The following is a 43,057-nucleotide window of genomic DNA, read 5'->3' as shown; positions in this document are numbered from 1 at the left end:
CACCACATACCCCGATCCAGCCAGGGTGTTGCACTAGCTCCCTGAGACCACCTCGGGCGGGATGTGCGGAACGCTCTTCTCGTGTGCGCCCAGAGCCCGAACTTCGTCGAGTGGTCGCAGATGTCGTGTTTCCGAAGCGGGCACCTCGGAGTATGTGATCGGGTGTGACCCCTCGACGGTGAGTCGGTCGACGGAGCCGCGCTCGAGAAGCGCGACGCCAGCTACACCGGCCGCTGAGCCGCCCACCCGGCGCTGCCCGCCGGTGCTGCCCGCCCGCGCTGCCCGCCGGTGCCGCCTACCCGCACAAACGACAAGAGCGTTCCGCACACGTTTCCCGAGGGCGGGATGTGCGGAACGCTCTTCTCGTTCGTGGAGGGGGGGGCCGGTGTGAGCCGGGTCCGGCCGCGGCGGGCGGGGCCCACCCCGGCCGGCGCGGTCAGCCGACGCTGACCTTCTCCCGCTCGTCCGCGGCGGCTGGGGTGGCCCCCGGCGCCTCGACGGCGAGGTTCTCGCCCTCGATGTCCACCTTCGGCAGGATCTTCTCCAGCCAGCCGGGCAGCCACCAGGCCTTGTCGCCGATGAGGTACATCAGCGACGGCATGATCACCATGCGCACCACGAAGGCGTCGAAGAACACGGCCGCGGCGAGCGCGAAGCCCATGGTCTTGATGAAGGCCATGTCCATGAGGATGAACCCGCCGAACACGCTGATCATGATCACCGCGGCGGCACTGACCACGCGGGCACCGTACTTGTAGCCGTGCACCACGGCGTCGCTGGCGGATTCGCCGTGGGTGTACGACTCGCGCATCCGGGAGACCAGGAACACCTGGTAGTCCATGGCCAGGCCGAAGACCAGGCCGATGAGGATGATCGGCAGGAAGCTGATGATCGGGGTGCCCTCGACCAGTCCGAGCCAACCCCACTGGAAGATCGCGACGGTCGCGCCGAGGGTGGCCAGGACGGACAGCAGGAAGCCCAGCGCGGCGGTCAACGGCACGACGATCGAGCGGAACACCACCATGAGCAGCAAGAACGCCAGGGTCACGACGATCGCGAGATAGGGGATGAGCGCGTCGAACAGCCGCTCGGACACGTCCGCCTGGATGGCAGTGATGCCGGTGATTCCGTAGTTCGCGCCCGTCTCGGCCGTGTAGGCGTCGGCGTGGTCGCGCATCGCGTGGAGGAGGTTCTCGGTGGCCTCGTCGGTGGGGCCGGTCGAGGGGGTCACCAGGAGCTGCGCGGTGTCGGCGCTCAGCGGGTCGGCGGGATCGCCGTTGGTCATGACGACCTGGGCGTTGACCACGCCCTCCATGTCGCGGAAGTCGGCGGCGGCCGTCTGGAAGGCGGGCATCCGATCCTCGGCCGGGATGTCGGTGGCGTCGACGATCGCGAGCAGCGGCGCGTTGGCGCCGGGGCCGAAGCCGCGCTCGAGGAGGTCGGAGGCGTCACGGGCGGGGGTGCCCTGCTCCATGGTGGTGTCCGACGGCAGGGCCAGACGCATGGAGCCGACCGGGATGGCGAGCAGCGCGAGGATCACCACGCCACCGGCCAGGCCGATCCACGGCTTGCCGCGCATGGCCTTGGCGAAGCGCTCACCGGTGGTGTTGACGCCCTCGTCCTCCGGATCCGGCGCGGTGATCCTCGGCAGGCGTCCGGCGAAGACCTTGCCCTGGAGCGCGCCGAACAGCGCGGGCAGGAGGGTCAGGGCGATCAGGACGGAGACGACGACGGCGCCGGCAGCGGCCAGGGCCATCACGGACAGGAAGGGGATGCCCACCACCGTGAGGGCGACGAGCGCGATGAACACGGTGAGTCCGGCGAACACGACCGCGGAGCCAGCGGTGCCGACCGCGCGGCCGGCGGCGTGTGCCCGGTCGTCGGTGAGTCGGATCTCGTGCTTGTACCGGCTGGCGATGAACAGGGAGTAGTCGATCGCCACGGCCAGGCCGAGCATGGTGGCCAGGATCGGGGTCATGTCGTTGACCTCGACCGTGCCCGACAGGGCGTGGACCGAGAGCACGGCGATTCCGACGCCGACGATCGCGGTGACGATGGGCAGGCCGGCGGCGACGATCGAGCCGAAGGTGATGGCCAGGACGATGAGGGCCACGACGATGCCGATGATCTCGGAGGTGAACCCGATGGCGCCCATGTCCTGGGCGGCGGGGCCGTTGTAGGCGACCTCGACGCCGAGCGCTTCACCGGCGTCGGTGACGTCGGCCAGCGACTGGCGCTGCTCGTCGGTCATGTCGACGGCGTTGGGGGTGATCTCGGTGTCGAAGCCGGCCTGGACCTTGTAGACGGACTCGTCCGCGGACAGGGGCGAAACCGTGGCGGCGTCCGTCTCGGCCTGCGCCGGGTCGCCACCGGCGGCGGTGGTCTGCTCGATCAGGCCCGCGGACTGCGCCTGCACGGCGGTGAGCCATGGCTGGTCGCCGGGCGTGCCGGCCGCGAGAGCCTCGGCGGGCAGGCCCAGGGTGCCGACGGCCTCGGGTGCGGCGAGCCCCGGGATGTCGCGGATGGAGTCGAGGACCTCCGCGACCTTCTCCTGGTTCTCCGGGGTGGTCAGCGGGCTCGAGTCCGCCGTCGCGATGACCATGGTGAAGGTCGGCGCCGTCTGCGGGTCCTCGCCGGAGTCGCTGGCGAAGCGTTCGGTGAGCAGCGTCTGCGCCCGCTCGGACGGGATGCCGGGGATGGTGAACGAGCTGGATGCGGGGGCGGAGAACGCCGCCGCGAGCCCGCCCACCACGGCGAGGAGGCCGATCCAGGAGGCCAGGACGATGTACCAGCGCCGGTACGAGGCCCGCCCGATGCGGTAGAGGAAGGAAGCCATGTGTTCTGGTTTCTCCTAGTCGGTGTGGTGTGGGTCGGTGGGGACTGCGACGAGTAGGGGCAGCGCCGAGAACACCTCGTCGAGAAGGTCGTCCTGGGTGCGTCCGGCGAAGTCGGGGGAGGCGTGCATCCGGATCACCGTGACGGCCAGCGTGAAGGTGATCTCGGCGACGACGTGCGGGACAGCCGAGACGGCGGGGTCCAGACCGAGCCGCCGGGCCACCTCCTCGACGCCGGTGACCAGCACCTCGGGATGGTTGTCCTGCAGGTGTCTGCGCAGGTCCGGGTTGGATTCGACCGCGTCGATAAGCACGCTGAGAACCGCCACATCGGCGCGATACCTGTCCAGCATCGCGCGCCACGCATCGCGGAGGGCGTCCGCGCAGCTCACCTCGTCGGGCTGGGCCCGGAGCTCGGCGTGGTACTCCCCGACCAGGTTCGCCGCCAGGTTCGCCAGCGCCGCGGCCTTGCCGGGGAAGTAGTTGTGGAACGTCCGCACCGAGACGCCTGCGGCCTGCGCGATCGCCTCGACGGTCGTGGCCTCGTATCCCCTGGTGCTGACGAGGTTGAGGGCGGCGGCGGACAGTGCGGAACGCGTCTGTGCCTTCTTCGCTTCACGCAGCCCGCGGGGCTTGAGACAGTCGGGGGTCACCCGGCCCACCGTACGGATCCTGCATGGCCATGCAAAGTTGCAGGCGGCTGAAAGTTACGTGATTATCATCACCGTGATCGAGGGCACACCGTCGCGCCCACGACCCGCCGGATACGGGTCAGGCCCGGCACCACGTGGGTGCCGGGCCTGACGAGAGGCGCCTGGATCAGCCGCGGAAGGGCTCGGCCTTCTCCTCGGGGTGCTTCTTGAAGTTCTCGACGCCCTCCACGACGAGCTTCTCGCCCCAGGCCTTGTCCTTCCACTCGCCGGGCGTGACGTGCTTGCCGGGCTCGAGGTCCTTGTAATGGAGGAAGAAGTGCTCGATGGCCTTGAGTTCGAAATCCGGCACGTCGTCGACGTCCTGGATGTGCTCCCAGCGCGGGTCCAGCGCGGGGACGCAGAGCAGCTTGTCGTCGCCACCGGCCTCGTCCGACATGGTGTAGACGGCCACCACGCGGGAGTTGACGATCACGCCGGGGAAGACGGACTCGTCGAGCAGCACCAGGGCGTCGCACGGGTCACCGTCGTCGGCGAGGGTCTCGTCGATGTAGCCGTAGTCGGCCGGGTATCCCATCGAGGTGAACAGGAAGCGATCGAGGTAGATCTTCCCGGTCTCGTGGTGGATCTCGTACTTGTTGCGCGAGCCCTTGGGGATCTCGATGGTCACTTCGACGGTCACTGTCGTACCTCGCTGAATCGGCGTTCGTTACCTTCCGGGACCGGCGCCCGGGGAATCCGGGGTGATTCTAGTAGGCGGCCCGGCGCCGGGGGTGGTCGGCGTCACGAGGGCCGCTAGCGTAGGTGGTTGCAGACGACGCCGCGGTCGACGGCGTCGCTGACGGAAACAATTCGTCCTGGGGGTGGTCCGTGACCGAGCGGGGTGTGTGGCGCGGGCGCTCGACCGCGTGGCGGATCGGTGTATCCGTGCTGGTTCTGGCGGTTCTCGTGGCCACCGTGGTGGTCGCGGCACTGTTGACGGAGGTCGACGACGGCGACGCCGCGGCCCACGAACCGGCGGCCTCTGCCGCCGGACCGTCCCCGGGCCTGCTCCCGGCGGGCGACTCGGCCCCGATGCCCGATCCGGCGGTGCTCGCCCGGGTGCTGGCCCCGTTGGCGGACTCCCCGGCCGTGGGCGACCTCACGGGCAGTGTCGTCGACGACGTGACCGGGCAGGTGCTGTGGGAGCGCGACCCGGACGCGCCCAGGGTCCCGGCCTCCACGACCAAGCTGCTCACCGCCCTGGCCGCCCTCACGCAGCTGCCCGCCGACGCGCGCGTGGACACCGTGCTGGCGAGCGGGACCGAGCCGGGCACGCTCGTGGTGATCCCCGGCGGCGACCCGACGATGTCCCGGGGCGCCGAAGCGGGCCCGCTGTTCCCGGGTTCGGCCACGGTCACCCAGGCCGCGGACATCGTGCGGGCCTCGGATCTCGCTCCCGCCCGCATCATCGTGGCGCCCGGGCCGTACACCGGGCCCGCGCTGGGGCCGGGCTGGTCGCCGGGCGAGATCGCGGCCGGCAACCTGGCCCCGATCGAGCCTTGGATGCTCGACGGCGGTCGTATGGACCCGGCCGACGACTACTCGCCGCGCTACGCGCAACCTGCGCTCGCGGCGGGCCGGATTCTGGCTCGGCAGCTGGGGGTGGATCCGGAGACGGTGCGGGTGTCCGCGGAGCCGGTCGAGACCACCGGGGAGATCGGGCGCGTCTCGTCGGCCGAGCTGGTCGAGCGGGTGCGCTCGATGCTCGTCCACTCGGACAACGTGCTGGCCGAGGCGGTCTGCCGCGAGGTGGCGCTGGCCCGCAACCCGGACAAGCCGGCCGACTTCGCCGCCGGGACCTCCGCCGTGATCGACACCCTGGCCGAGCACGGCCTGGACATGACGGGCGTGAAGCTGGACGACTGCTCCGGCATGAGCTCCGGCAACCGCATCCCGGCGGCCGTGCTGACGGACGTGCTGCGTACCGCCTCGAGCCCGGACGCGACCCGCGAGATGCGCGACCTGCTCGACGCCCTGCCGGTGGCCGCGGGCTCGGGCACCCTGGCCGACCGCTTCTCCGGCCCCTCGGGCGCGGGCGCCGGCTGGGTCCGCGCCAAGACGGGCACCCTCAGCGGCACCAGCGCGCTGGCCGGCACGGTCACCGACGTCGACGGCCGCTCGATGAGCTTCGCGCTGCTGTCCTCGGGCACCGACCCCGCCGACGCGCGCCCGATGCTGGACCGGATCGCCGCGGAGCTACGGAACTGTGGCTGCCGCTGACGGACGCCGGACCGACGCCGCGCGGGCCGACGCTTCAAGGGCCGACGCGGCGCGGACCGGTGCTGCCTGGACCGGCGCCGCCTGGACCGTGCGCGCGGCCGTACGGGCGTTCCGCCGCGACCACCCCGAGATCGGCGACGCGGTGTGTGTGGGCCTGTCCGGCGGCGCCGACTCGCTGGCCCTGCTCGCCGCCGCCGTCGCCGAGTTCGACGAGGTCACGGCTCTGATCGTCGACCACGGTCTGCAGCCGGGATCGGCGCAGGTCGCCCGCGATGCAGCCGACACCGCGCGGGTGATCGGGGCCGGGGTGGAGGTGCTCGTCGTCGTCGTCGACCCCGACGGCTCCGGCCCCGAGGCCGCCGCCCGCGCCGCCCGCTACTCCGCGCTCGACGCCGCGCGCGACGGCCGCGCCGTCCTGCTGGCCCACACGCTCGACGACCAGGCGGAGACCGTCCTGCTCGGCCTCGGGCGGGGCTCCGGCGCGCGCTCGCTGCGCGGCATGGCCGCCTGGGACGCGCCGTGGGCCCGCCCGCTGCTCGGCGTGCGCGCCGCCGACACCCGCGCCGCCTGCCGCGACCTCGGCCTGACCTGGTGGGACGACCCGCACAACACCGACCCCTCGTACACGCGCGTCCGCCTGCGCCACGAGGTCCTCCCGCTGCTCGAGGACGTGCTGTCCGGCGGCGCCGCGGAGGGACTGGCGCGCACCGCCGAGCTGTTGGGGGTCGACGACGACGAGCTCGACCGCCTCGCCGCCGCCGTACCCGTCGACCCGGACGGTGGACTGGACGTCAGCCGGCTCGAGCGGTTGCCGGCCGCGGTGCTGACCCGGGTGATCCGGCGCTGGCTGATCGCCGGGGGAGTGGGGTCGCCGACGTACGCGCACGTGACGGGCGTGGCGGCGCTGGTGACCGACTGGCGCGGGCAGGGCGGCGTGGCCGTCGGCGGGGCTGACGCGCGCGGGCGTGACGGTGTGGACATCCACGGCGGTGCGGCCGGCCGTGGCAGTGGCTCCGGCGAGAGCCGGGTGACCAGGTTGGTCGCCCGGCGTCGGCATGGAAAGGTGGTCCTGGAGATCGACCGGGCGAGCGGAGCGGGGAGCTAGATGACGATGGACAAGTACGCGGACGAGATCGAATCCGTCCTGCTGAGCGAGGAAGCCATCCAGGCGCGGATCGCCGAGATGGCCGCCGCGGTCGGGGAGAAGTACGCGGACGTCGAGAAGGAGGTCGTGCTGATCGCCGTGCTCAAGGGCGCCGCGATCTTCGTCTCGGACTTCGCCCGCGCGCTGCCGATCCCGTCCGAGATGGAGTTCATGGCCGTCAGCTCGTACGGTTCGTCGACCAGTTCCTCCGGCGTGGTGCGGATCCTCAAGGACCTCGACCGCGACATCGCCGACCGCGACGTGATCATCGTCGAGGACATCATCGATTCCGGCCTGACCCTGTCGTGGCTGATGCGCAACCTCCGGACCCGGAACCCGCGCTCGATCGAGATCGTCACCCTGCTGCGCAAGCCCGACGCGGTGAAGGCCGACCTGGACATCCTGGAGATCGGCTTCGACATTCCCAACGAGTTCGTCGTGGGCTACGGCCTCGACTTCGCGGAGCGGTACCGCGATCTGCCGTACATCGGCCGGCTGCACCCGCGCATGTACTCCTGAGGCGCGGGCCGGCCGCCCCCCCCGCGCCGCCGCGCCCGCCCGGCCCGCCTGCCCGCCTGTTGCAAGACATCCGCGGCCAGTTGCAAGACATCAAGTGCGGAAAACCGGCCCTGAAGCGCACCTGGTGTCTTGCAGATTGAAGTCCGTGTCTTGCAACCGGGCACCTGCCGCCTGGGCCCGGGACTGACGCTGCGCTCGTGGCTCCACTGGGCATCCCGCTGCGGCTGAGCACAGCGCTTCTCGCTTCTACTTGGACCACGGTCCGAAAACGGTGATCCGGATCACATGCCGGATATATGCTGGCGACATGTTCCCCGGAGCCTTCGCCGCCACCACTCCCGACAAGCCCGCCGTGATCCGCCCCGCGACGGGCGAGCAGATCACCTATGGGCAGCTCGAGGCCCGATCGGCCCAGCTCGCCCACCTGCTGGTCGACGACTGGGGCCTGCGGCCCGGGGACACGATCGCGGTGGTCTCGGACAACACGCTCGAGATGGTGGAGATCTACTGGGGTGCGTTGCGGTCCGGGCTCTACATCGCGGCCATCAACCACCACCTCACGCCGGATGAGTCGTCCTACATCATCGGCGACTGTGGGGCACGAGCGCTGTTCGTCTCCGCCCCGGTGGCCGACCACGTGGACCTGTCCGCGGATGCGAATCCGACCCTCGAGCACCGGGTGGTGTTCGGGGGCGCACTGGACGGCTTCGAGGACTACCGCACGCTGCTCGAGGGCAGGTCCACCGAGGCGCCCGCCGACCAGCCCCGCGGTCACGACTTCCTCTACTCCTCCGGCACCACCGGCCGACCCAAGGGCGTGCGCGTCGACCCGCCGGAGGGGCAGATCGACGAGGTGCCGGACTACTACACGCCGATCTTCAGCTTCCTCTACGCCTTCGACGCGGACAGTGTCTACCTGTGCCCGGCACCGCTCTACCACGCCGCCCCACTGCGCTTCTGCGGCGTCGTCAACTCGGTCGGCGGCACCGTGATCCTCATGGACCGCTTCGACGCCGAGGACGCGCTGCGGCTCATCGAGGAGTACCGGGTCACGCATTCGCAGTGGGTGCCCACGATGTTCGTGCGGATGCTCAAGCTGCCCGAGGAGGTGCGCTCCCGCCACGACCTGTCGAGCCTGACGCACGCCATCCACGCCGCCGCGCCGTGCCCGCCCGAGGTCAAGCGGCGCATGATCGAGTGGTGGGGCCCGGTGATCCACGAGTACTACTCGGCCACCGAGGGGATGGGCATCACGTTCATCAACTCCGAGGAGGCGCTCGAGCGGCCGGGGTCGGTGGGTAAGGACGGGCTCAAGGGGATCGCCCATATCTGCGACGACGACGGCAACGATCTCCCGACCGGTGAGATCGGCACCATCTACTGGCAGAACGACGAGAACTCCTTCTCGTACCACGGCGACGAGGAGAAGACGGCGTCCGTCCGGCACCCGGACCACTCCACCTGGGCGACGTTCGGCGACGTGGGCTACCTCGACGAGGACCGCTTCCTCTACCTGACCGACCGCAAGGCGTTCACCATCATCTCGGGCGGCGTGAACATCTACCCGCAGGAGATCGAGAACGCGCTCGTCCTGCACCCGGCGGTGGACGACGTCGCGGTGATCGGCCTGCCCGACGAGGAGATGGGTGAGCGGGTCCACGCGGTGGTGGTCGCGGCCGAGGGGCAGGAGCCCGGCCCGGCGCTGGCCGAGGAGATCCTCGGCGCGCTGCGCGGCACGATCTCCGATTTCAAGCTGCCCCGCGGCCTGGACTTCGTCGACGAACTGCCGCGCACGCCCACGGGCAAGCTGGTCAAGCGTCGGATCGTGCAGCAGTACGCGTAGAACGTGATGCGCTGATCGCCGTCCCAGCACCCGGTCGGTCTTCTAGGATCACCGGGGTGGACCGGGATCGGGTACTGGAGTTCTTCACCGCCGACCGGCCGCGGCTGGTCCGGCTCGCGGCCCGGATCCTCGCCGATCCCGCCGAGGCCGAGGACATCGTCCAGCAGGCGTGGCTCCGGCTCGACCGTGCCGACACCTCGGCCATCGATTCGCCGGGCGCGTGGCTGACCACCGTCGTCACGAGGCTCTGCCTGGACCGGCTCAAGGCCCGGGTCCCGATGCCGGTCGCGGACGACACCGGCGACGGCCGCGCCGCCGTCTCGTCGGTCGACCCGGTCGACGACGTGGTGCTCGTCGACTCCGTGGGTGCCGCGTTGCATGTCGTGGTGGATCGTCTGTCCCCGACGGAGCGGGTGGCGTTCGTGCTCCACGATTCGTTCGGGGTCGAGTTCGCCGCGATCGCCGAGATCCTCGACTGCACCCCGGCGGCCGCCCGCAAGCTGGCCTCCCGGGCGCGCGCCCGGGTCGGCGGGGGACGGGGCCCGGGCGCCGACACGACGGACGGGACGGAGGGGTCGGCGGACGCCGCGGTGGTCGACGCCTTCCTCGCCGCCGCGCGCCACGGCGAGTTCGCCCGGCTGGTGAGCCTGCTCGCGCCGGACGTCGTGGTGGTCGGCGACCCCGTCGCGGTGGGGATCGGCACCCCGGAGCGCATCGAGGGTCGGGACGCCGTCGCGGAGTTCTTCAACGGGGCCGCCGCGGCGGCGCTGCCGGTGCACGTCGACGATCGCCCCGGTGCCGCGTGGTTCGACCGCGGCGCCGCCCGGGTGGCGTTCGACTTCCTGGTCGCGGACGGGGTCGTGCGCCGGATCGATTTCCGGGCCGAGGAGCGCGTCCTGCAGGGAGTGCGTCGACGTCGACGCGCCGGCCCGGTCACATCCGGGGCGCCGGAGTCGTCAGAGGAATAGGGCGCGCGGACGGTCCGCGGCCACGACCCGAGAGGGATGATTCATCGTGAAGACCATGACCTGCACGGACCTGGGCGGACCCTGCGACCTCGCCCACCACGGCGAGACGGCCGACGACGTGATCAACGCCCAGGACGCCCACCTCAGGGAACGCGTCAAGGCCGGCGACGAGGCCCACGTGCCCGCGCGCAAGGAGATGAAGGGGCGCTGGCTGCGGCCCCGCCAGTCGCTGGGTTGGTACAACGACGTCAAGGCGCGCTTCGCCGAGCTGCCGGAGGACTGAACCGCGCCGGTCGATGCCCGCGTCCCCGTGTGGTGCTAGCGGGTGTCGACGGTGTCGTCGTCGTTCCGCTCGATCACGGCGGCCAACGCCAACAGTGTCGCCTCCGACCCGGGGCGGCCCATCAACTGCACGGACGTGGGTAGGCGCCGCCCGAGCGGGGTGTGGGTGACACCGCACGGCACGGTGGCGGCGGGCCAGCCGAGCACGTTGGCCAGCGGCGTGAACGGCGAGAACTGCATCGACGCCCACATGGAGCGCCCCCACGACCGGCGATGCCAGTCGGTGGCCTCGGGCGGGACGTTCGCGAGCGCCGGGGTGAGCCACACGTCCACGCCGGCCGTCTCCATGACGGCGACGATGTCGGCGCGTAACACTTCGGCCGCGCGGTTCCAGCGGGTGTCACCGTCCCCGGCCCCGCCGCGCCGGAACACGGTGCGCCCGAGCAGTGCGTGGTGGCGGGTGCGGCGCTCCATCGCGGACAGCGGCAGGTTCTCCTCCTCGGCGGCGCGGGCCACCGCGGAGGTCCACCGCGCGAGGTAGAGGAACGGGTCGCGCGGGGCGGGGAGGGGGGTGTCGACGACGACGAGGCCGTCCCCACGCAGACGGTCGGCGGCCTCCCGGGCCGCGCGCTTCCACGGCTCGTGGACGCGGACCAGATCGCGGCCGAGGCGGATCGGGCTGTCGGTGGACACGCCGATCCGGGTCCCGTCGGGCACCTCGTCGACGTCTGCCAGCTCGGGCAGGGAGGCCATCAGCGACAGCGCGAGCGCGACATCCGCGACGGTCCTGGCCAGGGGGCCCGACTCGGCGAGGTACCCCCAGTTGTCCCGCCCGAGCCGGGTGGGCACGACGCCGCGCCCGGGCTTGATCGTGGCGAGCCCGCAGGCCGCGGCGGGGATCCGCAGGGAACCCATGCCGTCGTCACCCACCGCGAGCGGCACCATCCCGGAGGCGACCGCGGCGGCCGATCCGCCCGAGGAGCCGCCGGGGGTCAGGGACACGTCCAGCGGGTTGCGGGTGATGCCGTGCGCGTCCGAGTCGGTCATCCCCCACGTGCACAGTTGGGGGGCCGCGGTGATCCCCACGGGGACGGCGCCGGCGGCCACCAGCGGCGCGACGACCGGGTTCTCGAGCGTGACGGTGCTCTTGATGGCCAGCGGGACCCCGGCCAGGGGCAGGCCCGCGCGCTCCTCCACGGGCCCGGCGTCGACGGCGGCGCCGGCCGAGCGGCCGTCCGCGCGCAGCAGGGTGGTGAAGGCGTGCAGGGCCGGGTCGAGATCGTCGATCCGGTCGAACGCGGCGTCGAGGGTGTCCAGGGCGCCGCGCGCGCCCGTACGCACGGCCTCGGCGGTCTCGATGGCGGAGAGGGGATCGGTGGTCACGGCCCTGATCGTACGACGACGAGGTGGGCGGCCGTCCGGGCTCGCCCGTCACCGCTGTCCGCCCTGGGCGATCACCCCGGTCGGCTGTCGGTGTTCGCGGGTAGCCTGGGGCGATACCGACTTCGTCGGTCGCATCATCGGGTCCGCCGTCCGGTCGGGCCGTTCTTCCCACATGAGGGCCGAATGGATCGAAAGAGCAATACCGTCTTCCGCAACGTGGCGATCGCCGGCGTCATCATCCTGTTGATCGTCGGGTTCTCGTTCTTCGCCAACGACGAACGCGGTTACACCGAGGTCGACACCTCGGTGGCGCTGGCGCAGGTGGATGCGGACAACGTCAAGGAAGCGCTGATCGAGGACCGGGAGCAGCAGCTGCGCCTCGAGCTCTCCTCGCCGATCACCCCGGCCGAGGGTGAGGACGAGACTGACAAGATCCTCGCCAAGTACCCGGAGCGGGCGGCCGATCAGATCTTCGACCGGGTGGCCGCGGCCGGCCCGGAGACGTACAACACGACGGTCACGCAGCAGAGCTTCCTCATGCAGATGGCCTCGTTCCTGCTGCCGATGCTCATCCTGTTCGGTCTGCTCTTCTACTTCATGACCCGCATGCAGGGCGGCAAGGGCGGCCTGTTCGGGGTGGGCAAGTCGCGCGCGGTGGAGTTCAACAAGGACATGCCCCAGACCACGTTCGCCGACGTGGCGGGCGAAGACGAGGCGGTCGAGGAACTCAACGAGATCAAGGACTTCCTCCAGAACCCGGCCCGCTACGAGCGGCTGGGCGCCAAGATCCCGCGTGGCGTGCTGCTCTACGGCCCGCCGGGCACCGGCAAGACGCTGCTGGCCCGCGCCGTCGCCGGTGAGGCCGGGGTGCCGTTCTACTCGATCTCCGGGTCGGACTTCGTCGAGATGTTCGTCGGTGTGGGCGCCTCGCGCGTCCGCGATCTGTTCGAGAAGGCCAAGCAGAACTCGCCGTGCATCGTGTTCGTGGACGAGATCGACGCGGTGGGTCGTCACCGCGGCTCCGGCATGGGCGGCGGTCACGACGAGCGTGAGCAGACCCTCAACCAGCTCCTGGTGGAGATGGACGGCTTCGACGACCGCTCGACGGTCATCCTCATCGCCGCCACCAACCGCCCGGACGTGCTCGATCCCGCGCTGCTGCGGCCGGGCCGTTTCGACCGTCAGGTCCCGGTCACCAACCCGGACCTCCGCGGCCGTGAGTCGATCCTCGCCGTGCACTCGGTCGGCAAGCCGCTGGCCGCGGACGTGGACATGGAGGCGCTCGCACGCCGGACGATCGGCATGTCGGGTGCGGACCTGGCCAACGTGCTCAACGAGGGCGCGCTGCTCGCGGCCCGCATGGGGCATGACGAGATCTCGATCGACGTCCTCGAGGAGGCCACCGACCGCGTGGTGGGCGGCCCGCGCCGCAAGCACCGCGTGATCAGTGAGCACGAGAAGAAGGTCACCGCCTACCACGAGTCCGGGCACGCCCTGGCCGCGTGGGCGATGGAGGACCTGGAGCCCGTCCACAAGGTCACCATCCTGGCCCGCGGGCGCACCGGCGGTCACGCACTCGTGGTCCCGGAGGACGACAAGAGCTTGATGACCCGGGCGGACATGATCGCGCGCATCGTCATGGCGATGGGAGGGCGTGCGGCCGAGGAGTACATCTTCGGTGAGCCCACCTCCGGCGCCAGCTCGGATATCGAGCAGGCCACCCGGATCGCCCGGACGATGGTCGCCGAGCTGGGCATGAGCGCCAAGCTCGGTGCGGTCAAGTACGGCGGCGAGGGCGGGGACCCGTTCCTCGGCCGCGGTGGCGGCTCGAGCGTGGAGTACTCACCCGAGATCGCCAAGGTCATCGACGACGAGGTGCGTCGGATCATCGACGCCGCCCACACCGAGGCGTGGCAGGTCCTGGAGGCCAACCGCGAGATCCTCGACGCGGTGGCCGGCGAACTCCTGGAGAAGGAGACGCTGCGGCAGGACGACCTGGTGCGGCTGTTCGCCGACGTCGTCAAGCGGCCGCGCATCACCGAGTTCGACGACTTCGGTGGGCGCATCCCCTCCACCCACCCGCCCATCAAGACCCCGGGTGAGCTGGCCAAGGAGCGCGGCGAGCCGTGGCCTCCGCCGATCACCGATCCCTTCGCGATGCCCGTGCTGCCGCCCTCGCGTGCAGGCCAGAACGAGGCGGGCCCGGAGAACGGCCGCGAGACGGTCAACGGCACCGGCCCGGGTCGACCTGACACGGACCGGCCCGACACGGACCGGCCCGGCTCCGACCGGCCCGGCCCGTGGCAGGCACCGGGAGGCGGTCCCCGTGAGTTCGCCGGCTCCAAACAGCCGACCACCGCGATCCCGGCCTACGGCACGCCGCCGCCTCCCGGTTGGTCGGCGCCCGGCTGGCCCCCGAGTTCGTCGGGCCGGTACGGCGAGCAGGGCCCGAGCGGTGCGGAGACCACCCGTCTCCCGGCGATGCCCCGTGACGAGGCCCCGGCCGCCCCGCCGGCTCCCCGTCCCGCCGAGCCGGCTTCCGCTCCCGAGTCCGCATACCCGGTTCCCGAGCGTGATCGGGAACGCCCGGCCCCGGAGCAGACCCGGGCGCCGGACCCGGAGCCGTTCCCGGATACTGATTCGGGCCGCGGCACCGAGCCCACCAATCGGGGCTCACACCGCCGCGAGGACAAGGCTCCCGGGTGGCGTGCGCCGTGGGAACGTGACGACTGACCTCCGAGAGGTCGGATTCGTGCGAGAAGAGGATTGATGACGAGCACTGACCAGATGCCTTCCGTCGAACTGCGGTCGGTCACCACGGGTCGCGGGTTCGACGCCGAGCGCGCCGAAGCCGCTGTCCGTGAGTTGTTGATCGCGGTGGGGGAGGACCCGGACCGCGAGGGGCTGCGCGACACCCCGGCCCGGGTCGCGCGCGCCTACCGTGAGGTCTTCTCCGGGATGTTCACCGACCCGGCGGATGTGCTGGCCAAGACCTTCGACGAGGACCACCGTGAACTGGTGCTCGTGCGGGACATACCCATCTATTCGACGTGCGAGCACCACCTGGTGCCGTTCCACGGGGTGGCCCACATCGGCTACATCCCCGGCAAGTCCGGTGCGGTCACGGGACTGAGCAAGCTGGCCCGCCTGGCGGACCTGTACGCCAAGCGCCCCCAGGTCCAGGAGCGGCTGACCAGCCAGGTCGCCGACGCGCTGGTCGACCGGCTCGACCCGGCGGGCGTGCTCGTGGTGATCGAGTGCGAGCACCTGTGCATGTCCATGCGGGGTATCCGGAAGGCGGGTTCGGTCACCACCACCTCGGCGGTCCGGGGCATCATGCGGACCAACGCCTCGACCAGGGCGGAGGCAATGGGCCTCCTGCGCGGGACGTGAGCTCGGCGCCTCCGCTTCCTCGCCCCGGCCGCTGTGCGGTCATGGGCGTCCTCAACGTCACCGCGGACTCGTTCTCCGACGGTGGACGTCACCTCGCGTACGCCGATGCCGTGGCGCATGCCCGCCGGATGGTCGCCGATGGCGCCGATCTCATCGACGTCGGTGGTGAATCCACCCGTCCGGGCTCCATTCGCGTCGACGAGGCCGACGAGCAGCGGCGGGTGCTCCCGCTGGTCCGCGAGCTCCGGTCCGAGGGGGTCGCCGTCTCGGTCGACACGATGCGCGCCCGGGTCGCCCGGAGCGCACTGGCGGACGGCGCGACGATCATCAACGACGTCTCAGGCGGCCTCGCCGACCCGGACATGCTGCGCGTCGTGGCCGATCACGGGGCGCCCGTGATCCTCATGCACTGGGTCTCACCCGACGACTACCGGGCCGGGGCCGGCGGCCGGGTCGACTACGGCGGCGACGTCGTGGGATCGGTCCGTGACCACCTGGCCCGACGGGCTGACGCCGCGATCGCCGCAGGAATCGACGCCTCCGACATCGTGCTGGACCCGGGTCTGGGGTTCGCCAAGAACTCCGACGACAACTGGGCGCTGCTGTGCGGCCTGGACCAGCTGATCGACCTGGGCTTCCCGGTCCTGGTCGCGGCCTCACGGAAGCGGTTCATCGGGTCGCTGCTGCACGGAGGGGACGGCGTGCCGCGGGAGGTCTCTGGCCGCGACGCGGCGACCGCGGCGATCACGGCGATCTCCGCCGCGGCCGGCGCATGGGGGGTGCGCGTGCACGACGTGGCACCCAGTGCGGATGCCGTGCGAGTCGCCTCCGCGTGGACAGCAGGAAAGGCGGGAACCAGCTGATGGCTGACCGGATCGAACTGACGGGGCTCCGGGTCCGCGGCAACCACGGGGTCTTCGAACACGAGAAGCGGGACGGCCAGGACTTCCTGGTGGACCTGGTGCTGTGGACCGACTTCACGGCGGCCGCCGCCTCCGACGACCTCGCCGACACGGTCGACTACGGCGCTCTGGCGCAGTTCGCGCACGACGTCGTGTCCGGCCCGGCCTGCGACCTCATCGAGACGGTGGCCTCACGCATCGCGGACGGGATCATGGACATGGCCCCGACGGCCCACGCCGTGGAGGTCACCCTCCACAAGCCGCAGGCGCCGATCCCCGCCGAGTTCGCCGACGTGGCGGTGGTCGCCCGGCGTTCCCGCAAGGACGGCCGCGACCGGGTGGCGGTCCCGCGATGAGCTGCCGCGCGGTGCTGTCGATCGGCGGCAACCAGGGCGACGCCCTGGCCCTGCTCAGATCGGTGGCCGAGGCGGCCGCCGCCGACGGGATCCTGCGCGCGGCGTCGTCGGTCTACGCCACCCCGCCGTGGGGCGGCGTCGAGCAGGACGACTTCCTCAACGCGGTCCTCATCGTGGAGCACCCCGGCTCGCCCGCCGATGTCCTCGAGTGGGGCTTCGAGCGCGAGCGTGCGGCCGGCCGCACCCGGGACGTGCGCTGGGGCCCGCGCACCCTGGACGTCGACGTGATCGCGGCGGACGTGGACGGCAGCCCTGTGGCCTCGGACGATCCGACCCTCACGCTCCCGCATCCCCGCGCCGTCGAGCGGGCGTTCGTCCTGGTCCCGTGGCTCGAGGCGGAGCCCGGGGCGACACTCGCCGGATCCCTCCTCCGGGACCTGCTCCGCGCCCTCGACCCCGCGGACGTCAGCGCGGTTCGCCGCCTGGATGACTCGCTGTCCCCGGACGGGTGGGCGGGCTGAGATGACCAGGATCTCGACGCTCACGCTCGCGTTGGTCGCACTCGTGGCCGCGGTCGCCGCGTACGTGCTCACCGGGACGTTCCTCGGTTCGTTCCCCCCGATCGGTTTCGGCTGGGTGACGTTGATCGTGGTCGCGGCGGTCGACATCCTGTTGGCCCTGCGGATCCGGGGCGCGATCTCGGACAATTCGGTCGGCCAGGACCGCAGCCAGATGCACCCGCTGACCATCGCGCGCAGCGCGGCGCTCGGCCAGGCCTCCGCGGTCCTCGGCGCGGCCGCGGCCGGTGTGGGAGCCGGCCTGACCCTGTTCTTCCTGCTCCGGCTCGGGGAGCTCGCCGTGGCGGGCGAGGAGTGGCCGGCGGCCGTGGCGGTCCTGATCTCCGGCGCGGTCCTGGTCGGGGCGGGACTGTTCCTGGAGGCCTCGTGCCAGACCCCGCCTGACGACGACGACAACGCCGGCCTCGCCCAGCCGACCTGACACATCCCGCCGGCCTCGCCCAGCCGACCCGGCTCCTCCGGCGGGCCTCGCCGCCGCGGCTCCCGGGTCCCCGCTATACCCGATCGCCCGGCCTGCCGGGGGAGAGTTCGGACCAACACACCTCGGTTACCTGTGTGACCAATGATTCTGGCGCTATCATGCGGGACATGAGTTCCGACGGCTCGACTGACAAGCCCAGGCTGGCTCGCCCCGGCCGCGGCGACGACCGCGGTCTGGCCAGCATCGCCCTGGGCGTGCTGCTGATCCTCGCGGCGGTGGCCACCGTGGTGATGGTGTTCACCGACAACCCGGTCTGGATGCGTGTCGGCACGCTGGCCGCGCTGTGGGCCGCCTTCATCGGCGCGTTCCTCGTCGCCCGGTACCGCCGTCAGGCGGCTGCCGAGGCCGCCCGCGTCCGCGACCTCCACACCGTCTACGAGCTCCAACTCGAGCGGGAGATCTCGGCCCGCCGCGAGCACGAGCTGGTCGTGGAGAAGGAGCTGCGCGACTCGGTCCGTACCGAGACCTCCGAATCCGTCCTCGGCCTCCGCCAGGAGATCGCGGCGCTACGTGAGCAGCTCAGCGCGATGGGCGTGTCCCTGCCCGAGGACCGGTTCGCCGTCGGTGGCCACGCGCCCGCCGGCCAGCTCGGTGCCGGCTCGCTGCCGTCCGTGCCGTCCGAGCGGGTCGAGCCCCGTCGCCGTGCGGCCGAGTCGGACGGCCAGCCGTGGAGTTCGACGTCGCGTCCGTATTCCGCGGCGACGGGCACATCGTCGTCTTCCTCGTCGTCTTCTTCGGTTCCGGTCAGCGGCTTCGGCGCTGCGGCGTCGCCGACTTCGCCGGGTGTATCGCCGAGCTCCTCGCCGAGCACCTCGGATGCCGCGGCCGAGTCGTCCGGCGTGCCGGCGGCGGGCGTGGGCCCGGACGCCACCCCGAGCACCGAGCGCACCGAGAAGTTCTCTCCTGTCCAGGGGCGCCGCGCCCGCTCCGAGGCTCCGGAGTCCTCGCCGCGTCGGCCGGCGGTCCGGCCCGTGAGCGAGACGTCGCGGTCGTCGTGGCGTTCGGCGGAGACCGTGGCCCCGAGCCGCGAGTCGACTCCAGCGGCGCGGACGCAGACCCCGCCCGCCGCGGAACGTGCCGAGTCGGCCCAGACCGCCGCGCCCGCGACTCCGCCCGCCACACCTGCCACTCCGTCGGCCCAGACTCCGGAGCGTGCCGAGTCGGCTCCGGCCCCGGAGGGCCCCAGGGCCACGCCGTGGCAGGACGAGCAGACCGCGCCCGCGAGCCGCCACGGTTCCGGCTCCGGGCTCTCGGTCGCCGAACTCATGGCGCGGCTGGGTGGGGGAGACTCCGCACAGGGTGAGGACGACGCGTCGGCCGGTGGGCGCCGTCGTCGTCGCGCTGAGGACTGATCCTCGGCTGATGCGCGGCTAATTGCTCGCTTATGCCCGGCCGGCCCCCGGCCGAGATGCGAAAACCTGGCGAGGCCATGCGCCGCCAGTGTAAAGCCCCGGCGGCGTCAGCCCGATAACGGCGCGTGTGAGGTGCGCCACTGAATGGTGTCCAGTGCCCCGTGCGCGACTATCCTCGCCAGCGAGATGTCCGGGACCCGCCGCTGCGTGGGCCTGGAACGGATCGAGCAATGGAGCACTAGAGCGATGTCCGACTTCGGCGTCACCGGAACACCCCCTGCCCGCCTGTCCATCGGCCTCATCTCCGCAGGTCGCGTGGGCACTGCCGTCGGCGCCGCCCTCGAGCGTCGCGGCCATGTCGTCTCCACCGTCGTCGCACGGTCGGGGCGTTCGCGGGAACTCGCGGCCCGCCGCCTTCCCGAGGCCGTCGTCGCCGACCCCGCGACAGTCGCCGAGCACGGCGAACTCCTCATCCTCGCGGTCCCCGATTCCGCGCTGCCCGGTGTGGTGGCCGAACTCGCCGAGGCCGGCGCGTTCCGCCCGGGTCACATCGTCGTGCACGTCACCGGAGCGGTGGGCGCCGACGTCCTGCGCCCGGCCGCCGAGGCGGGCGCCGTGGTGGTGGCCGCGCACCCGGCCATGACCTTCACCGGCGGCGAGGCCGACGTCGACCGCATGGAGGGCTGCTCGTGGGCCCTGACCTCCCCGGATGAGGTCGGCCTGGTCGTGGGGCAGATGCTGGTCATGGAGACGGGCGGCCTGCCGGTCACCGTCGCCGAATCGAACCGGGCGCTCTACCACGCGGCGCTCGCGCACGGCGCCAATCACCTGGTCAGCCTCGTGGGCGACGCAGCCGAGGCGCTCGCCGCATCGTTCTCCGTCCTGCCGGGCGGCGGGGTCGAGGGCGATCCCGACGGGATGCTCGGCCAGGATTCCCAGGCGCTGGCGCGCCGGACGCTCGAGCCGCTACTGCGCGCCGCTCTCGACAACGTGCTGGCCTCCGGCGACGCAGCCCTGACCGGCCCCGTGATGCGCGGTGACGCCGTGACCGTCTCCCGGCACCTCGACGCGCTCGAGGACGTGGACTCCGGCATCGCCGCCGGCTACCGCGCCCTCGCTCTGCGCACCGCCGACCGGTGTGGCGCGGGCCGCGACGTCACCGACCTTCTCGCCCCCGATCTGACGGAGCAGTTCCGATGACCACCACCTTCCCGGTCCGCACCGCGGTCCCCGGACGCGCGAACACCGGCTACAGCCGGGGCGAGCTGACGATCCACCACGAGCCGGATTCGATCCGCGCGGTCACCGAGTCCCTGCGCAAGGTCGGCAAGCAGATCACGTTCGTGCCCACGATGGGGGCGCTGCACGAGGGGCACCTGGCGCTGGTGGAGGCCGCCCGCCGTACGCCCGGCTCGGTCGTGGTGGTGTCGATCTTCGTCAACCCGCTCCAGTTCGGGCCCGGTGAGGATCTCGACGCCTACCCGCGCACCCTCGACGAGGACGTCGCCCGCCTGGCCGAGGCCGGGGTCGAGCTGGTCTTCGCGCCCAGCGCGGCCACCATGTACCCGGACGGGCCGCGCACCACCGTGCTGCCGGGCGCGACGGGCGACATCCTCGACGGCGCTGCCCGCCCCGGCCACTTCGCGGGCATGCTCACCGTGGTGGCGAAGCTGCTGCACATCGTCGCCCCGCACCAGGCGTTCTTCGGGGAGAAGGACTACCAGCAGCTGGTGCTGATCCGGCAGATGGTGGCGGACCTGAACATGGACGTCCGCGTGGTGGGCGTGCCCACCGTCCGTGAGCCCGACGGCCTGGCCATGAGTTCGCGCAACCGCTACCTGTCGGACGACGAGCGCGAGCTGGCCACCACCATCAACGCCGCGCTCGTCGCGGGCACATTCGCCGCCAAGGGCGGGCGCCGGGCGGTCGTCGACGCCGCCGCGGCGGTCCTGGCCGAGCGTCCACAGATCTCGATCGACTACCTCGAACTCCGCGCCGGCGATCTCGGCGATCCGCCCGAGGAGGGGCCCGGCCGGCTCCTCGTGGCCGCCCGCATCGGATCCACCCGCCTCATCGACAACGTCGGGGTGGCCATCGGCACGGGTTTCCTCGCCGCCGCCGAGGCCACCGTCGCCGCCCAGCAGGCCGACATGGCCCACGACCTCGCCGCGGACATCGATCCCGCCGCGGACTCCCAGGAAGGCTGACCCATGCAGCGCACCATGCTCCACTCCAAGATCCACCGGGCCACGGTGACCCAGGCGGATCTGCACTACGTCGGTTCCTGCACCATCGACGCCGACCTCATGGACGCCGCCGACCTGCTCGAGGGCCAGCAGATCGACATCGTCGACATCGACAACGGCGCCCGCCTGACCACCTACGCCATCACCGGCGAGCGCGGTTCCGGCGTGATCAGCATCAACGGCGCCGCCGCCCACCTGGTGCACCCGGGCGACCTGGTGATCATCATCGCCTACGCGCAGATGGACGACGCCGAGGCGCGGGCCTACAAGCCCCGCGTCGTGTTTGTCGACGACGACAACCGCATGCTCACCGAGGGCACCGACCCGGCGGATGTTCCCGAGGGCTCGGGCCTGAAGAACCCGCGCGTGCCGGAGCCCGCGGCCGTCTAGGCGCGGGACGAATCCATGCTTCTCACCGTCGACGTCGGCAACACGCACATCCGGCTCGGGGTCTTCCCCGTCGACGGCGGCTCGCTCGAACGCACATGGAGTATGCGGACCTCGCCGTCGGTGACCTCCGACGAGCTCGCCCTGACGATCCGTGGGCTGCTGGGGGAGTGCGCGCAGCGGCTCAGCGGCATCGCCGCGATGTCCGTGGTGCCGTCGGTGACCGGGGAACTGCGCCGGATGGCCGCCGACTACTGGCCGGGCCTGCGGTCCGTCGTGGTGGCGCCCGGGGTGAAGACCGGGGTGCCGCTGCTCGTCGACAATCCGCGTGAGGTGGGCTCGGACCGGGTCGTCAACGCGTTGGCCGCCCACACCCTGTTCGAGGGGCCCGTCGTCGTCGTCGACGTCGACACGGCGACCACCGTCGACGCCATCTCCGCGCGCGGCGAGTTGCTCGGCGGGGCGATCGCGCCCGGCATCGACATCTCCGTGGACGCACTGGCCGAGCGCGCTGCGGCCCTCCGCAAGATCGAGGTCGTGCGGCCGCGCGGCGCGTTGGGCAAGAACACCGTGGCGGCGCTGCAGGCCGGCATCGTGATCGGCTTCGCCGGACAGATCGACGCCCTGGTCGACCGGCTCCGCGCCGACGTCGCCGAGCTCTCCGACGCCTCCGTGGTGCTCACGGGAATGCGCGCCGACGTGGTGTCCGAGGAGTCCCGGACCGTCACGGACGTCGAGCCGGAGCTCGCGCTCGAGGGTCTGCGGTTGGTGTACGAGCGCAACTGCTGACCTGCGGGATGTCCTGCGCCCGGCGGTGGCCGTCGGGCATGCTTGGTGGATGAGCGGTGCGAACGCCGGACGGTCGGGCGGGCCCGGCCGCGGTGGGAGCGACGACTCCGCCGACGACGATGACGCGTACGACGACACGACCAGCGACGTGCTCCGCCGTGACTCGTCGGAGTTCGATCGCGGGCTGTCCTTCTTCGACGCCATCTACGGGTTCGCCGTCACGCTGCTGATCGCGAACGTGGACCTGCCGGAGCCGCAGGAGTGGCAGAACCTGCCGTCGCTGGCGGATTCCGGGCTGGGGCAGCAGCTGTTCGGGGTGGTGCTGAGCTTCGTGGTGATCTGCGTGCTTTGGCGCGTCAACGTGCGGCTGATCAAGCACATGCGGGGGCTCGACGGTCCGATGATGGTCGCCAATCTCGTGGCGACCGGCCTGGTGATCCTCGTGCCGTTCACGACCGATGCCCTCAGTAATCCCGCGACGGCGGACCTGGCGTTGCCGACGGTGCTGTACGCGGTGAACATCGCGGGCGTGTCGCTGGCGCAGTCGGCCGTCTACCAGCTGGGCCGGCGGGGTGGTCTGGAGCGGAGCCCGACGTCGGCCCGGCAGAACCGGGCCGCCCTGGGCGATGCCCTGGTGACCCCGGCGGTGTTCCTGGTCTCGGTGCCGATCGCGTTGACGCTCGGGGCGTTCGCGGCGCAGCTGACCTGGCTGTCGCTGGTGGTGCTGCTGCCGGTGGCCGGCCACCTGTCCTCCCGGGCGGCCGCCCGCGCCCGCGTGGCCGGGCCGGGGGCGGGTCGGGTGAAACCGGACGCCGGGGGTCAGGCAGCCGAGCGGTAGCTGGTCATGGAGACCGAGCCCCAGGCGTAGCCCTTGCTGAAGGCCTCGAGCTTCTCGCCGGAGCCTGCCGCCATGCCGGCGGTGTAGAGCAGCGGCAGGTAGTGGTCGGCGGTGGGGATCGACATGCCGGCGTCGGGGTGCTCGGTCAGGGCGAGGGCGTCCTCGGGACGCTCGGTGAGCACGTTCTGGACGTGGTCGTCGAAGCGGTGGGCCCAGTCGGTGCCCGTGTCGCCGCGCGAGGGGTCGACGGCCCGCAGGTTGTGCACGACGTTGCCGCTGGCCAGGACGAGCACGCCCGAGTCTCGCAGTGCGGAGAGCTTGGTGCCCAGGTCGAAGTGGTAGCTCGCCGGCTTGGACGCGTCGACGGACAACTGGGCCACGGGCACGTCGGCGTCGGGAAAGACGTGGGCGAGAACGGACCAGGTGCCGTGGTCCAGCCCCCACGAGTCGCGGTCGGCCCCCACCCAGGTCGGCTTGACGACCTCGGCCACTTCGGCCGCCAACTCGGGCGCGCCGGCGGCGGGGTACTCGAACTCGTTGAGTTCCCGGGGGAAGCCGTAGAAGTCGTGGATCGTGCGCGGCGAGGACATGGCGGTCACGGCGGTGGCGTTGATGTACCAGTGCGCGGACACGGCCAGGACGGCGCGGGGGCGCTCGGGCAGGGAGTCGCCGAGGGCGGCCCACTCGCGGGTCCAGGCGTTGTCCTCGAGTGCGTTGAGGGGGACGCCGTGTCCGATGAAGGCTGCGGGCTGGCGGGCGTACGAGGCGGTCATCACTTCTCCTTGGATCGCTATGTATATGATGCATCAACTAAATTCGAAATGCCAGCCCTTGGTCGACGGGCCTTGAAGTGGGTAGACCGGTCTGTCTATTATTGCGGTCATGAACGCGCGACGAATGCCCTCGGCCGGTCCGGCGGCATCGACGCGCGCGCAGCTTCGGTGTCCCGGCCCGGCAACGCCCCGATCGACCACCAGAGCTGCAATCCACCGGGAGAACCACATGACCGCCGCCTTCACCACCACGACCCTCTCGACCACCGTCACCGCCGCGGACTACGCGGTGGCCGTCCGGGCCGGCGCCCTCGTGGTGGACATCCGCTCCCGTGCGCAGCGTGAGCGGCAGGGGGTGCTGGCCGGGGCCATTGCAGTGGAGGCCCGCCCGGTGGTGGACCTGCTCGATCCGTCCTCGGCCGCGCCGCTGGCCGCCGTCGCCGACGGCCGCCGGGTGGTGCTGGTGAGTGACGACGGACTGGACGCGGAACTGTTCGCCCTCGAGCTGGCGTCCCGCGGGGTCCGCGGTGTCCGTGCCGTCGACGGCGGCCACGAGGCGCTGCGGTCCGCCCGCGCACTCGGGCTGCTCACCGACGCGGACCACCTGATCCGCGAGCGGTCCGCGATCTCCGCGCACTGACGTCGCGGCTGAAGCCCCGGCCACGGGTTCGGTCCCGCCGCACAGGGAGGACTATCCTCGGGAATCGTGACTGACTCGACTTCCTCCGCTCCCGGGGCCGTCCAGGACGAGCCCGCCGACGACACCCCCGAGCAGCTGCGCATCCGCCGCGACAAGCGACAGCGCCTGCTCGAGTCCGGAGTGGAGGCGTACCCGGTCGACGTCCCCCGTACCCACGGGCTGGCCGAGATCACCTCGGACCCGCGCTTCGACGCACTCGAGCCGGGAGAGGAGACCGACGTCGTGGTCTCCGTGACCGGCCGCGTGCTCTTCGTGCGCAATACCGGCAAGCTCTGCTTCGTGCGCCTGCAGGACGGAATCGACCCGGCCGCGGACCTGTCCGCCCCGGCGGTCGACGGTGAGGCGGACGGGTTCACCCCGCAGCTGCAGGCCATGCTCTCGCTGGCCAACGTCGGCCAGGAGCGGCTCGACGCCTGGAAGCAGGACGTGGACCTCGGTGACTTCGTCTCGGTGACGGGGCGGGTCGTGCGCTCCAAGCGTGGCGAGCTGTCGGTCATGGCCGATTCGTGGGTGCTCGCCGCCAAGTCGCTGCGCCCGTTGCCTGTCGCGCACAAGGAGATGAGCGAGGACACCCGCATCCGCCAGCGCTACACCGACCTCATCATGCGTGAGCAGGCCCGGCGGAACGCCCTGCTGCGCATCAAGGTCGTGCGAGCACTGCGCCACGCGCTCGAGCGCCGGGACTTCCTCGAGGTCGAGACGCCCATGCTGCAGACCCTGCACGGCGGCGCGGCGGCCCGGCCGTTCGTCACCCACTCCAACGCGCTGGACCTGGACCTGTACCTGCGCATCGCCCCGGAGCTCTACCTCAAGCGCTGCGTCGTGGGCGGCATCGAGCGGGTCTTCGAGATCAACCGCAACTTCCGCAACGAGGGTGTCGACTCCTCGCACAGCCCCGAGTTCGCGATGCTCGAGACCTATCAAGCGTACGGCGACTACGACACGGCCGCCACGATGATCCGCGAGGTCATCCAGGAGGTGGCCACCGAGGTGTTCGGGTCGACCACGGTCACTCTCGTGGACGGCACCACCTATGACCTGGGTGGGCAGTGGCGCGAGGTGAAGATGTACCCGTCGCTCAACGAGGCACTGCAGCGCAAGCACCCGGAACTGGCCACCGCGGGCGCCGAGACGGTGACCGTCGATTCCGGCGTCGCCGAGCTGACCGCACTGGCCGGCAAGATCGGACTCGAGGTCCCCTCGGGCAAGGGCTGGCTGCACGGCAAGCTCGTCGAGGAGCTGTGGGAGCACCTGTGCGCCGACCAGCTGGACGGCCCGGTGTTCGTCCGCGACTTCCCGGTGGAGACCTCGCCGCTGACCCGCGACCACCGCACGGACCGCGGCGTCACCGAGAAGTGGGACCTGTACGTCCGCGGCTTCGAACTCGCGACCGCCTACTCCGAGCTCGTCGACCCGGTCATCCAGCGCCAGCGCTTCGAGGACCAGGCCAGGCTGGCCGCGGCCGGTGACGACGAGGCGATGGTCCTCGACGAGGACTTCCTCGCCGCGATGGAGCAGGGCATGCCGCCGTCGGCCGGCCTGGGCATGGGCATCGACCGCCTGCTCATGGCGCTGACCGGTCTCGGGATCCGCGAGACGATCCTGTTCCCGATGGTCAAGCCGCTTCCGCGCGACTGACCTGACAGTCGCCCGGGGACAGCACGCGCGCTGGTTCTCGGGCTGGTTTCCGGTGTGTTGCTCACCGTGACCCATCGATTGCTGCCCGATCAGTGGGCGGTCCTGGCCGGGACGAGCGCGCTCTGGGGCGTGGTCTCCCTCGTCGCCGGCCGTCGGCTCGGTGAGCGAACCGTCCACGGGGCGGCCGCGGGTCTGACCGCGATGGTCGGCGTGCTGATTCCCTGGCTCGCGATCCATGCGGCCTCCACGCCCCCGGCCGAACTCGCGCTGTGGATGATCGTGGGCCCGGTCGCCGGAGCGATCTGCGGCGCGGCCGGTGCGATGTCCCGGATGCCCGGTCGGAGAGGAGCGCTCGCGGCCGGGGTGGTGCCAGGGATCGTCTGAGGCGAGGCGGTCTACGGTCTGCTGCTGATCGGTGGGCCTGCCTGGGGGCTCGAGTCGGTCCTGGCCGCAGGGCTCCTGGTGGTGGTGTCCCGTCGGGGCGGCCGGTTGTGCGCGTTCGGGTCGGCGGCGGTCCTGGTCGCCCTGGCCGCCGCGGCGTGCTTGGTCTACGACTCGATCCTGTGAGGAAGGGGACGCCTCAGAATGCGACGACCTCGTCCCCGACCTTCAGGTGCTCGAAGAAGTGGGCGGCGGCGTGGTGCCCCAGGTGGATGCAGCCGTGTGACGGCTCGTCGAGTCGGCCCTCATGGAACGCGATGCCGCTGACCGTGAAGTACGTCGAGAACGGCATCGGGGAGTCGAACGGGATGCTGTGGTCGTGACGGACGTGCCGCAGGACGTGGTGCGAGCCGCGGACCGTCTCGTGGCCGGGCCGGCCCGTGGTGATGGGAACCGGGCCGTAGGTGACGCGGCCGCCGTCGACCATCCACGCCTGTTTGCCGTCGACATCGATGCAGGCCCGGGCGGTCGGCGGGCACTGCGGCGGGGCGATCGCCGGCTCGGTCTCCGGGGAGCTCGCGACGGGGGCGCCCGGGCCGTAGCCGAGCATCGTCTCCCGGGTCATCCGCTCTGCCTCCGCCGGGTCGGCGGGCGACTGCGAGAGCACGTCACGCGCGATGAGATCGACGTTCGTGAGGTGCTCGGGCTGCTCCTGCTCGAGGAGGACCTGCCGGGCCACCGAGCGGATCAGCAGGGGATCCACGGAGACGGGCTGCGGGGACTCCTCGAGGACGGCAGGGGCGGCGGAGCCCGCCGCAGAGGCAGGGGATGCGGCGGTGGTCGCTGCGGCCGAGGCGACCGCGGTGGTGTCGTCGGGATCCGTGTTCCCTGCCCCCACTGCGGCCCCGGCGACGGCCGCCCCGACGACCGTCGCGGCGCCGAGCGCGGCGAGGTGGTTGCGGCGGACGGGCCGGTGCTCGGAAGGCATGTGGCCACCCTATCGCTGACGCGTCCACGCGTGGCCCCGCGCGGAGCCGCGCCGGCCCCGGGTCATTCCACTCCGCCGCGAGCCCACCCGGCCGCGATCATCTCCCGCAGCACCAGCTCGTCGATGCGTGCGAGCCGCGTGAGGTAGAGGCACCCCTTGCCGGTTCTGTGCGGGCCCAACCGTCCGAGGACAGCCGGGTCGTCGGGCAGGATCCCGTACAACGAGAGCGCCGATGCCCGGGGACTGAACCCCACCCGGAAGGAGTCACCCTCGCGACCGGAGTCGTAGACGTAGTGGTGGTGCCCGTACCCGACCATCGACGGGCCCCACAGGACGGGTTCCTCGCCGGTCTCCTCGCCGAACAACTCCAGCAGCCGCAGCCCGTCCTCGACACGCCGGGCGGTCGGCAGACCCTCGATCCAGGCGCGCGGGGAGCCGCCCGACGCCGCGAGCGTGGTGTTGTCGTTGCGGCCGGTGGGGCGTGGCCTCGCGACCGGGTCGGTGAACGCCAGCCCGGCACCGGTGAGCGCGTCGCGGAGCACCCCCAACTGGGCCGGGCCGAGCCCGTGGAGGGCCAGCACCTCCCCTTCGGCCCGGCCGTCGAGTTGCCGGAGGTCGGTGATCCCGGCCGCGGCGAGAGCCCGAGCCGCGGGGGCGGACAGGCGGGGCAGGGGTAGCGGCGTGTCGGACATGGGGAGACGCTAGCCCACCATCGGCCGGCCGGCTCGGCCCTGAGGGCGTGCTGAGATCGGACTGTGACTCCGCGATGCGCGGCCGGGTGATCCGCGCCGGGCATAATCAGCGCACATGACACGCTTCGTCCCGCGCGCGGCGCTCGCGGTCGCCGCCGCCGTCGCACTGGCGGTATCCGCGGCTCCCGCCGCCTCCGCCCAGCTGCCGCTGCCGGTCCCACCGGAGATCGAGCAGGCGATCACGCAGGCGCAAGCCGGCTCGGCGCAGGCCGACTACGATGCACGCACCTCGATCGGCGGGGCCCTGGAATCCGCCGGGATCACCCCGCCGCCGGGATTCGTCCCGCCGCCGCCCGCGGCACCCACGCCGTCGGCCCCGCCGGACGAGACCCCGCAGAGCCCGTGTCCGCGCACGGCCGAGGCATGTGTGGATCTGGGCGGCGAACGCACGTGGCTGCAGGCCGACGGTCGGCTGAGCTACGGGCCGGTACGGATGTCCCACGGAAAGGCCGGCTGGGAGACGCCGACCGGCACCTACCAGGTCACCCGCAAGGTTCGCCACGAGGTGAGCCGCCTGTTCGACAACGCGCCGATGCCGTACTCCGTCTACTTCGTGGGCGGGATCGCCTTCCACGAGGGCGACCCGGCGATCGACTCCCACGGCTGCATCCGCATGGACCAGCCGGCGGCGGCCACCTACTTCGAGCACCTCGAGGTGGGCGACACCGTGGTGGTGTTCTGACGGCCCCGCGCCCGGGCCACTGTCACCGATCGTGATGGTGGGGGCGGGCCGACTCCACGTCCGGAAAGATGTACTCGGCCGACCGCGCGGCCCACGCGGACCCGCCGGTCACCAGCAGGAACCCGAGTGCTGCGACGAACGGCCCGTAGGACATGGCCGCGCCGGAGGGCAGCCCGGACAGCAACGGCTCGCCCGCGCCAGTGGACGACACCAGCGTCCACATGAACGCCAGGTGGGCGAGCAGGATGATGCCGCCGACCAGCGCCCCGGCCATCGCGAACGCACCGAGTCGGGTGGCCGCGGTGACGGCCACGAGGAACAGCAGCACCACCAGGCCCAGGAAGAGGACGGGTGCCACGCTGCGCACGTCGATGATCTCGGTGATGCCCAGCGCGGTGATCTGTGAGCCGCCGCCGGTGGTCAGCCACGGGAGGTAGAGGCTGAGCAGCGCCAGCGCGAGCCCGACCGCCGCGGCCAGCGCGCCGATCCGGTTGGTGACGTGGGGGACGATCCGCGTCCGCGCCGGAGCTCTGGTGGGAAGCGCCGCGCGATGGGGTGCGGGGTGCGTGTATGCGGTCATCGTGATCACCCTTCCGGCAGAATTCGCCTGCAGTGGTATGCCTCACATCCTACGACCGATTCCGGCCCGAATCTACCGCTGGGTCTCCCGTTATGGTATTGGGACCGCCTCGGCGGGGGCGGTCAGCTCTTCCGGTTGGTGTGCCGTGTCGGTTCGGCGGTCATCGGATCCTCGGGCCACGGGTGCTTCGGGTACCGCCCGCGCATCTCCGCCCGCACCCCGGGATAGGCCTCGCGCCAGAAGAAACCCAGATCGCGGGTCACCGCGAGGGGGCGCCCGGCGGGGGAGAGGAGGTGCACCGTGACGGGGACGCGGCCGCCGCAGATCCGCGGGGAGGTGGTCCAGCCGAAGCATTCTTGCAGCTTGGCGGCCAGGACGGGGGCGTCGTCCGACCCGGGCTCGGGATAGTCCACGCGGTACGACGACGACGAGGGCACCTGCAGCCGCTCCGGCACCAGCTCGTCGAACGACCCGGCCTCCGGCCAGGGCAACAGTCGCTTCAGCGCCGGGCCGAGGGCCCGGCCCGCGATCGTCGAGCCCTGCGCGAGGGCGGCGATCTCCGGCCCGAGCCATTCGTCCAGACGCTCGGCGAGGCCGGCCGCGGACACGTCGGGCCAGGGCTCACCGAGTTCCCGGCGGGCCAGCGCGAGGCGACGCCACAGGGCGAGGGCGTCGTCGTCGGGGCCCAGGGCCGGGAACCCGCCGGCCCGGACCGCGGCCGAGACCGCCTCGACGGCCGCCGCGTGTGAGGGCCGCACAGGTGTAGAGGAGAGTTCGATCGCGCCGAGACGCCGGACACGGCGGCCGGTCAGTGAACGGCCGGCGAAGTGGGCGGTCTCGTCGTCGTCGACAAGAGGGGACGCGGCGTCGAGCGCGTCGTCCCGACTGATCGCGGCGGCCCCGCGGATCACCGCCCCGGCCTCTCCCGCAGCGCGCCCGGCGGCGCGGCCGACCTCCGCCACGGCCAGCCATTCCCGGCCGACCAGCGCCGAGCCGGGCGGCAACACCGCGCCGGTCCCGGAGGCGAAGGTGTACTGGTCACGTCGGCGGCGTGCGACCCGGTCCGGGTGGGCGAGCGCGATCACCAGCCCCGTCGCGTCCTCCCGTCCGTCGCGCCCGCCCGCGGGGCTGCCCGCGGCGCGACCCTCGCGCGCGATCCGCTCCATCCGGCGCGCCTGCTGCTGCCAGGCCCGCGCGTCCGGCGCCCGACCCGACCGCAACGCCCGCAGGTCCGCGGCCAGGTCACCGCCCGGGGAACGCCGGTCCGAGGCCAGCAGCGCCACCACCTCGGCGGCGGCCCGCGGGCCGACCAGTGACGCCCCGTCGAGCAGGGCCCGGGCGTGACGCGGATCGGCCGGCACCCGTGCCAGGTCCCGGCCCCGGTCGGTGGCCCGGCCGTCGGCATCGAGTGCGCCGAGGCCGCGCAGCACCGACTCCGCGCGGGCCAGCTCCCCGACCGGCGGGGCGTCCGGCAGGGCCAGCCCCGCGCCGCGCGGCGCACCCCAACACGCCACGTCGAGGGTGAAGGTCGTGAGATCGGACGTGGCGATGGCCGGGGAGCGATGCGACGGCAGGTGCGTGTATTCCTGCTCGCTCAGGCACCGCACCGCCAGGCCCGGGCCCAGGCGTGCGGCGCGGCCGGCGCGCTGGACGCACGAATCCCGCGACGCCGACACGGTCACCAGGCCGGTCATATCGCGGGCGGTGTCGCGGCGCGGCTCGCGGCTCAGACAGGCGTCCACCACCACCTGCACGCCCGGGACCGTCAGCGAGGACTCGGCGAGATCCGTGGAGACGACCACGCGCGGACGCGACCCGCCGCCGGTGCGGCCCGAGCCCGACACCGCGCGGTCCTGCGCCGCCGGGTCGAGCCCGCCGTGCAGCGGAAGGATCTCGGCGGCCTCACCGAGCCGGGCGGACAGCAGGCGCACCACCCGCTCGATCTCGCGCACCCCCGGCAGGAACACCAGGGTGTCGTGGCCGCTCGCGCGAACCTCGTCGGCGGTCACCGTCGCGACGTGCTCGAGGAACCCGTCGGTCACCCCGCGCGCGTCGAGCCTGGGCGCGGACGGCGGTGCGTAGCGGACCTCCAGGGGGTGCAGGACGGCCGGGACGTCGACGACCGGGGCGGGGGTGTGCCCGTCACCGGTGCTCCCGCCGAGCAGGCGGGCGAAGCGGTCCGCCTCGACCGTCGCGGACATCGCCACCACCGGCAGGTCCTCGCGCAGCTGGCGCAGTTCGCACAGCAGGGCGAAGGCGAGGTCGGACTCCACATCGCGTTCATGGACCTCATCGAGCACCACCGCGCCCACGCCCGGCAGGTCGGGATCGGAGATCAGTCGGCGCACCAGCACGCCCGGTGTCACGAACTCCACCCGCGTGTCACGGCCGACCGTCGAGTCCCCGCGCACCGAATAGCCCACCGGCCCGCCGGGCTCCGTACCGGTCAGGCGTGCCAGGCGGCGGGCCGCGGACCGGGCGGCCACGCGGCGGGGCTGCGTCACCACCACCCTGCCGGCCACGCCGTCGGCCACCGCGACGGCCGGCGGCACCAGCGTCGTCTTGCCCGTACCCGGGGGCGCCTGGACGACCGCGGTGCCGGTCGCGGCGAGGGCCTCGCGTAGCGCCGGTAGGGCGTCGGCGAACGGCAGCCCGCTGCCGATCCGCTCCGTGTCGAACCGGCTCACCCGGGCTCCGGGCGGTTCTCGCGCTGCGTCGGGCCCGGCTCGGGGGCGTCCGGATAGATGCTGCGGGTCTCCGCGCGCGTGTAGCGGCGCGGGAACAGGTCGTACGGATGGACCTTGGGCAACGTCTTGGCCACCGCGAGCGTCACGTACATGACGGTGTTGATCGCCACGAACGCCGCGAGCACCGCGAACCACTCGGAGGCCAGCACCGACTCGGGCAGCAGGATCCCCGCGTGGATCGTCTCGATCTGCATCGTGTGAGTCGTCATGTCCCCTCCACCCTGGTCGTCCCGTCCTCGCCGACCACCACGTGGCCCCAGTTGGCCTGGCGGGCCAGGAGGATGTCGAACACGCCCTTGAGGAAGACGATGTTGAGGAACGTCGCGTACGCCAGCTCCGGGATCAGCACCACCGCGACGAGCTTGGCCCGCAGGTCCGCCTTCCACACCCCGACCAGCCGTTCGAGCATGAACAGCAGGCCGAGCCCGCCCCAGAAGGGATACCAGACCCACTCGTCGAGGGCGAGCGCGGTGATGGTGATGAGCAGCAGGTAGCTCAACAGCGCGATCGCTCCGTACCCGATCCCGAGCTGCTGGAACCAGTACCGGGTGGTCTGCGGCGTGATCCCGTAGGCGCCGAGGTTCTCCAGCGCGCCGCGCTGCCAACGCAGTCGCTGGTGCCACAGCGCCCGCCAGGTGGGCATGACCTCGGTGACCACCGTGCACTCCGGAGGGGACACCATGAGTCCGCCGAGGGATTTGAGGGCCAGCGTCAGCTCGTTGTCCTCCGTCAGCGCCGCCGTGTCGTAGACGTCCCCGTGCCTGCCCGGGATCCGGGTGCCGCGCGAGTCGGCCACCGTCCGCAGCGCGCGCGAGCGGAACACCGAGGCGGTGCCGGTGAGGACGAACACCCGGCCCCGGCGTCGGCGGATGTCGCGGCTGTAGCGGGTGTACTCGTTGCGCTGGTACTGCCCGAGGAGTCCGGCACCGTCCTCCCCGTAGAACAGGCCGCCGACGGACATGAGGGCGCGGTCGTCGGTGAAGCGTCGGCGGGCGGAGGTCAGGTAGCCCTGGTCGAGCACCGTGTCGGCGTCCATGACCATCACGCAGTCGTTCTCGCCCAGGTCCGGCAGGAGGACCGCGAGCGCCTGGTTGAGCGCGCCGCCCTTCTTGTGGGCGTTGTCGACGGAGGCGAACACCTCCACGCCCGCCGCGCGCGCCAGGTCGGGTGTCGAGTCGGTGCAGTTGTCGGCCACCACGATGATCCGCTCCGGCGGGTCGATCTGGTCCTGCAGCGAGGTGATGGTCGCGGAGATCCGATCCTCCTCGTTGTGCGCCGGGATGAGGACCGTGATGGTGACCGGCCCGTGGAACACGCCGCGGGTCTCGGCCATGACGACCTTGGGGGCGAGCGGGATCCCCTGCTCGTCGAGGGAGCGTCGGTAGCGGTTGGCGACGGTGGTCTCCACCGACGTCGCCACGGCGACGAAGATCAGGGCGACGACGAACGCCGCGACGATCACCGCCACCGGTGGGGCGTACGCGTCGTAGAGGAACCGCAGGTTTCCCAGCCGGCCCTCCCGGGCCTGCTGGACGCGGTTGTCGGACAGCGTGAGCGCCAGCCAGAGCATGAGACCGGCCATGGCGGCCAATCCGACGACGGCCACTCCGACCGTCCGTCCCATGGTGAAGGACGGTTTCTCCAACGCTGGTTCCTCCTCGGTGTGGTGTGCGGGTCGCCGGGGACCCGGACTCGTCGCGGGGCGCAACCGCCGCGGCGTCAGGCAACAGTGTTCCGGCGTTCGCTGACGGCGTACACGATTCGGCAATGATTACCCCACCTGCGGCGTTGAACACACATGACAGGTCGACTGCCACTCCTGTGGCTCCGGTCGACGGACCGGGCCACTAGAGTGGTGCAAACCCGAGGAATGTGAGGTAGCACGATGTTCGAACGGTTTACCGACCGCGCGCGTCGCGTCGTCGTCCTGGCCCAGGAAGAGGCCAGGATGCTCAACCACAACTACATCGGTACCGAGCACATTCTGCTCGGGCTCATCCATGAGGGCGAGGGTGTAGCGGCCAAGGCCCTCGAGTCCCTCGGGATCTCGCTGGAGGCCGTGCGTAGCCAGGTCGAGGAGATCATCGGTCAGGGCCAGCAGGCGCCCAGCGGGCACATCCCGTTCACGCCGCGTGCCAAGAAGGTGCTCGAGCTGAGCCTGCGGGAGGCCCTGCAGCTCGGCCACAACTACATCGGTACCGAGCACATCCTGCTCGGCCTCATCCGCGAGGGCGAGGGCGTGGCCGCCCAGGTGCTGGTCAAGCTCGGCGCCGACCTCACGCGGGTGCGCCAGCAGGTCATCCAGCTGCTCTCCGGTTACCAGGGCAAGGAGGCCGAGGCCACGGGCGCTCCGGCCGGAACCGGTGGACGTGAGTCCGGTACGCCGTCGTCGTCGACGGTCCTGGACCAGTTCGGCCGCAACCTCACCCAGGCCGCCATGGAGGGCAAGCTCGACCCGGTCGTCGGTCGCGCCAAGGAGGTGGAGCGCATCATGCAGGTGCTCTCCCGGCGCACCAAGAACAACCCGGTCCTCATCGGCGAGCCCGGTGTGGGTAAGACCGCCGTGGTCGAGGGCCTGGCCCAGGCGATCGTCAACAACGAGGTCCCCGAGACCCTCAAGGACAAGCAGCTCTACTCGCTGGACCTGGGTTCGCTCGTAGCCGGCTCCCGCTACCGCGGCGACTTCGAGGAGCGCCTGAAGAAGGTGCTCAAGGAGATCAACCAGCGCGGCGACATCATCCTGTTCATCGACGAGATCCACACGCTCGTCGGGGCGGGCGCCGCCGAGGGCGCGATCGACGCCGCGTCGATCCTCAAGCCCAAGCTGGCCCGCGGTGAGCTGCAGACCATCGGTGCCACCACGCTGGACGAGTACCGCAAGCACATCGAGAAGGACGCGGCGCTCGAGCGTCGTTTCCAGCCCGTGCAGGTGCCCGAGCCGAGCGTCGAGCTGTCCATCGAGATCCTCAAAGGTCTGCGGGACCGCTACGAGGCGCACCATCGGGTCACCATCACCGACGCCGCACTGGCCGCGTCCGCTCAGCTGGCGGACCGGTACATCAACGACCGCTTCCTGCCGGACAAGGCGATCGACCTCATCGACGAGGCCGGTGCCCGCATGCGCATCAAGCGGATGACGGCGCCGCCGGACCTCCGCGAGTTCGACGAGAAGATCGCGGAGGCCCGCCGCGAGAAGGAGTCCGCGATCGACGCGCAGGACTTCGAGAAGGCCGCCGGCCTGCGGGACACAGAGAAGAAGCTCATCGCCGAGCGCTCCGAGCGTGAGAAGCAGTGGCGTGCGGGCGACATGGACGTGGCCGCCGTGGTGGACGAGGAGCAGATCGCCGAGGTCCTGGGTAACTGGACCGGCATCCCCGTCTTCAAGCTCACCGAGGAGGAGACCACCCGTCTGCTCCGCATGGAGGACGAGCTGCACAAGCGGATCATCGGCCAGGAGGACGCCATCAAGGCGGTCTCGCGGGCCATCCGCCGTACGCGCGCCGGGCTCAAGGATCCCAAGCGCCCGTCGGGTTCGTTCATCTTCGCCGGCCCCTCGGGTGTCGGTAAGACGGAGCTGTCCAAGGCGCTGGCGAACTTCCTGTTCGGTGAGGATGACGCGCTCATCCAGATCGACATGGGCGAGTTCCACGACCGCTTCACGGCCTCTCGGCTCTTCGGCGCGCCCCCCGGGTACGTCGGCTACGAGGAAGGTGGCCAGCTCACCGAGAAGGTGCGGCGCAAGCCGTTCTCGGTGGTCCTGTTCGACGAGATCGAGAAGGCCCACTCGGAGATCTACAACACCCTCCTCCAGGTGCTGGAGGACGGCCGTCTCACCGACGGTCAGGGTCGCATGGTGGACTTCAAGAACACCGTGCTGATCTTCACCTCGAACCTGGGCACCAAGGACATCTCCAAGGCCGTGGGCATGGGCTTCTCCGGTATCGGGGAGCAGGATGCCGAGGGTCAGTACGAGCGGATGAAGCAGAAGGTCAACGACGAGCTGAAGAAGCACTTCCGCCCGGAGTTCCTCAACCGCATCGACGAGATCGTGGTGTTCCACCAGCTCACGCAGGACCAGATCGTCCAGATGGTCGAGCTCATGATCGGCCGCGTCCGTTCGGCCCTCAAGGCCAAGGACATGGACATCGAGGTCACCAACCGTGCGGAGCGGCTCCTGGCCAAGCGCGGATTCGACCCGGTGCTGGGCGCGCGTCCGCTGCGTCGCACGATCCAGCGCGAGATCGAGGACACGCTGTCGGAGAAGATCCTCTTCGGCGAGGTCGCTGCCGGCGATCTGGTGACCGTGGACGTCGAGGGCTGGGACGGCGAGTCCGAGCGCACCGAGGATGCCAAGTTCACGTTTACTGGCTCCCCGCGCCCGGACGCGCCCGAGGACCGCGAGGGCGACGAGGTCACCGCCAGCGTCGCCCCCACGGGTGAGGCTGGGCCGGGCGACTCCTTGCCGCCGAGCTCGGGTGGCTTCGGTGGCGGCGCCCCGGGCGGCCCCGCCGGCAGCGGCGGGGCGGCTCCCGCCACGAGCTGACCGCTCCCGAGATAGTCGCAACGGACGACCCCCGCCCTCACCGGCGGGGGTCGTCCCCATTTCGGCGTCGCTCCCGGAACGCCACATCCGACTCGCGCCGCCAGTCAGCCTCCAGCCCCGCCTGCCCGCCGCCGCGATCCCGGCCGCGGCCCCCGCCGCTCCCGAGGCCCGTCGCTCTCGGCCCGCTCCCTTACCGCCGCCGCGATCCCGGCCCCCTCCGCCCCCGCCGGCCGCCGCTGCCCGTCGAGTGGTCGAAGATCCCGAAAGTCGGCGATGCCCACCTGGGAAAACGTGATTGGGATCGACCACGCGGCGAATTGTGAGCGGCTGGCCAGCGTTGTGTGAGGCACCTATGGCCTCGCTGGAGGACCTATCCTCGGCGAGGCTCGCGAGCGGACGAGCGGCGACGACGGGGGAGTTACGGATGACGTACGGGGGCGGGCCGTCGCAGGCGCCGGGGCACGGGCACGCGCCGGCGCGCGGGCAGGCGCCGGGGCACGGGCAGGCGCCGGGCGAGGGACGGCGCTCCGGGGCGTGGACAGCCCCCGGCCAGGAGAACGAGAACTCGAACGCGATCTGGTGGATCCTGGGGATCGTCTGCGCTGTCGGGTTGATCATCGTGGCGGCGGGGGCCATCGCGCTCGCCGGCGTGGTGGAGCAATTCATGAAGTCAGGACTGGGGCCGAACTCGGCGCCGGCGACGTCGTCGTCCTTCACCCCTGCAGCCCGCCCGACGTCGTCCGCACCCGCCGCGCGTCCCCACTCCGCGGAGGGTCTTGCCAGCCCGTCGATTCGGGTATCACCCCGCTTTCCGCAGGTTCAGCCGGCGGCGGAGATGCCACGGGAAGATGCTGCGGAGTTGGGTGTGGAGGTGGACATCCAGACGTCCGAGCTGCGGTACGTGGTGATGGACATGTTCGACGAGCCGATCTACAACTGCATCTTCTCGGCCGACTTCCAGAACCTCACGGACCAGCCGCTGGTGGTGACGGTGGCGTTCCGCACGACCGGCGATCCTCAGATGGAATGGGCGGGTGGTTCACCCAAGAGGCTCGAACCGAACGATTCCACGAAGCTGGCGCTGGGCTGGGACGGCCTGAGCCCGGCGGAGGTGGGACTGAGCGAGAATGCGTGCACCGGCGGGGTCGAGCTCACCGAGTTGGTGGTGGCGCCCGGCTAGTGGGCGGAGCTCGATACCGAACGGAAGCCGCCGTCGAGGATCACCAGGGGATCGGCGGGCTCGTCGTCGAACCAGGCGTCGAGCAGACGCGCGATCACCAGGACGTGATCGCCAGCGGGCACGAGACGGTCCAGGGCCACGCGGAGTCGGACCCGCCCGCCGTGGAGCAGTGGCTCGCCGGTCTCGGCGCGGGTCCACAGCGCCGTGTCGGCGAACCGCAGATGTGACGGCCCGGCAAAGCGGAGCGCCAGGTGCTCGTCCCCTTCGCCGAGCAGATGCACGACGGCGGTGCGGGCCTCGAGAACGGCCGCCAGGCTCGACGAGGATATTCCCACGTTGAAACTGATCAGGGCGGGCTCGGCAGACAGGCTCGAGGGGGACGACGCGGTGAAGCCGACGGGACCGTCCGAACCGTCCAGGGTGACGATGGTGACGCCGGCGGGATGCGTCCTCATCGCGCGCCGGTGGACCTCCCGGGAGACGGACGGGCCGGTAGTGGACAACGACTGGTGTTCAGGCATGTCGGAAGTCTGCGGCCCGCCCGCTACGGATGTCGAGACTTCCGTTCGCGGTGATGCAAAGTGCGGCGGCGGAAGCAGGCCGCCACGGCGGTGAAGGCGCGGCCGGGCCGGGCCCTACGACGCAGAGAGCGCCCGGGCCGCGAGCACTGCCGTGGGGTCCGCGGAGATCGCGTCGAGTGCGACCGCCATCGCGGCGAACTGCTGGATGCGGCCTCCTGCCGTCGAGACCCGCAGATCCGGCGCCCCGCCCACGAGACGGGTCTCCCGGGTCGCCCTGATCAGCGCCGACAGGTACCGCCGATGGTCGGTGAAGGCCTGACCGCACAGGACGACGGCATCGGGCCGGGTGATGGAGGACAACAGGCCCACCAGCCGGCCCAGGACCGTGGCGCGCTCGACGAGGATCGCTTCCGCCACCGCGTCCCGGCGGGCGCGCACGGCGAGTTCGGCCACCGATCCCACCTCTATTCCGTGGCGACCCGCAGCCCGGACCAGCCCGGAGTCGCCGACCACGTCCAGCAGGCCGCCGCCGCGGTCGTCGAGCAGCTCGGTGGCTCCGACGGGCAGGTGCGTCAGATCGGGGGAGCCCGCCCGCGGCTGGTGGACGACGCCATCGATCACGAGCGCGGAACCCAGGCTCTCGCGTGCATAGACCACCAGCGTGGTGCCCTCGTGGGTCTCGTGCCCCACCAGCAGCTCGGTCGCGGCCATGGCCTCGACGTGCGGCGCCACCGAGAACGGCACCCCGATCCGGTCGGCGAACAGGTCGGTGACGGGCACGTCCTCCCATCCGAGCAGGTCGTGGTCGATCCGCCCCGCCCCGGTGATCCGGGCGGCGGTGGCGATCCCACCCCGGACCAGCCGGCGGTCGCGGTAACCGTCCAGAAGTCGGAACGCGACCGCGGTCAGATCGTCGGCGATCCGCGCCGGTTCACGGCCGGGCGTGCCGATCGCGTACTCGGACAGGATGCGGCACGCGAGGTCGCACACCGCCACCACGCTGCGATGTAAGCCGATGTGCACGGCGACGGTCACCGGACCGGACGGGTCGATCTCCACCGGGATGCTCGGGCGTCCGACCGATCCGTCGTGCATGAGTTCGGGACGCTCTTGGATGACACCCGCGGCCATCAGCGCGGAGGTCGCGCGTCCGACGGTCGCCACGGACAGCCCGGTCGTCGCTGCGATCTCGGGCCGGGAGACGGGCCCCCGGAACCGGATCGCCCGCATGACCCGCGCCGAGCTGATGTCGGAGAGGCGCAGGTCGGCCACGGGGGACTGGGTGGGCATGGCGGTGACAGTAACACAGACAATAGACAGATCGGTCTGGTGCGGTTAAGGGTTTCGTCCGCGGTGACCTTAACGCTGGGCTTCCGGAGTAGGCCGGTCCCACGATGAGTCGGTCCGACACCGAGCCCGACCCTGAGGAGCCATCCGTGACCACCCGTCCGATCGAACCCGCCACCGCGAACGAGGAACTGCGCTTTCACTGGTTCCTGCCCACGTACGGCGATTCGCGAAACCTCGTGGCCGGAGGCCACGGCACGTTCATGTCGGGCGACCGGCCCGCCACCCTGCCGTACCTGCGGCAGATCGTGGCCGCGGCCGAACACAACGGGTTCGAGTCGCTACTCACGCCCACCGGCGCGTGGTGCGAAGACGCATTTCTGACCACGGCGTTGCTCGCCGAGTCCAGCGAGCGCATCAAATTCCTCGTGGCGTTGCGGCCCGGTCTGATGAGCCCCACCCTCGCCGCGCAGATGGCCACGACCTTCCAGCGGCAGACCCACGGCCGGCTGCTGCTCAACGTGGTCACCGGCGGAGAGTCCCGTGAGCAGCGCGGCTACGGGGACTTCCTCGACAAGGAGGGCCGCTACGCCCGGGCGGACGAGTTCCTGGAGATCGTGCGCGGGCTGTGGTCCTCGCCGGAGCCGCTGTCCTTCACGGGTGACCACCTCGCCGTCGTCGACTCCGTCCTGGGGCGCCGCCCCGACTCCGCGCCGTCGATCTTCTTCGGCGGTTCCTCCGCGGCCGGGATCCGCGTGGCAGCTCGCCACGCGGACACCTACCTGACCTGGGGCGAGCCCCCGGCCGCCGTCGCGGAGAAACTCGACCGCGTCCGGGTGGCCGCCGCCGCGAACGGGCGGAAGCCGTCCTTCGGCATCCGGCTCCACGTGATCTCCCGCGACACCTCGGAGCAGGCGTGGGCCGAGGCCGAGCGACTCCTGCGGGGGATCGACCCGGCAGACGTCGAGCGCGTGCAGGCGTCCCTGGGGGCCAGTGAATCGGAGGGGCAGCGCCGGATGCTCGACCTCCACGGGGGCCGGGCCGACTCGCTGGAGATCGCGCCGAACCTCTGGGCCGGCGTGGGCCTGGTCCGCGGAGGCGCGGGCACGGCGCTCGTGGGATCGCACGAGGAGGTGGCCGACCGGATCGCCGAGTACGCCGAGCTGGGTCTGAGCCACTTCGTGTTCTCCGGGTACCCGCACCTGGAGGAGGCCTTCACCTTCGGCGAGGGGGTGCTCCCGGTTCTCGCGCGGCGCGGCCTGTGGACTTCGCCGCACGCCGCTGTCGGCTCCGGCCAGCACCCCGGCGCCGTGCCGTTCGCCGAACCCGGCGCCGACAGTGCGGCCCCGGCCACCGCGTCGGCCCGCCCGGTCGCGCACACCCGAGAGCCCGCCCGTGTCGGCGGCTGATGCACTGGAGAGGAGACTGATCGTGACCACAACCGTACGTTCACACCCCGCCGCGGCACCGCCACCCGCCCCGCTCGACGCCCCGGGCGCGGCAACGCCCGCGACCACACCCACTGGCACTCGGCCGGGCCCGGCCACGAACGGGCCCGCGCCGCGCGGCGCCGGGAGAAGACCACGACGACGACAACGACGCCGCGGTCTCAGCTGGCTGCGGTGGCTCAGCCCGCTCGTCCTGATCGTGATCTGGCAGGTGGCCGCGGCCACCGGGGTGCTGCCTGAACGGACGTTGCCGGCGCCCCAGCTCATCGCCGAATCCGCGGTCGAACTCCTGGCCTCCGGTGAGATCGTGGACGCCCTGGCCGTGTCGAGTCTCCGTGTCCTGCAGGGCTTCACCCTGGGAGCGGTCGCGGGACTCGTGCTGGGAGTCCTGGTGGGCACGTCCCGGTACGCGGACGCGATACTCGACCCACCACTGCAGATGCTCCGAGCACTGCCCCACCTGGGACTGATCCCGCTGTTCATCCTGTGGTTCGGTATCGGTGAGGCGCCCAAGGTGCTGCTCATCGCGCTGGGTGTGGTGTTCCCCATCTACCTCAACACCGCCTCGGGGCTGCGCCAGGTCGACCCGAAGCTACTCGATATGGCCACCGTGTTCGGCCTGTCACAACGACAGCGGCTGACCGAGGTGATCCTGCCGTCCATCGCGCCGCAGGTGCTGGTGGGCGTACGGCAGTCGCTGGCGATTGCCTGGCTCACGCTCATCGTGGCCGAGCAGCTCAACGCCACCACCGGCCTGGGATACCTCATCATGAACGCCCGCGACTTCTTCCGGATCGACGTGATCATCGTGGGTCTGGTCGTGTACGCCCTGCTGGGGATCGCCACCGACGCCCTCGTCCGTGCCGCCGAGGCCCGGGCGTTGCGGCACTACCGCTGACGACCGCCCACACTTCCCTGGAGGACATCCATGCCCACTACTCTCACCCCGGCCGGGGCCCTGCACGATGTCACCCGGCAGTTCGACGGCACCACCGTTCTCGACGGGCTCGACCTGGAGATCCCGCGCGGGCAGATCGTCGCGCTCCTGGGCCACAGCGGGAGCGGTAAGTCGACCGCGTTGCGGATCCTGGCCGGGCTCGACCACGACCACGGCGGCACCGCCCACATCGACGGGGCTCCCGCCGTGGTGTTCCAGGACGCCCGCCTGCTGCCGTGGCGCACCGTCGCCGCCAACGTGCGCCACGGGCTCAACCGGGTCGACGTGGGGCGCGCCGAGAAGTCCGCCCGGGTATCGCAGATGCTCGACGAGGTGGGGCTGGCCGGCCGGGAGGACGCGTACCCGGGCGAGCTGTCCGGCGGGCAGGCCCAGCGCACGTCGCTGGCCCGCGCTCTCGTCGCCGAGCCCTCTCTGCTGTTGCTCGACGAACCCTTCGGCGCACTCGACGCACTCACGCGGCGCACCATGCACGACCTGCTACTGCGGCTGTGGCGTCACCACGGATTGGGGATCCTGCTGGTCACGCACGACATCGACGAGGCGATCGCGCTGGCCGACAGGGTACTCGTGCTGGAGCACGGCGCCGTGGCGCACACCGAGACGATCGACCGGCCCCGCGACGGCGGGCGCATCGGTCACCACCGACGATCACTTCTCGACGCCCTGGGCGTC

General features: G+C 71.7%; 40 protein-coding genes (1 of these 40 cut by a window edge). 27 read left to right on the top strand and 13 right to left on the bottom strand.

What is annotated here, in order from left to right:
* Positions 1-436: 436 nt before the first annotated feature.
* The 3 genes from ACWGLC_RS09745 to ACWGLC_RS09735 form a co-directional block, all read right to left on the bottom strand.
* Positions 437-2,836, bottom strand: a complete 2,400-nt coding sequence (locus ACWGLC_RS09745; RefSeq protein ID WP_452099706.1) for an MMPL family transporter — start codon at positions 2,834-2,836, stop codon at positions 437-439.
* A gap of 15 nt (positions 2,837-2,851) precedes the next feature.
* Entirely contained in the window at positions 2,852-3,487 is a 636-nt protein-coding gene (locus ACWGLC_RS09740) for a TetR/AcrR family transcriptional regulator (protein WP_452099704.1), read from the bottom strand.
* Between the two features lie 166 nt (positions 3,488-3,653).
* Positions 3,654-4,166, bottom strand: a complete 513-nt coding sequence (locus ACWGLC_RS09735) for an inorganic diphosphatase (protein ID WP_230929899.1) — start codon at positions 4,164-4,166, stop codon at positions 3,654-3,656.
* 188 nt (positions 4,167-4,354) lie between these two features.
* On the opposite strand from ACWGLC_RS09735, the gene dacB reads away from it, so the two are divergent.
* The 6 genes from dacB to ACWGLC_RS09705 all read left to right on the top strand — a co-directional run bounded on the left by dacB (position 4,355) and on the right by ACWGLC_RS09705 (position 10,503).
* Positions 4,355-5,746, top strand: coding sequence for a D-alanyl-D-alanine carboxypeptidase/D-alanyl-D-alanine endopeptidase (dacB, locus tag ACWGLC_RS09730; RefSeq protein ID WP_452099702.1), 1,392 nt, complete (start codon positions 4,355-4,357; stop codon positions 5,744-5,746).
* Between the two features lie 88 nt (positions 5,747-5,834).
* Positions 5,835-6,851, top strand: a complete 1,017-nt coding sequence (gene tilS, locus ACWGLC_RS09725) for a tRNA lysidine(34) synthetase TilS (protein ID WP_452099717.1) — start codon at positions 5,835-5,837, stop codon at positions 6,849-6,851.
* Positions 6,852-7,409, top strand: a complete 558-nt coding sequence (hpt, locus tag ACWGLC_RS09720; protein WP_452099700.1) for a hypoxanthine phosphoribosyltransferase — start codon at positions 6,852-6,854, stop codon at positions 7,407-7,409. It begins immediately after the preceding gene.
* 307 nt (positions 7,410-7,716) lie between these two features.
* Complete coding sequence (locus tag ACWGLC_RS09715) at positions 7,717-9,252, top strand: acyl-CoA synthetase (RefSeq protein ID WP_452099699.1); 1,536 nt, start codon at positions 7,717-7,719, stop codon at positions 9,250-9,252.
* 56 nt (positions 9,253-9,308) lie between these two features.
* A complete protein-coding gene (locus tag ACWGLC_RS09710; RefSeq protein WP_452099697.1) occupies positions 9,309-10,220 on the top strand; it encodes a sigma-70 family RNA polymerase sigma factor in 912 nt (303 codons plus the stop codon).
* Positions 10,221-10,275: 55 nt separating this feature from the next.
* Positions 10,276-10,503: a hypothetical protein gene (locus ACWGLC_RS09705; RefSeq protein WP_452099696.1), complete on the top strand. Its 228-nt coding sequence runs from the start codon at positions 10,276-10,278 to the stop codon at positions 10,501-10,503.
* A gap of 35 nt (positions 10,504-10,538) precedes the next feature.
* On the opposite strand, the gene ACWGLC_RS09700 is transcribed toward ACWGLC_RS09705, so the two are convergent.
* Positions 10,539-11,885 carry an amidase gene (locus ACWGLC_RS09700; protein WP_452099694.1) on the bottom strand — a complete coding sequence of 449 codons (1,347 nt, stop codon included), beginning with the start codon at positions 11,883-11,885 and terminating at the stop codon, positions 10,539-10,541.
* A gap of 183 nt (positions 11,886-12,068) precedes the next feature.
* Here ACWGLC_RS09700 and ftsH point away from each other — a divergent pair, with 183 nt between their 5' ends.
* The 12 genes from ftsH to ACWGLC_RS09640 all read left to right on the top strand — a co-directional run bounded on the left by ftsH (position 12,069) and on the right by ACWGLC_RS09640 (position 23,207).
* Complete coding sequence (gene ftsH, locus ACWGLC_RS09695) at positions 12,069-14,618, top strand: ATP-dependent zinc metalloprotease FtsH (protein ID WP_452099693.1); 2,550 nt, start codon at positions 12,069-12,071, stop codon at positions 14,616-14,618.
* A gap of 36 nt (positions 14,619-14,654) precedes the next feature.
* On the top strand, positions 14,655-15,278 hold the full coding sequence (gene folE, locus ACWGLC_RS09690) for a GTP cyclohydrolase I FolE (protein WP_452099692.1): 624 nt from the start codon (positions 14,655-14,657) through the stop codon (positions 15,276-15,278).
* 41 nt (positions 15,279-15,319) lie between these two features.
* A complete protein-coding gene (gene folP / locus ACWGLC_RS09685; RefSeq protein ID WP_452099691.1) occupies positions 15,320-16,141 on the top strand; it encodes a dihydropteroate synthase in 822 nt (273 codons plus the stop codon).
* The gene (gene folB / locus ACWGLC_RS09680) at positions 16,141-16,536 is read left to right on the top strand and encodes a dihydroneopterin aldolase (RefSeq protein WP_452099690.1); all 396 of its coding nucleotides are present in this window, start codon (positions 16,141-16,143) and stop codon (positions 16,534-16,536) included. The genes folP and folB overlap by 1 nt, the downstream gene beginning before the upstream one ends.
* Positions 16,533-17,057, top strand: a complete 525-nt coding sequence (gene folK, locus ACWGLC_RS09675; RefSeq protein WP_452099688.1) for a 2-amino-4-hydroxy-6-hydroxymethyldihydropteridine diphosphokinase — start codon at positions 16,533-16,535, stop codon at positions 17,055-17,057. Before folB ends, folK begins: the two co-directional genes overlap by 4 nt.
* A gap of 1 nt (position 17,058) precedes the next feature.
* The gene (locus ACWGLC_RS09670) at positions 17,059-17,535 is read left to right on the top strand and encodes a DUF3180 domain-containing protein (protein WP_452099687.1); all 477 of its coding nucleotides are present in this window, start codon (positions 17,059-17,061) and stop codon (positions 17,533-17,535) included.
* A 167-nt stretch (positions 17,536-17,702) separates the two neighbouring features.
* Entirely contained in the window at positions 17,703-18,947 is a 1,245-nt protein-coding gene (locus ACWGLC_RS09665) for a DUF6779 domain-containing protein (protein WP_452099685.1), read from the top strand.
* 246 nt (positions 18,948-19,193) lie between these two features.
* Positions 19,194-20,147 (top strand): Rossmann-like and DUF2520 domain-containing protein, encoded by a 954-nt coding sequence (locus tag ACWGLC_RS09660; protein WP_452099715.1) that lies wholly within the window; start codon positions 19,194-19,196, stop codon positions 20,145-20,147.
* A complete protein-coding gene (gene panC / locus ACWGLC_RS09655; RefSeq protein WP_452099684.1) occupies positions 20,144-21,154 on the top strand; it encodes a pantoate--beta-alanine ligase in 1,011 nt (336 codons plus the stop codon). Before ACWGLC_RS09660 ends, panC begins: the two co-directional genes overlap by 4 nt.
* A gap of 3 nt (positions 21,155-21,157) precedes the next feature.
* A complete protein-coding gene (gene panD, locus ACWGLC_RS09650) occupies positions 21,158-21,583 on the top strand; it encodes an aspartate 1-decarboxylase (RefSeq protein WP_230929913.1) in 426 nt (141 codons plus the stop codon).
* Between the two features lie 15 nt (positions 21,584-21,598).
* Positions 21,599-22,369 carry a type III pantothenate kinase gene (locus tag ACWGLC_RS09645; RefSeq protein ID WP_452099682.1) on the top strand — a complete coding sequence of 257 codons (771 nt, stop codon included), beginning with the start codon at positions 21,599-21,601 and terminating at the stop codon, positions 22,367-22,369.
* Positions 22,370-22,418: 49 nt separating this feature from the next.
* A complete protein-coding gene (locus tag ACWGLC_RS09640; RefSeq protein WP_452099681.1) occupies positions 22,419-23,207 on the top strand; it encodes a TMEM175 family protein in 789 nt (262 codons plus the stop codon).
* Here ACWGLC_RS09640 and ygiD read toward each other — a convergent pair.
* Positions 23,189-23,980, bottom strand: coding sequence for a 4,5-DOPA-extradiol-dioxygenase (gene ygiD / locus ACWGLC_RS09635; RefSeq protein WP_452099680.1), 792 nt, complete (start codon positions 23,978-23,980; stop codon positions 23,189-23,191). The two genes, ACWGLC_RS09640 and ygiD, sit on opposite strands and share 19 nt — an antisense overlap.
* Before the next feature lie 229 nt (positions 23,981-24,209).
* Between ygiD and ACWGLC_RS09630 the strand changes: the two genes are divergently transcribed.
* From ACWGLC_RS09630 to ACWGLC_RS09620, 3 genes are all read left to right on the top strand, one after another.
* Positions 24,210-24,620, top strand: coding sequence for a rhodanese-like domain-containing protein (locus ACWGLC_RS09630; RefSeq protein WP_452099679.1), 411 nt, complete (start codon positions 24,210-24,212; stop codon positions 24,618-24,620).
* Positions 24,621-24,686: 66 nt separating this feature from the next.
* Entirely contained in the window at positions 24,687-26,318 is a 1,632-nt protein-coding gene (gene lysS / locus ACWGLC_RS09625) for a lysine--tRNA ligase (RefSeq protein WP_452099677.1), read from the top strand.
* Positions 26,319-26,348: 30 nt separating this feature from the next.
* The gene (locus ACWGLC_RS09620) at positions 26,349-26,702 is read left to right on the top strand and encodes a DUF6518 family protein (protein ID WP_452099714.1); all 354 of its coding nucleotides are present in this window, start codon (positions 26,349-26,351) and stop codon (positions 26,700-26,702) included.
* Positions 26,703-26,898: 196 nt separating this feature from the next.
* Here ACWGLC_RS09620 and ACWGLC_RS09615 read toward each other — a convergent pair whose 3' ends face one another.
* Together ACWGLC_RS09615 and ACWGLC_RS09610 are read right to left on the bottom strand one after the other, a co-directional pair.
* Positions 26,899-27,687, bottom strand: coding sequence for a L,D-transpeptidase (locus ACWGLC_RS09615; RefSeq protein WP_452099675.1), 789 nt, complete (start codon positions 27,685-27,687; stop codon positions 26,899-26,901).
* Between the two features lie 62 nt (positions 27,688-27,749).
* Positions 27,750-28,379: a DUF1801 domain-containing protein gene (locus ACWGLC_RS09610; RefSeq protein ID WP_452099674.1), complete on the bottom strand. Its 630-nt coding sequence runs from the start codon at positions 28,377-28,379 to the stop codon at positions 27,750-27,752.
* A gap of 115 nt (positions 28,380-28,494) precedes the next feature.
* On the opposite strand from ACWGLC_RS09610, the gene ACWGLC_RS09605 reads away from it, so the two are divergent.
* The gene (locus ACWGLC_RS09605; RefSeq protein ID WP_452099673.1) at positions 28,495-29,121 is read left to right on the top strand and encodes a L,D-transpeptidase; all 627 of its coding nucleotides are present in this window, start codon (positions 28,495-28,497) and stop codon (positions 29,119-29,121) included.
* 22 nt (positions 29,122-29,143) lie between these two features.
* Here ACWGLC_RS09605 and ACWGLC_RS09600 read toward each other — a convergent pair whose 3' ends face one another.
* From ACWGLC_RS09600 to ACWGLC_RS09585, 4 genes are all read right to left on the bottom strand, one after another.
* Entirely contained in the window at positions 29,144-29,701 is a 558-nt protein-coding gene (locus tag ACWGLC_RS09600) for a hypothetical protein (RefSeq protein WP_230929922.1), read from the bottom strand.
* 122 nt (positions 29,702-29,823) lie between these two features.
* The gene (gene hrpB, locus ACWGLC_RS09595; RefSeq protein WP_452099672.1) at positions 29,824-32,388 is read right to left on the bottom strand and encodes an ATP-dependent helicase HrpB; all 2,565 of its coding nucleotides are present in this window, start codon (positions 32,386-32,388) and stop codon (positions 29,824-29,826) included.
* Entirely contained in the window at positions 32,385-32,657 is a 273-nt protein-coding gene (locus tag ACWGLC_RS09590) for a hypothetical protein (protein WP_452099671.1), read from the bottom strand. Before ACWGLC_RS09590 ends, hrpB begins: the two co-directional genes overlap by 4 nt.
* A complete protein-coding gene (locus tag ACWGLC_RS09585; protein ID WP_452099670.1) occupies positions 32,654-34,093 on the bottom strand; it encodes a glycosyltransferase in 1,440 nt (479 codons plus the stop codon). Before ACWGLC_RS09585 ends, ACWGLC_RS09590 begins: the two co-directional genes overlap by 4 nt.
* A gap of 240 nt (positions 34,094-34,333) precedes the next feature.
* On the opposite strand from ACWGLC_RS09585, the gene ACWGLC_RS09580 reads away from it, so the two are divergent.
* Positions 34,334-36,991 carry an ATP-dependent Clp protease ATP-binding subunit gene (locus ACWGLC_RS09580; RefSeq protein ID WP_452099668.1) on the top strand — a complete coding sequence of 886 codons (2,658 nt, stop codon included), beginning with the start codon at positions 34,334-34,336 and terminating at the stop codon, positions 36,989-36,991.
* A gap of 424 nt (positions 36,992-37,415) precedes the next feature.
* On the top strand, positions 37,416-38,171 hold the full coding sequence (locus ACWGLC_RS09575) for a hypothetical protein (protein WP_452099666.1): 756 nt from the start codon (positions 37,416-37,418) through the stop codon (positions 38,169-38,171).
* Here the strand turns inward: ACWGLC_RS09575 and ACWGLC_RS09570 are convergent.
* Entirely contained in the window at positions 38,168-38,692 is a 525-nt protein-coding gene (locus tag ACWGLC_RS09570) for a flavin reductase family protein (RefSeq protein ID WP_452099665.1), read from the bottom strand. The genes ACWGLC_RS09575 and ACWGLC_RS09570 overlap by 4 nt on opposite strands.
* 114 nt (positions 38,693-38,806) lie before the next feature.
* Positions 38,807-39,982 (bottom strand): ROK family transcriptional regulator, encoded by a 1,176-nt coding sequence (locus tag ACWGLC_RS09565; protein WP_452099664.1) that lies wholly within the window; start codon positions 39,980-39,982, stop codon positions 38,807-38,809.
* A 146-nt stretch (positions 39,983-40,128) separates the two neighbouring features.
* On the opposite strand from ACWGLC_RS09565, the gene ACWGLC_RS09560 reads away from it, so the two are divergent.
* The 3 genes in view from ACWGLC_RS09560 to ACWGLC_RS09550 are tightly spaced (at most 30 nt apart) and all read left to right on the top strand, a layout consistent with a single transcriptional unit that may run on beyond the window.
* Positions 40,129-41,388, top strand: a complete 1,260-nt coding sequence (locus tag ACWGLC_RS09560; protein WP_452099663.1) for an LLM class flavin-dependent oxidoreductase — start codon at positions 40,129-40,131, stop codon at positions 41,386-41,388.
* Between the two features lie 22 nt (positions 41,389-41,410).
* The gene (locus tag ACWGLC_RS09555) at positions 41,411-42,325 is read left to right on the top strand and encodes an ABC transporter permease (RefSeq protein WP_452099662.1); all 915 of its coding nucleotides are present in this window, start codon (positions 41,411-41,413) and stop codon (positions 42,323-42,325) included.
* Positions 42,326-42,355: 30 nt separating this feature from the next.
* Positions 42,356-43,057: the 5' portion of an ABC transporter ATP-binding protein gene (locus tag ACWGLC_RS09550; RefSeq protein ID WP_452099660.1), read on the top strand. It continues 30 nt past the right edge of the window; only the first 702 of its 732 coding nucleotides appear in the window; it begins with the start codon at positions 42,356-42,358; its stop codon lies off the right edge, out of view.

The sequence above is a fragment of the Dietzia sp. NPDC055877 genome (assembly GCF_053615975.1).
Note: the sequence above shows the minus strand (reverse complement) of the source record. Positions and strands in the feature narration are given on the sequence as shown.

Coding starts and splice junctions, on each gene's coding strand:
- ACWGLC_RS09745 (WP_452099706.1), bottom strand. CDS start 2,836: ATGGCTTCCTTCCTCTACCGCATCGGGCGGGCCTCGTACCGGCGCTGG.
- hpt (WP_452099700.1), top strand. CDS start 6,852: ATGACGATGGACAAGTACGCGGACGAGATCGAATCCGTCCTGCTGAGC.
- ACWGLC_RS09715 (WP_452099699.1), top strand. CDS start 7,717: ATGTTCCCCGGAGCCTTCGCCGCCACCACTCCCGACAAGCCCGCCGTG.
- ACWGLC_RS09705 (WP_452099696.1), top strand. CDS start 10,276: ATGACCTGCACGGACCTGGGCGGACCCTGCGACCTCGCCCACCACGGC.
- ftsH (WP_452099693.1), top strand. CDS start 12,069: ATGGATCGAAAGAGCAATACCGTCTTCCGCAACGTGGCGATCGCCGGC.
- folE (WP_452099692.1), top strand. CDS start 14,655: ATGACGAGCACTGACCAGATGCCTTCCGTCGAACTGCGGTCGGTCACC.
- folP (WP_452099691.1), top strand. CDS start 15,320: ATGGGCGTCCTCAACGTCACCGCGGACTCGTTCTCCGACGGTGGACGT.
- folB (WP_452099690.1), top strand. CDS start 16,141: ATGGCTGACCGGATCGAACTGACGGGGCTCCGGGTCCGCGGCAACCAC.
- folK (WP_452099688.1), top strand. CDS start 16,533: ATGAGCTGCCGCGCGGTGCTGTCGATCGGCGGCAACCAGGGCGACGCC.
- ACWGLC_RS09670 (WP_452099687.1), top strand. CDS start 17,059: ATGACCAGGATCTCGACGCTCACGCTCGCGTTGGTCGCACTCGTGGCC.
- ACWGLC_RS09665 (WP_452099685.1), top strand. CDS start 17,703: ATGAGTTCCGACGGCTCGACTGACAAGCCCAGGCTGGCTCGCCCCGGC.
- ACWGLC_RS09660 (WP_452099715.1), top strand. CDS start 19,194: ATGTCCGACTTCGGCGTCACCGGAACACCCCCTGCCCGCCTGTCCATC.
- panC (WP_452099684.1), top strand. CDS start 20,144: ATGACCACCACCTTCCCGGTCCGCACCGCGGTCCCCGGACGCGCGAAC.
- panD (WP_230929913.1), top strand. CDS start 21,158: ATGCAGCGCACCATGCTCCACTCCAAGATCCACCGGGCCACGGTGACC.
- ACWGLC_RS09645 (WP_452099682.1), top strand. CDS start 21,599: ATGCTTCTCACCGTCGACGTCGGCAACACGCACATCCGGCTCGGGGTC.
- ACWGLC_RS09640 (WP_452099681.1), top strand. CDS start 22,419: ATGAGCGGTGCGAACGCCGGACGGTCGGGCGGGCCCGGCCGCGGTGGG.
- ygiD (WP_452099680.1), bottom strand. CDS start 23,980: ATGACCGCCTCGTACGCCCGCCAGCCCGCAGCCTTCATCGGACACGGC.
- ACWGLC_RS09630 (WP_452099679.1), top strand. CDS start 24,210: ATGACCGCCGCCTTCACCACCACGACCCTCTCGACCACCGTCACCGCC.
- ACWGLC_RS09615 (WP_452099675.1), bottom strand. CDS start 27,687: ATGCCTTCCGAGCACCGGCCCGTCCGCCGCAACCACCTCGCCGCGCTC.
- ACWGLC_RS09610 (WP_452099674.1), bottom strand. CDS start 28,379: ATGTCCGACACGCCGCTACCCCTGCCCCGCCTGTCCGCCCCCGCGGCT.
- ACWGLC_RS09605 (WP_452099673.1), top strand. CDS start 28,495: ATGACACGCTTCGTCCCGCGCGCGGCGCTCGCGGTCGCCGCCGCCGTC.
- ACWGLC_RS09600 (WP_230929922.1), bottom strand. CDS start 29,701: ATGACCGCATACACGCACCCCGCACCCCATCGCGCGGCGCTTCCCACC.
- ACWGLC_RS09590 (WP_452099671.1), bottom strand. CDS start 32,657: ATGACGACTCACACGATGCAGATCGAGACGATCCACGCGGGGATCCTG.
- ACWGLC_RS09580 (WP_452099668.1), top strand. CDS start 34,334: ATGTTCGAACGGTTTACCGACCGCGCGCGTCGCGTCGTCGTCCTGGCC.
- ACWGLC_RS09575 (WP_452099666.1), top strand. CDS start 37,416: ATGACGTACGGGGGCGGGCCGTCGCAGGCGCCGGGGCACGGGCACGCG.
- ACWGLC_RS09570 (WP_452099665.1), bottom strand. CDS start 38,692: ATGCCTGAACACCAGTCGTTGTCCACTACCGGCCCGTCCGTCTCCCGG.
- ACWGLC_RS09565 (WP_452099664.1), bottom strand. CDS start 39,982: ATGCCCACCCAGTCCCCCGTGGCCGACCTGCGCCTCTCCGACATCAGC.